Annotated in this window: 53 protein-coding genes, 1 rRNA gene and 1 pseudogene (1 of these 55 running past the window's edge); 33 read left to right on the forward strand and 22 right to left on the reverse strand. The window is 39.1% G+C overall.

What is annotated here, in order from left to right; genetic code table 11:
- Positions 1 to 307, reverse strand: partial view of an amidohydrolase gene (locus tag FTU79_RS07065; protein WP_180007295.1) — the beginning only. The gene continues 758 nt to the left of window position 1, outside the view; 307 of the gene's 1,065 nt are visible here — the first part of the coding sequence; the start codon lies at positions 305 to 307; the stop codon falls past the left edge of the window.
- A gap of 172 nt (positions 308 to 479) precedes the next feature.
- Entirely contained in the window at positions 480 to 881 is a 402-nt protein-coding gene (locus FTU79_RS07070; RefSeq protein WP_180007294.1) for a DUF3144 domain-containing protein, read from the reverse strand.
- 106 nt (positions 882 to 987) lie between these two features.
- Here FTU79_RS07070 and FTU79_RS07075 point away from each other — a divergent pair, with 106 nt between their 5' ends.
- On the forward strand, positions 988 to 1,620 hold the full coding sequence (locus FTU79_RS07075; RefSeq protein ID WP_180007293.1) for a hypothetical protein: 633 nt from the start codon (positions 988 to 990) through the stop codon (positions 1,618 to 1,620).
- Between the two features lie 430 nt (positions 1,621 to 2,050).
- Positions 2,051 to 2,221 (forward strand): hypothetical protein, encoded by a 171-nt coding sequence (locus tag FTU79_RS07080; protein ID WP_180002979.1) that lies wholly within the window; start codon positions 2,051 to 2,053, stop codon positions 2,219 to 2,221.
- Between the two features lie 101 nt (positions 2,222 to 2,322).
- On the opposite strand, the gene FTU79_RS07085 is transcribed toward FTU79_RS07080, so the two are convergent.
- Together FTU79_RS07085 and FTU79_RS07090 are read right to left on the reverse strand one after the other, a co-directional pair.
- Complete coding sequence (locus tag FTU79_RS07085; protein ID WP_168378945.1) at positions 2,323 to 2,754, reverse strand: hypothetical protein; 432 nt, start codon at positions 2,752 to 2,754, stop codon at positions 2,323 to 2,325.
- 224 nt (positions 2,755 to 2,978) lie between these two features.
- Positions 2,979 to 4,439 carry an inorganic triphosphatase gene (locus tag FTU79_RS07090; protein ID WP_180049435.1) on the reverse strand — a complete coding sequence of 487 codons (1,461 nt, stop codon included), beginning with the start codon at positions 4,437 to 4,439 and terminating at the stop codon, positions 2,979 to 2,981.
- 321 nt (positions 4,440 to 4,760) lie between these two features.
- Between FTU79_RS07090 and FTU79_RS07095 the strand changes: the two genes are divergently transcribed.
- The 9 genes from FTU79_RS07095 (at position 4,761) to FTU79_RS07135 (ending at position 14,148) form a co-directional block, all read left to right on the forward strand.
- Positions 4,761 to 5,144 carry a DUF962 domain-containing protein gene (locus FTU79_RS07095; protein WP_180049401.1) on the forward strand — a complete coding sequence of 128 codons (384 nt, stop codon included), beginning with the start codon at positions 4,761 to 4,763 and terminating at the stop codon, positions 5,142 to 5,144.
- A gap of 595 nt (positions 5,145 to 5,739) precedes the next feature.
- Positions 5,740 to 6,360, forward strand: a complete 621-nt coding sequence (gene thiE / locus FTU79_RS07100; protein ID WP_078188828.1) for a thiamine phosphate synthase — start codon at positions 5,740 to 5,742, stop codon at positions 6,358 to 6,360.
- A 35-nt stretch (positions 6,361 to 6,395) separates the two neighbouring features.
- The gene (hemL, locus tag FTU79_RS07105; RefSeq protein WP_180049402.1) at positions 6,396 to 7,694 is read left to right on the forward strand and encodes a glutamate-1-semialdehyde 2,1-aminomutase; all 1,299 of its coding nucleotides are present in this window, start codon (positions 6,396 to 6,398) and stop codon (positions 7,692 to 7,694) included.
- A 103-nt stretch (positions 7,695 to 7,797) separates the two neighbouring features.
- Complete coding sequence (locus tag FTU79_RS07110) at positions 7,798 to 8,214, forward strand: heme-binding protein (protein WP_180007290.1); 417 nt, start codon at positions 7,798 to 7,800, stop codon at positions 8,212 to 8,214.
- 499 nt (positions 8,215 to 8,713) lie between these two features.
- On the forward strand, positions 8,714 to 9,151 hold the full coding sequence (locus FTU79_RS07115) for an I78 family peptidase inhibitor (RefSeq protein ID WP_180007289.1): 438 nt from the start codon (positions 8,714 to 8,716) through the stop codon (positions 9,149 to 9,151).
- Positions 9,152 to 9,263: 112 nt separating this feature from the next.
- Positions 9,264 to 9,623 carry a hypothetical protein gene (locus tag FTU79_RS07120; RefSeq protein ID WP_180007288.1) on the forward strand — a complete coding sequence of 120 codons (360 nt, stop codon included), beginning with the start codon at positions 9,264 to 9,266 and terminating at the stop codon, positions 9,621 to 9,623.
- 296 nt (positions 9,624 to 9,919) lie between these two features.
- Positions 9,920 to 10,189, forward strand: a complete 270-nt coding sequence (locus FTU79_RS07125) for a hypothetical protein (protein ID WP_078193937.1) — start codon at positions 9,920 to 9,922, stop codon at positions 10,187 to 10,189.
- Positions 10,190 to 10,486: 297 nt separating this feature from the next.
- The gene (locus tag FTU79_RS07130) at positions 10,487 to 13,126 is read left to right on the forward strand and encodes a bifunctional aconitate hydratase 2/2-methylisocitrate dehydratase (protein WP_180007287.1); all 2,640 of its coding nucleotides are present in this window, start codon (positions 10,487 to 10,489) and stop codon (positions 13,124 to 13,126) included.
- A gap of 185 nt (positions 13,127 to 13,311) precedes the next feature.
- Complete coding sequence (locus FTU79_RS07135) at positions 13,312 to 14,148, forward strand: tetratricopeptide repeat protein (protein ID WP_180007286.1); 837 nt, start codon at positions 13,312 to 13,314, stop codon at positions 14,146 to 14,148.
- A gap of 26 nt (positions 14,149 to 14,174) precedes the next feature.
- Here the strand turns inward: FTU79_RS07135 and FTU79_RS07140 are convergent, their stop codons facing one another.
- The 5 genes from FTU79_RS07140 to FTU79_RS07160 all read right to left on the reverse strand — a co-directional run bounded on the left by FTU79_RS07140 (position 14,175) and on the right by FTU79_RS07160 (position 18,446).
- A complete protein-coding gene (locus FTU79_RS07140; protein WP_180022727.1) occupies positions 14,175 to 15,137 on the reverse strand; it encodes an IS30 family transposase in 963 nt (320 codons plus the stop codon).
- 417 nt (positions 15,138 to 15,554) lie between these two features.
- The gene (locus tag FTU79_RS07145; RefSeq protein WP_180049403.1) at positions 15,555 to 16,721 is read right to left on the reverse strand and encodes a cupin domain-containing protein; all 1,167 of its coding nucleotides are present in this window, start codon (positions 16,719 to 16,721) and stop codon (positions 15,555 to 15,557) included.
- A gap of 96 nt (positions 16,722 to 16,817) precedes the next feature.
- Positions 16,818 to 17,363 carry a hypothetical protein gene (locus tag FTU79_RS07150; RefSeq protein WP_168379856.1) on the reverse strand — a complete coding sequence of 182 codons (546 nt, stop codon included), beginning with the start codon at positions 17,361 to 17,363 and terminating at the stop codon, positions 16,818 to 16,820.
- Positions 17,364 to 17,469: 106 nt separating this feature from the next.
- Positions 17,470 to 18,063, reverse strand: a complete 594-nt coding sequence (locus FTU79_RS07155) for a nucleoside triphosphate pyrophosphatase (RefSeq protein WP_180049404.1) — start codon at positions 18,061 to 18,063, stop codon at positions 17,470 to 17,472.
- Positions 18,063 to 18,446 (reverse strand): DUF2237 family protein, encoded by a 384-nt coding sequence (locus FTU79_RS07160; protein ID WP_078188698.1) that lies wholly within the window; start codon positions 18,444 to 18,446, stop codon positions 18,063 to 18,065. Before FTU79_RS07160 ends, FTU79_RS07155 begins: the two co-directional genes overlap by 1 nt.
- 140 nt (positions 18,447 to 18,586) lie before the next feature.
- Here FTU79_RS07160 and FTU79_RS07165 point away from each other — a divergent pair, with 140 nt between their 5' ends.
- The 4 genes from FTU79_RS07165 (at position 18,587) to FTU79_RS07180 (ending at position 22,327) form a co-directional block, all read left to right on the forward strand.
- On the forward strand, positions 18,587 to 19,774 hold the full coding sequence (locus tag FTU79_RS07165; protein ID WP_180049405.1) for a phosphoglycerate kinase: 1,188 nt from the start codon (positions 18,587 to 18,589) through the stop codon (positions 19,772 to 19,774).
- 151 nt (positions 19,775 to 19,925) lie between these two features.
- On the forward strand, positions 19,926 to 20,201 hold the full coding sequence (locus FTU79_RS07170) for a hypothetical protein (RefSeq protein ID WP_078193510.1): 276 nt from the start codon (positions 19,926 to 19,928) through the stop codon (positions 20,199 to 20,201).
- A gap of 122 nt (positions 20,202 to 20,323) precedes the next feature.
- Entirely contained in the window at positions 20,324 to 21,361 is a 1,038-nt protein-coding gene (fba, locus tag FTU79_RS07175) for a class II fructose-bisphosphate aldolase (RefSeq protein WP_078188695.1), read from the forward strand.
- A gap of 111 nt (positions 21,362 to 21,472) precedes the next feature.
- Complete coding sequence (locus tag FTU79_RS07180; RefSeq protein WP_180049406.1) at positions 21,473 to 22,327, forward strand: EamA family transporter; 855 nt, start codon at positions 21,473 to 21,475, stop codon at positions 22,325 to 22,327.
- 338 nt (positions 22,328 to 22,665) lie between these two features.
- Here the strand turns inward: FTU79_RS07180 and FTU79_RS07185 are convergent, their stop codons facing one another.
- Both FTU79_RS07185 and nfsB read right to left on the reverse strand, forming a co-directional pair.
- Positions 22,666 to 22,899 (reverse strand): hypothetical protein, encoded by a 234-nt coding sequence (locus FTU79_RS07185; protein WP_078188692.1) that lies wholly within the window; start codon positions 22,897 to 22,899, stop codon positions 22,666 to 22,668.
- Between the two features lie 115 nt (positions 22,900 to 23,014).
- On the reverse strand, positions 23,015 to 23,668 hold the full coding sequence (nfsB, locus tag FTU79_RS07190; RefSeq protein WP_180049408.1) for an oxygen-insensitive NAD(P)H nitroreductase: 654 nt from the start codon (positions 23,666 to 23,668) through the stop codon (positions 23,015 to 23,017).
- Positions 23,669 to 23,920: 252 nt separating this feature from the next.
- Between nfsB and hpaI the strand changes: the two genes are divergently transcribed.
- Positions 23,921 to 24,715 (forward strand): 4-hydroxy-2-oxoheptanedioate aldolase, encoded by a 795-nt coding sequence (gene hpaI, locus FTU79_RS07195; protein WP_180049410.1) that lies wholly within the window; start codon positions 23,921 to 23,923, stop codon positions 24,713 to 24,715.
- 268 nt (positions 24,716 to 24,983) lie between these two features.
- On the opposite strand, the gene FTU79_RS07200 is transcribed toward hpaI, so the two are convergent.
- The 5 genes from FTU79_RS07200 to FTU79_RS07220 all read right to left on the reverse strand — a co-directional run bounded on the left by FTU79_RS07200 (position 24,984) and on the right by FTU79_RS07220 (position 29,168).
- Entirely contained in the window at positions 24,984 to 26,063 is a 1,080-nt protein-coding gene (locus tag FTU79_RS07200) for a porin (RefSeq protein ID WP_180049411.1), read from the reverse strand.
- Between the two features lie 312 nt (positions 26,064 to 26,375).
- Positions 26,376 to 26,789: an HIT family protein gene (locus FTU79_RS07205; RefSeq protein ID WP_180049412.1), complete on the reverse strand. Its 414-nt coding sequence runs from the start codon at positions 26,787 to 26,789 to the stop codon at positions 26,376 to 26,378.
- Between the two features lie 31 nt (positions 26,790 to 26,820).
- Entirely contained in the window at positions 26,821 to 27,090 is a 270-nt protein-coding gene (locus FTU79_RS07210; protein WP_078188510.1) for a YARHG domain-containing protein, read from the reverse strand.
- A gap of 88 nt (positions 27,091 to 27,178) precedes the next feature.
- Positions 27,179 to 28,051: an NAD(P)-dependent oxidoreductase gene (locus FTU79_RS07215; RefSeq protein ID WP_180005093.1), complete on the reverse strand. Its 873-nt coding sequence runs from the start codon at positions 28,049 to 28,051 to the stop codon at positions 27,179 to 27,181.
- Between the two features lie 22 nt (positions 28,052 to 28,073).
- Positions 28,074 to 29,168 (reverse strand): alpha/beta fold hydrolase, encoded by a 1,095-nt coding sequence (locus tag FTU79_RS07220; protein ID WP_180049413.1) that lies wholly within the window; start codon positions 29,166 to 29,168, stop codon positions 28,074 to 28,076.
- Between the two features lie 142 nt (positions 29,169 to 29,310).
- Here FTU79_RS07220 and FTU79_RS07225 point away from each other — a divergent pair, with 142 nt between their 5' ends.
- The 10 genes from FTU79_RS07225 (at position 29,311) to trpB (ending at position 37,788) form a co-directional block, all read left to right on the forward strand.
- Positions 29,311 to 30,498, forward strand: a complete 1,188-nt coding sequence (locus FTU79_RS07225) for an O-succinylhomoserine sulfhydrylase (protein WP_168379669.1) — start codon at positions 29,311 to 29,313, stop codon at positions 30,496 to 30,498.
- Between the two features lie 32 nt (positions 30,499 to 30,530).
- Positions 30,531 to 30,860, forward strand: coding sequence for a YbaB/EbfC family nucleoid-associated protein (locus FTU79_RS07230; RefSeq protein WP_078188506.1), 330 nt, complete (start codon positions 30,531 to 30,533; stop codon positions 30,858 to 30,860).
- A gap of 12 nt (positions 30,861 to 30,872) precedes the next feature.
- Positions 30,873 to 31,469: a recombination mediator RecR gene (gene recR, locus FTU79_RS07235; RefSeq protein WP_180005090.1), complete on the forward strand. Its 597-nt coding sequence runs from the start codon at positions 30,873 to 30,875 to the stop codon at positions 31,467 to 31,469.
- 201 nt (positions 31,470 to 31,670) lie between these two features.
- Positions 31,671 to 32,813 carry an HRDC domain-containing protein gene (locus tag FTU79_RS07240; protein WP_180049417.1) on the forward strand — a complete coding sequence of 381 codons (1,143 nt, stop codon included), beginning with the start codon at positions 31,671 to 31,673 and terminating at the stop codon, positions 32,811 to 32,813.
- 124 nt (positions 32,814 to 32,937) lie between these two features.
- The gene (locus FTU79_RS07245) at positions 32,938 to 33,246 is read left to right on the forward strand and encodes a YcgL domain-containing protein (RefSeq protein ID WP_078188503.1); all 309 of its coding nucleotides are present in this window, start codon (positions 32,938 to 32,940) and stop codon (positions 33,244 to 33,246) included.
- A gap of 21 nt (positions 33,247 to 33,267) precedes the next feature.
- Complete coding sequence (locus FTU79_RS07250; RefSeq protein WP_180049419.1) at positions 33,268 to 33,651, forward strand: hypothetical protein; 384 nt, start codon at positions 33,268 to 33,270, stop codon at positions 33,649 to 33,651.
- Positions 33,652 to 33,672: 21 nt separating this feature from the next.
- Positions 33,673 to 34,524, forward strand: a complete 852-nt coding sequence (locus FTU79_RS07255; RefSeq protein ID WP_078188501.1) for a MoxR family ATPase — start codon at positions 33,673 to 33,675, stop codon at positions 34,522 to 34,524.
- Positions 34,525 to 34,603: 79 nt separating this feature from the next.
- Complete coding sequence (locus FTU79_RS07260) at positions 34,604 to 35,056, forward strand: hypothetical protein (protein WP_180007279.1); 453 nt, start codon at positions 34,604 to 34,606, stop codon at positions 35,054 to 35,056.
- A 204-nt stretch (positions 35,057 to 35,260) separates the two neighbouring features.
- Positions 35,261 to 36,448: a VWA domain-containing protein gene (locus tag FTU79_RS07265; protein ID WP_180007278.1), complete on the forward strand. Its 1,188-nt coding sequence runs from the start codon at positions 35,261 to 35,263 to the stop codon at positions 36,446 to 36,448.
- A 131-nt stretch (positions 36,449 to 36,579) separates the two neighbouring features.
- On the forward strand, positions 36,580 to 37,788 hold the full coding sequence (gene trpB / locus FTU79_RS07270; protein ID WP_180007277.1) for a tryptophan synthase subunit beta: 1,209 nt from the start codon (positions 36,580 to 36,582) through the stop codon (positions 37,786 to 37,788).
- Positions 37,789 to 37,865: 77 nt separating this feature from the next.
- On the opposite strand, the gene FTU79_RS07275 is transcribed toward trpB, so the two are convergent.
- The 4 genes from FTU79_RS07275 to FTU79_RS07290 all read right to left on the reverse strand — a co-directional run bounded on the left by FTU79_RS07275 (position 37,866) and on the right by FTU79_RS07290 (position 39,558).
- Complete coding sequence (locus FTU79_RS07275; RefSeq protein ID WP_180007276.1) at positions 37,866 to 38,144, reverse strand: hypothetical protein; 279 nt, start codon at positions 38,142 to 38,144, stop codon at positions 37,866 to 37,868.
- Between the two features lie 125 nt (positions 38,145 to 38,269).
- Positions 38,270 to 38,701 carry a CBS domain-containing protein gene (locus FTU79_RS07280; protein ID WP_078193901.1) on the reverse strand — a complete coding sequence of 144 codons (432 nt, stop codon included), beginning with the start codon at positions 38,699 to 38,701 and terminating at the stop codon, positions 38,270 to 38,272.
- 106 nt (positions 38,702 to 38,807) lie between these two features.
- Positions 38,808 to 39,185 (reverse strand): DUF2750 domain-containing protein, encoded by a 378-nt coding sequence (locus FTU79_RS07285; RefSeq protein WP_180007275.1) that lies wholly within the window; start codon positions 39,183 to 39,185, stop codon positions 38,808 to 38,810.
- Between the two features lie 139 nt (positions 39,186 to 39,324).
- Complete coding sequence (locus FTU79_RS07290) at positions 39,325 to 39,558, reverse strand: hypothetical protein (RefSeq protein ID WP_078188494.1); 234 nt, start codon at positions 39,556 to 39,558, stop codon at positions 39,325 to 39,327.
- Between the two features lie 221 nt (positions 39,559 to 39,779).
- Between FTU79_RS07290 and FTU79_RS07295 the strand changes: the two genes are divergently transcribed.
- Together FTU79_RS07295 and FTU79_RS07300 are read left to right on the forward strand one after the other, a co-directional pair.
- A complete protein-coding gene (locus FTU79_RS07295; RefSeq protein WP_111884936.1) occupies positions 39,780 to 40,139 on the forward strand; it encodes a hypothetical protein in 360 nt (119 codons plus the stop codon).
- 109 nt (positions 40,140 to 40,248) lie between these two features.
- Entirely contained in the window at positions 40,249 to 40,572 is a 324-nt protein-coding gene (locus tag FTU79_RS07300) for a hypothetical protein (RefSeq protein ID WP_180049421.1), read from the forward strand.
- Here FTU79_RS07300 and FTU79_RS07305 read toward each other — a convergent pair.
- On the reverse strand, positions 40,496 to 42,067 hold the full coding sequence (locus FTU79_RS07305; RefSeq protein WP_373685652.1) for an insulinase family protein: 1,572 nt from the start codon (positions 42,065 to 42,067) through the stop codon (positions 40,496 to 40,498). The two genes, FTU79_RS07300 and FTU79_RS07305, sit on opposite strands and share 77 nt — an antisense overlap.
- A gap of 123 nt (positions 42,068 to 42,190) precedes the next feature.
- Positions 42,191 to 43,588, reverse strand: a pseudogene (locus tag FTU79_RS07310) (M16 family metallopeptidase); the annotation flags it as partial.
- 166 nt (positions 43,589 to 43,754) lie between these two features.
- Here FTU79_RS07310 and ftsY point away from each other — a divergent pair.
- The 5 genes from ftsY to FTU79_RS07335 form a co-directional block, all read left to right on the forward strand.
- Positions 43,755 to 44,861 (forward strand): signal recognition particle-docking protein FtsY, encoded by a 1,107-nt coding sequence (gene ftsY, locus FTU79_RS07315; RefSeq protein WP_180049428.1) that lies wholly within the window; start codon positions 43,755 to 43,757, stop codon positions 44,859 to 44,861.
- A 174-nt stretch (positions 44,862 to 45,035) separates the two neighbouring features.
- Positions 45,036 to 45,722 carry a nitroreductase family protein gene (locus FTU79_RS07320; protein ID WP_180049430.1) on the forward strand — a complete coding sequence of 229 codons (687 nt, stop codon included), beginning with the start codon at positions 45,036 to 45,038 and terminating at the stop codon, positions 45,720 to 45,722.
- Between the two features lie 214 nt (positions 45,723 to 45,936).
- On the forward strand, positions 45,937 to 46,530 hold the full coding sequence (locus FTU79_RS07325) for a nitroreductase family protein (protein ID WP_180007270.1): 594 nt from the start codon (positions 45,937 to 45,939) through the stop codon (positions 46,528 to 46,530).
- Positions 46,531 to 46,712: 182 nt separating this feature from the next.
- The gene (locus FTU79_RS07330; RefSeq protein ID WP_180049437.1) at positions 46,713 to 47,390 is read left to right on the forward strand and encodes a DUF2057 domain-containing protein; all 678 of its coding nucleotides are present in this window, start codon (positions 46,713 to 46,715) and stop codon (positions 47,388 to 47,390) included.
- 511 nt (positions 47,391 to 47,901) lie between these two features.
- Positions 47,902 to 48,012: ribosomal RNA gene (locus FTU79_RS07335) — 16S ribosomal RNA — on the forward strand; the annotation flags it as partial.

Below are 48,012 nucleotides of genomic sequence, written 5' to 3' on the forward strand. Positions count from 1 at the left end.
ACTTTGTTTCACCAACCACCCCTTTGCCTTTATGGTCATGCCAGCTCGCTTCTACATGTACGATTTGATCGACCAGATAATGTCCTGCATCTTGCTTATAATTTTCAGGCAAATACGGTGTCGTCACATGTTTGGTTAAACCAACTGTGTCAATTAACTCTTGCGGCTTAACTAAGCGCATCATTTTGTCGAGCAAGTAGGGATGTTTACCCAATAATTTCACGGCAAGTGAAGCGGCATGTGGGGTATTGTATGGATCCCATTGATGTATATGTGAATCCACGATGGCAAAATCGAGCGTCTGCATTGCTATCCTTGTCCTTAAAACCATGTCCATTTCTTGCGTATTTCATTGTATTTCCGAATACGCAAGGTACTGAAAATAGTTTGAATGATGAAAATACAACGTTATGACTGAATATTAAATCAAAGCTTTGTGAAAGAGAAGTTGTATAAAAAAAGCCCCGAAGGGCTTTTGATTAATGCTGATGATCGTGGTGGTCATCATGCTTATTTGCATGGAATTCTTCGTTATGACGGAAGCGAAGATAGTTTTCAAACTGTTCGCAATATTCATCATAATTATCTTCAAGCATCATTTGAAATTGTTGAAGAATATAAGACATCACTTGATCTTTGGCATCACGCATTTCTTTGCCATCTTTGAAGCCATTTGCAGCAACCCAAGTATTAAAGCGAGCAGTACCAAATAACATGGCAGCACTCACTTGGCCGCGCATTTCTGCAGGTTTAACTTGAGAACCTTTTTCAACACGACAAAATTCATTGGCTTGTTTAATAAATTCATCCGCACGTTCAAAGAAAGCTGCATTCAACGCTTCTTCTTCGGTTACATCAGTAGCTTCAATCTTTTGAACCATGAATGTGTCCTAGCATAAAAATCTAATGCAGTATTATAGGCAAAGCCTTGCAGAAACTAAACCTTTGACTTAATCTAAAAATAGCCTAAGTAAAATGGAATGCTTCATGCAAGACGCAATCGCAGTGCAAAGTCTGAAAAGTGATATTGCATTACTTCGACAAAATATTTGGCCGCCCTCAACCTTAGCCAATGTAGAAGGGCTGCCCATTTATTATGGTACACAGTCTGAAGTAGCCGAATATTATGCACAGTGGACAGGCTTAATTGAACGTGCTCAAGACTTATTTCAACCCTTTGTGGAAGATGAAGTCCTTGATGCAATCCATTTGCCGAGTCATTTGAATCTGCCGCTTTTTTATTTTCATGTGGATCGTATTCGAATCAACAAAACACGTGCGAAAGAATCTAAAACCTTTCGTGGTATTGCCAGCTTAGTTGAAAAATGTGGGCAGTTTGAAGCAGATCAAATTCAAGCGATGCGACATTGGCTAGACAGCGATGACACTGCAGCCTTGGTCGGACACCGTGAATTTATTGACCTCAGAACCTATGTATTTCAACATGGGCAAAGTGATTATACCCGTACTCGTTTTTATGTGAATGGCATTGTACTTAGTGTCGAAAACGAGTTTAAATTGGTGGATGCCCGTGACAAACCACGTAAAGCCCGTAGCGATAGCTATAGTGACCCTTTAGCAGATAACAATACGTGGAAAATCTTTGGGAAATATCGTTAATTAATAAATATCGTTAATTACTGATGTTACGCAGTAACATCAGAAGCGCCATTTGATTCAAATAAAAGAGCGATACGCGGCAACGTCATCCGCAAGTGTTTGAGACAGAACTACATCTATTTAAAGATGTTTTTGCGATACTTTGAATAAGTAGACGCTAGTGAACGAGTTTTGCGGATGACAATGGTTTTGGGTACTTTTGCCGAAACAAAAGTACTTCCAGCCGAAGGCTAATCCCTTTATTTAAACCCTAGATGTAAGACTCCGTCGAATAGACTTAAAAATCATTTTAAAAATGCGTAATTACTTTTACGTGCGTAACATCAGTTAATTAAATATGTTGACGATATTACTTAGAACGTGAATTTAGTTCGCTGCACAAGGATGCTTTGGATTATGTAATCCACGCCCTAATGTGAAAATAGCCACTATGGCAAATGCCGAAATTGAAAGTTTGGCTCATGCAGAGCAATTGACTGATTTTTATATGACCTTATTGCAAGGGATGACGATACAAGCACGTGATGGTATGGCCTTGACACAATTACAACGCATGGTGAGTAATGCCATGAAATCATGGGGGTTATTAGCACAAGGTTAAATCAGTATGGATTATGAATTAAACCCCCCAATAGCAGTGTAGCCTTAAGGCAATTTTCTTAGTTTTTTTGAATGACTGATATGCAAATACTATATTGAAGTTTATTTGCAGGGATGAATTTTAATGTCGCCCAATTCCATCACACTGATATAACCGTCAACCGCAATTAAATTGTCGCTTTGACTCGATAGGGTGAGACATTCTCCAGACTTGACGCTAGATAGTAGCTGACCTTGTTGCGGATTCAAGTTCATGCTGTAAATACTCAGTGTGCCAGCATCGGTTTTGATTTGGTAAGACTCATCACCATAGTCCTCATTATTATTGCGCAGGACTTTAAAGGTTCGTCGTGTCTGATCAAAGTTTTGAGTTGGAGAAAGCGGCTTTTCGACTTGTAAGGATGCCGTGCGCCTTAATTCGGTACTTTGCACAGGCTTATGTTGTTCACTACAAGCACTCAGTATTGGGAAAAATATAAAAATAAGTGAAAATGAAAATAGGGGATAAATTACAGGTATGTGACTTTTCAACATAAAACCACCCTGAATCTAAGTTTTCAGATAGCTTATTTTAAAAGTTTTTATCCAGAAAACAAAAATAATAGCTTCTCAAAATATTTCAATGTAACTGAGTCAAACTAAGGAAATGATGAATTGAAAATAGCCGACTATGAACCTGAATGTTCAACAAATGAATATCTATATGACAATGTAGGATACAAATAAAAAAGGGAGACTCATTGAATCTCCCTTAGGTTTTATTTAATGAGTTTTCGACTGACAAGGAATTGCTCGGTCGCTTCTAATAGCTTATCTGCATAAACCTCTTGTTTTGCAGTCAACCAGCCGAGAACAAACCAATCACTAGCTTCCAGCTCTGTTTGCTGAATATATTGTGCAGAAGAGGAAAGGACTTGATATTCCTGAGCCGCGACTTGTGCATCATTGAGCGCTTTACTATATTTCTGCAAGTTTTTTACATCATAAATAGACGTCAAAATTGGGAAGCTAAATTTAAGCTCTTGTATGCGCTGAGAAAGCACATCTAAGCTTTCAAAATTGTTAATGTCGGCATCATTTAAAGCCTCTTGCAGGGCTTTATATTGGTTTTGAAGGGTAGTTTGAGCATACCATTTAAAATCATGTTGTTGCGGTGCTTCATCGACTTTCAAACTAAACATTAAAAGCTCAAGATAATGATGCACATTTTGAGTCGATTTAACCAAATTGCCTAACTTCTCTTTGGCATACAAAATATCTTTGGTTAAATTTTCTGAGGTCGTTGGGTTTTGTAAAAGGCCACCCAAGGTATTTTGCATGTGCTCAAAATGGTGTAATTGTTCAAACTGCTGTTTAAATGCGCCCAATTGCACAGCCCATTTTTCAACGATATCGCTGTTCCAATCTTTAAACAGCGAAATGGTTAATTGTAAATGATGGAGTGCTTTTTGAGCTTGTGTAATGTGCTCGGCCTGAGCAACACCTGCAGAAATTGCGGCAATATTAGGCAGAAGGTGCTGCATGTCCTGTGCAATTAAAAGTCGTAAGTTTTTTGCGGCAGTGTCTTTTTTACTGAGTTGAAATTCTTTAGCCTCAACTGCTGGACTCACAGTTTGATTAAACGCCAGCAAATTCCCGATTTCCGCTTTACTGCGAACGTCTAACCACAAATGGTACTTTTTAACCCATTCAAAACTAAAGGCAAGGAGTGATTGAATAGAGCCACTTTTAAGCTCAAATTCGACTTCGTGAACCTCTGTTTCTGTATTGTTGCTACGGATACAGCCGATATCTAAGCTAACTTCGATCTTGGCATCTTCAAACTCTATGACACGATAAGTTCTCAGAATGTCAGTTTCAAACTGAAGTTGTAGAGAATTTTGCTGATCGCCTAAAGTGGTTTTTAAAACCGATTGAACTTCAGCTTCATTGGCATAGACCGATAAATCTAAAGCAGGAGCTTGTTCAACTTCACCCAAATCTAAGTTATGTTCAAAGCGTTCAATGTGACTTTTACCTGCAGCTTTCAGGGTTTGAATCCAGCGCGTTCCTTCTAAACGTTGACGCAAGGCTGCATGCTGCTGTGCCATTTTTCGATCTGGGGTATCAAAATATTTAGCTTTAAGTTGAATTTGTTCCGATTTTTTTGGATCGAGTGCTTTTAATAATGCAGTTCGACGTGCTTCTGGAATCTGGAACTTTAATTCAACTTCAACCATGGTTTTCTGTCCTGATGTCACAACTTCATGATCTGGCATGAAGCGATCTTTAAATTTTTATAAAAATGAAAAACTAAAATGTGCGTAAATTTTCTATGAGTTAAACGCGTATCGATTGTAGCGAAAAACAGTTGAGAAGTAAGACTTGACGGATTTGAAAACTCTGCTTTTGGACTAAGAAAAGTTTTAAAAGATGGATATTCCATCAATTGTATAATTCACAATGGTTCGACTTTCATGGGATCAAAATAAAATTTTACGCCTTTAACGCGGACGAATTTTAAGCTATGTTGATTAAAATAAGTTCAGGATGAGCACAACATGAATTCACAAGTACAACCCGAGTTTAATCGAGATTTAAAGCCCGAATTTCAGTTGCCTATTCGTGACTACTCGCAATTTTATCGATTTTATTTGACTGAACATCGAAATATCATGAGCCGACGTTTACATGCCACAGGCAGCAGTATAGGACTCTATTTCTTCATGAAAGCAATTTTAAAAAAACAACCAAAGTATTTTGCTTATGGTCTGGTTTCAGGCTATGCCTGTGCATGGGTCGGACATTTTTTCTTTGAAAAAAATAAGCCGGCAAGTTTCAAGCAGCCTTTATACAGCTTTATTTCCGATTGGCGCATGCTGTCTGATATTGTGAAGGGGAACTTAAGCTTAAAAGACCGTAATTTAGATAAGATTGATAGTTAACTATTTATTAATCAAACGTTTAATTTTTATTGATTTTGGTGTAGTTTTTTGAGTAAATGACTTGTAAGTTTAGAGTGATTAGTCTAATAATGTTCATATTGTTTATTCACTGTTTATCTGAAAGATAAATAGACGATAAACCCCAGTTTTCCAAGCCTAGAGTGACCTTCTCTAGGCTTTTTTTATGGCCTTAGAAAAGGTCTATTGTTTGAAAGATTTAACCACAAAAATGTTCACAAAAAAAATAGGCTAGACTTTTTGATGCTCTGAACGCTCCCCAAAACGTTTCTTACCAAGCACCAAAAAGTCTAATAGGTTACTCATTATTATTTTTATAAAGTGTTGTGTTTTTATGCGCTGCGTTTTGTGTTCTTCTGTTGCAGTATTAAATAATTTGTATCAGTTTTGTTCTATACCTGAAAATAGGTATTTTTTGCCATTTTCTACAGAAAATTCAATTAAACATTTATATAAGCAGTCCTGTGAAAAGGAATATAACTTTCTCAGCGGCAAAGCATTAAAATTTTATGCCCCAAGCAACATTTCATAGACCTAATCGTTATAATATTCAAAAGTTTTAAGTTGTGATTGAACTATGCGTGGTTTATACCTCATTACCAATGATGATCCTATCGAATTGCTTTTAGCCAAACTCGAAGGCGCGATGGCAACTTATGAAGTTGCTGTTTTGCAATATCGCCGTAAAAAAGTGGCAAAGGAAGATCAGGCTTATGAAATTGAATACATGAAAAATATGTGTAATCAATACAAAGTGCCTTTTGTTATTAATGACGATTTAGAAACTGCAGTTCAATATGGTGTGGGTGTACATTTAGGGCAAGATGACGGTTCAATTGCTGAAGCTGTAGCACGTTTACCTAAAAATGTTTTGATCGGTCGAAGCTGTAATAATTCTTTAGAACTGGCTGAGCAGGCGATTGCAGACGGTGCAAACTATGTGGCTTTTGGCGCCATTTTTGCGACTGAAACTAAGCCTGAAGCAGGCAATATTGGCTTAGAAACGCTAAAACAAGCCAAAGCGAAACTAAATGTACCTATTTGTGCAATTGGTGGTTTAACTGTAGAAAATTCTGCTGAAGTGATTGAAGCGGGTGCTGATCTTTGTGCTGTGATTAGTGATGTATTAGGTCGTTCAATGTCTGCTGTAAGCAGTCGTGTTTATGAATGGTCTGAGCTTTTTGCTGAACAAGCTTAATTTTATTTTTTAGATTGAATAAGTAGAGAATTTTTATGAGCTTATCTGCTAAGCAAGAACAATTATTTAAACAAGCCAGCAAGCATATTCCTGGCGGCGTAAACTCTCCTGTACGCGCATTTAATGGTGTAGGCGGTACACCGGTATTTATCGAAAAAGCGCAAGGCGCATATCTCTATGACGTAGACGGAAAACGCTATGTCGACTATGTCGGCTCTTGGGGCCCAATGATTTTAGGTCATGCGCAGCCCGACATTATTAAAGCGGTTCAAGAAGCGGCTGTTGATGGTTTAAGTTTTGGTGCGCCAACCGTTCATGAAACGACTTTGGCGGATATTATTTGCGAAATTATGCCGTCTATTGAATTGGTTCGTATGACTAATTCAGGGACTGAAGCGACTATGACAGCCATTCGTCTTGCTCGTGGCTATACCGGCCGTGACAAGATTGTAAAATTTGAAGGTTGCTACCACGGTCACTCAGATTCACTCTTGGTTAAAGCGGGTTCAGGCTTGTTGACAAAGGGTGAGGGTGAAGCAACTTCTGCAGGTGTTCCAGCTGATTTCGCTAAACATACCTTAACACTGCCGTATAACGATATTGCGATGCTTAAAGAATGCTTTGCAAAATTCGGTTCAGAAATTGCAGGTGTAATTGTCGAGCCAGTTGCAGGCAACATGAACTTGGTGAAACCTATAGAGGGTTTCTTGCAAGCAATTCGCGATGTGTGTGATGAGCATGGTTCGGTCTTTATCATTGATGAAGTAATGACAGGTTTCCGTGTCGGTCTTGGCGGTGCGCAAGCACATTATGGCGTAACACCTGATTTAACCACGTTGGGTAAAATTATTGGTGCTGGCCTGCCAGTTGGCGCATTTGGGGGTAAACGCGAAGTGATGGAATGCATTGCACCACTGGGCAAGGTCTATCAAGCAGGTACATTGTCTGGTAACCCATTGGCTATGCGTGCCGGTATTGAGATGTTTAAACATTTGCGTCAGCCGGGCTTCTATGAAACTTTGAATGAAAAATTGGCAGGTTTGCTTGCTGGTTTACAGGCAGCTGCAGACGAAGCGGGCATTCCGTTCTTTACGCAGCAAGTGGGCGGCATGTTCGGTATTTATTTCACTGATCAAACTGAAATCACCGGTTTTGATTCAATTCTGAAATGTGATGTAGATGCTTTCCGTACTTTCTTCCACGGTATGTTACAGCGCGGTGTAAACTTAGCACCTTCAGCATTTGAAGCAGGTTTCTTCTCAAGCGCGCATAGCGATGAAGATATTGCATTTACCATTGAAATGGCGAAAGAAGTTTTTGCCAAAATGAAGTAATTTTCATTTAAATTGGTAAATTCTGCTTTAGAATAAAGCCCGCAGCCTGCTGTGGGCTTTTTTTGTTGTTTTAAGTTCAGTTTTTTAAGAGAAGGATTTTTAAATGAAAACCAAGCATTATTTAACTTTGGCAGATGCAGAATTTTTACTAAACACAGCACATGCTTATGCAGTCGAAAATGGTTTTAATGTCAGCATTGCGGTTACGGATGAGACAGGCAATTTGTTAGCGATGAAACGCATGGATGGTGCATCGCCAATGACAGCAAACCTATGCTTAGAAAAAGCCAAATGTTCTGCGATTAGCCGCCGTCCTTCAAAACTTTTTGAAGACATTATTAAAGGCGGTCAAATGGGCTTTCTGACCATGGATACCTTTTCAGGCATGCTGGAAGGCGGTGAGCCGATTATGTATGAAGGGCAGTTGGTTGGTGCAATGGGCGTGTCTGGCGTAAAGTCTTTTCAGGATGCTGAAATTGCACAGCAGGCGATTCAAGCTTTTTTAGCGCAGCAAAACTAAATATTGTGAGCGTAATAGATACTTCAGTCTTGTCGAAATCATTGGCCTTAATATATTTTGGTTTAGATGTCGATAAATCTCGGTCATAGCATTAAGTCGAAAAAAATCTAAGATTGAGCTGAAATATTAAGCATGTTAGTAACTTATGTATAACTTTGTTGAAGTAAGATTATATCTTACTCAATTAATAGACCTCTTTTATAAGTCATTTTTACGCAGTTCCAAATTATAGATTCCAGCAATTAAATAGAATCTCTATCCTAGTTTGTTACCCCGACAACGTTCAGCAATGGTTTTTAACGGGTTTCATAACCCAATACAGCTTAATCCTTTATTCTTCTTTCATGGATTTCCTAATTATTGAACAATGGATGTGTTGTTGCCCAATTTGGATATCACACCCAATCACAGAAAAAGAGTGCTTGCTAAAAACTGCAATAAACAACTCGTTTATTTACCACAAACTTGATAAGTTAAATTTTTATATTCAGAAATAGACATGATGAAAAATATATGGATTTTAGTTGCACTGACAGCACTTATGGCGGGTTGTAGCACAACACAGCAAACTGAAAATATGCCAGAAAAAATTGGTATAGCAAATCCAGCCAGCCAATATTGTGTAGAGCAAAAAGGTAAACTTGAGATTCGTGATGAAGCAAATGGTCAGGTGGGGTATTGCCATCTGCCAAACGGGCAAGTGGTTGAAGAATGGGCATTATTCCGTAGTAGTCAGACCCAATGTGTACCTGAAAAGGCCAACACTCTGATTGGTCAAGCAAAATTGACAGAAGATCAGATCAAGGCGATTAGCCAAGCTCAAATTGTCCGTCTAGTCAAACCTGGGCAGCCTGTGACAATGGATTATCGTGTAGAGCGCGTAACTGTTACTGTAAATCCAATCAATCAAAAGATTATTCAAGCAACTTGTGGTTAATGCAAACTTATAAAAAAGGCCCGAAAGGGCTTTTTTTGTTTGTTCGGTTGCGACTAATTTAAATGACAAATCCATTACGATCTTTTATATTGCCCCTCGTAAGGAGAAGTTCATGAAAAAGTTATTTGCTTTATCCGTTATGGTGGCTTTGGTCGGCTGTGCTGAAAAAAAACCATTAACCCCTGAAGAGCAGTGGCAGGGTTACTGCCGCAGTGTAGGTAATGCTGCACGTACGATTATGTTAGATCGTCAAAATGCAATTGAAAAAGACAAAGCAGTTGAGCATGCCAACAAAATTGAGGATGAAACCACCAAAGGATTTATCCTGAACATCATTGATGAAGTTTATGCCTTGCCGCAAGCTGAGATTAATACTGATGTTGAAACAGCACGTGAAAAAATTCGTGCTGAGTTTACTGAAAAATGTATCGCAACACCGCATACCGAAATGCCAGATTATAAACCGTTCTAAGGAACGGTTTTTTATGCGAGAAAGCGCGTAAAGCAAAACCTAAAGGCTCTATTCAGCAGTGAGTAGTTACAACAGGGCAACTATCCGTTGTTTAGCCATATGATGGAGTTCATGCTTATTTTGCGAATGCATATTTATCTTCGGGTTACTTTGAATATGAGATGCTTAAAGATTTTAAAATAGCCTAAGCAGAGCGGAATACAAATTGTGACAACTTGCTAAATCATAAATATAGAAAAGCAAATCTTTTTAATGAATAATGAAATGGAGAATAAAAAACAGTAGAGGAGCAGAATATGGACGTTATCGGTTATATGCATCACTCAGATCTACTCCTAGAAGATGAACAAGGCGTAGCAATTATCGGTGGTGGGAACTACGTGCTCAGCATTGGAGATAAAGTCACATTACGCCAAAAAATAGATGAATTTTCTCAACGCTATTTGGTCGATATCAGCTTTGCAAGTAATCAACATCAAACCACATGTCAGGACGAATGGTGCCTCAGATTTACAGGCGATCGAGCGGAACTTCAGCAATATATCACTGCAACCACTGTCCACTAAGGTGGAATATCCAATACTGATAAAAACAGGCAACATTTAGTTGCCTGTTTTTTGATGGTTAATTTTAGTCAAAAGTTAATATGCGCAAGAAAAGCGTGTTCTAAGTATTGATTTTGCTTAATGTATAAACGATATGAGGATCATTTATTTATAAAATAACGGGCATCACGAAGAAACACTTGTAGTGCATTAACTTTTAACTGGAATTTTAGTAAAATTTAGCAGTCCATATTATTTGCGTAGCTTTATTTAAAGCAGGAATGCGTAAATAATTTTTTAAAAAAGAGGAATAACACCGTGCTAGAAGCTTACCGCCAACACGTTGAAGAACGTGCCGCACTCGGAGTCCCACCGAAGCCACTTGACGATGCTCAAACAGCTGCATTAGTTGAATTATTAAAAAACCCACCAGCTGGCGAAGAAGCATTTTTAGTTGATTTACTAGAAAACCGTGTTCCAGCGGGTGTTGACCAAGCTGCATACGTTAAAGCTGCTTTCTTAGCTGCTTTGGCAAAAGGTGAAGCGACTTCTCCACTAGTAACTAAAGAACGTGCGGTTTACCTACTAGGTACTATGCTTGGTGGTTATAACGTTGCTCCTTTAGTTGCACTTCTTGATGATGCAGAGCTTGCTGAATTAGCTGCTGACGCACTTAAGAAAACTCTTCTTGTATTTGATGCGTTCCACGACGTTGCTGATAAAGCAAAAGCGGGCAATGCGAATGCACAAGCAGTTATGCAATCTTGGGCAGATGCTGAATGGTTCACTAGCCGTAAAGACGTTCCTGAAGAAATCAAACTTACAGTTTTCAAAGTAACTGGCGAAACGAACACAGACGACTTGTCACCTGCACAAGACGCGTGGAGCCGTCCAGACATTCCGTTACATGCTAACGCAATGCTTAAAAACGTACGTGACGGTATCAATCCAGAAGTTCCTGGCGAAGTTGGTCCACTTAGCCAAATCAAAGAGCTTATCGCGAAAGGCAACCAAGTTGCTTACGTAGGTGACGTTGTTGGTACTGGTTCTTCTCGTAAGTCAGCAACTAACTCTGTACTTTGGTTCTTTGGTGACGAAATTGCTCACATTCCGAACAAAAAAGACGGTGGTTATTGCTTAGGTTCTAAAATCGCTCCGATTTTCTTCAACACTATGGAAGATGCTGGTGCATTGCCAGTAGAAATCGATGTTCAAAACATGAACATGGGCGACGAAATCACGCTTAAAATCGACCACGCTGCTGCTAAAGTAACGGCGTTCAAAGACGGCGTTCAAATCGCTGAATCTGAACTTAAAACTCCAGTTCTTTTAGATGAAGTACGTGCTGGTGGCCGTATCAACCTTATCGTTGGTCGTGGTTTAACAACTAAAGCTCGTGAAGCTCTTGGTCTTGCACCTTCAACTTTATTCCGTACTCCAGTTCAACCTGCAGCTACTGGTAAAGGCTTCACTCAAGCTCAAAAAATGGTTGGTCGCGCTTGTGGTCTTCCTGAAGGTCAAGGTGTACTTCCAGGTACTTACTGTGAACCTAAGATGACTACTGTTGGTTCTCAAGATACAACAGGTCCAATGACTCGTGACGAACTTAAAGATCTTGCTTGCCTAGGCTTCTCTGCTGACCTAGTTATGCAATCTTTCTGTCATACAGCTGCGTATCCAAAACCAGTTGACGTTCAAATGCAGCACACGCTTCCTGATTTCATTATGAACCGTGGTGGTGTTTCTCTACGTCCAGGTGATGGTATTATCCACTCTTGGTTAAACCGTATGCTTCTTCCAGATACAGTTGGTACTGGTGGTGACTCGCATACTCGTTTCCCAATCGGTATTTCATTCCCAGCGGGTTCTGGTCTTGTAGCGTTTGCTGCTGCAACTGGCGTTATGCCACTAGACATGCCTGAGTCTGTTCTTGTTAAGTTCAAAGGTAAAATGCAACCTGGTATCACTCTACGTGACCTAGTACATGCGATTCCTTACGTTGCGATCCAAGAAGGCGACTTAACTGTAGAGAAAAAAGGTAAGAAGAACATCTTCTCTGGCCGTATCCTTGAGATCGACCTTACAGAAATGGAAACTGACCTTACTGTTGAGCAAGCGTTCGAACTTTCTGACGCTTCTGCTGAACGTTCAGCTGCTGGTTGTTCTATCACGCTTTCTGAAGAGAAAGTTGCTGAATACCTTAAATCAAACATTACTATGTTGAAATGGATGATTTCTGAAGGTTATGGCGATGCTCGTACTATGGCGCGCCGTGTAGAAAACATGGAGAAATGGTTAGCGAACCCAAGCCTAATCAAAGCAGATCCAGATGCTGAATACACTAAAGTGTATGAAATTGACCTTTCTACAATTACTGAACCAGTTCTTTGCTGCCCGAACGACCCAGATGACGCTAAATTGCTTTCTGACGTTGCTGGTACAAAAATTGACGAAGTATTCGTTGGTTCATGTATGACTAACATTGGTCACTTCCGTGCGGCTGGTAAACTTCTAGACAAAGTTCCTGGTGGTTCTTTATCTACTCGTCTATGGTTGGCTCCTCCAACTCGTATGGACGAACGTCAATTGATGGAAGAAGGTTTCTACAACATCTATGGTAAAGCTGGCGCTCGTACAGAAATGCCAGGTTGTTCATTATGTATGGGTAACCAAGCACGTGTAGCTCCGAACACTACTTGTGTATCGACTTCTACTCGTAACTTCCCGAACCGTCTAGGTCAAGGTGCGAACGTTTACTTAGCTTCTGCTGAGCTTGCTTCTGTTGCTGCTGTACTTGGTAAATTACCAACTCCAGCTGAGTACCAAGAATACGCAGCTCAAATTGATAGCATGTCTGCTGACATCTACCAATACTTAAGCTTCGACAAAATGAGCGACTATACTGACGCTTCTAAAGATGTTGATACTAAGAAAATTGCTGCTGCTCAATTGTCTTAATTGATTAAGTAGTTGAAAATAAGGGCTGATTTATCAGCCCTTATTTTATTATTAAAAGTATATTGCGAATTTTATACGTGTTTAAATTTGATTAATTAGAATATTGTAAGTTTAATCTGTTATTAGGTTTAAACGACTTTTATAAAATATTAAGAAATAAGTGATATTGAATTCACGGATTAGTTATGAACTTTAGATTATATTTTTTACCTTTAGTTATAGTATTTTTTTTAAGCTCTTGTTCATCAAGCTCATCTGAACCATTAATTTTATCCGAACAGCAAGAAAAAAATATTTTGAATGAGTATAAAGGTCTGCTTGAAAAGAAAAAGTATGAAAAAGCATATAAAAAATTATTAACTTTAGAAAACGTAAATAATATTAGTAGTTATGCTAAAAATGAGCTTGGGAATTTTTATGAGAATGGAATTTATGTCGATAAAAATTTAGATTCTGCATTAAAATATTATGCTGAAGCTGGAAATGAAAATTATATTCCAGCTATTTATAATGTAGGAAGAGTTCGATTAGAGCAAGGATATTATACAGAAGCAGCATCAATTTTTAAGGAGATTGAAAATGATAATTTCGCGCCAGCCTTTAATTTAATAGGTGTGATGTATAATTATGGCTATGGTTATGATGTAGATTTAGAAAAGGCACTGAAATATTATAAGAAGGCTGCTTTGCTAGGTAATCCAGATGCGCAGTTTAATATTGGGCAAATGTATTTTGAAGGAATAGGGGTTAATAAGGATTTTAAGGCGGCTTTCAAGTGGTACACTTTATCGGCAAATCAAAATTATTCTCTAGCGGAGATCCAATTAGCAACATTATATTTTAAAGGGTATGGTGTGGGAGCTAATATTAATACAGCTATTGAAATAATAAAACCATTAGCAATAAATGGGAACCCTGATGCTATTTACAACTTAAGACTTTATTATAAAAAACTAAATAATTCAAAAGATTATGAATACTGGGATAAAGTATGTAAAAAAAACCATGATTGTGATATTTGACTTTAAATTTTTTTAAAATGGCGGATTCAAGCAGCAAGTGCAACAGTATAAAAACCAGCCATAACTTCACTCGGTGTATACCAACCTAGTGTTTTTCTAGGACGATGGTTGAGTGCAAATTCTATCTGCTCTATTTGTTCGTTTGACACGTCATCAAACGATGATGATTTTGGCAGATATTGACGGATTAAACCATTCGTATTTTCATTTCTAGCTCGCTGAATAGACTTGTAAGGGTCAGCGAAATACGCCTCTATGCCGGTATCAGTAATTCTTTTGTGTTCGGAAAATTCTTTGCCATTATCAAATGTCACGCTATAAGCATGGCTCATTCGTAAACGATCTAATGCATAAGTAATCGTTTGAGGGGATGCTCTCGTTGGCCCTAAATGAACAATATGTACATACAGGCTCTTTCGATCAACGAGAGTCAATAAAGCACCTTTATGATGTTTACCAATCACCGTGTCACCTTCGAAATCTCCTAAACGTTGTCGTTGATCAATGACCTGGTGTCGGCAGTGAATACTTGTTTTATCAATGATTTGACCCCTACGATCCGTGTTTTTGTAACCGCGTTTTCGATATTTCTTCTGATGCCTTAAATGTAGATGAAGTTTACCGCCTTTTGATTTATCTTGATAAATGTACTGGTAAATCCACTCATGTGAAGGTACATCCAGCCAATCGCGTTGTGTTAAAGCACCTGAAATTTGTTCGGGTGACCAGTCCAAACCAATCAAATAATCAATATAAGCGAAGGCAAATGCTGTCATTGATGATGAAGGACGGTACCGTCTTTGACTTGCAAATTTAGCTGCCTGTTGAGCTCTATATCCACGTTGCCCAGTATTTCTTTTTAATTCACGGTAGATGGTTGATCGTGAACGTCCTAATTCCCGAGCAAGGGTAGCGATTGAACTTTTACTTTTCAAAGTAGCATAAATTTTGTATCTTTCATCTTGAGAAAGTTGGGTGTATTTCTTCATTGTGTGCTTTCCAATTGCGAGTTGAAAAAGTCTAATGATTCTATGAATACATCTAACTTTTTCAACTAACTACAAATGTGTCGCACTTGGGATTTGAATCTGCGATGAATAATGACTTAAACTTTGAAAATATGTGCCTTTTTTCTTGTCACCATAGCTTCGCTTTTGTTTTTAGGCTTTTATATTTGAATTCCGATGGTATCTACGATCACCACATTCTAGTCTATGTCTTCACCTTAAATACAGCGTAATGCGCTATCTGTGGTTTATTGGACTGGTGTTGTTGATAGTATGGGTTTATCACGTCATCGTGGAAAAAAAAGCCGATCAAGTCGAAGATTTTTTAAATCGTAGAAAGCGAAAATAATGCTATTCAGCAGTATAAAAAGGGAGCATGACGCTCCCTTTTTATTGAGTTTATTCAGCTTCCGTTGGGACGAGCATCAGCACAGATTCATTTAATAGCATGGCAATATCTTCTAAGATATCAGCATCATATAAAGATTCGTCTAGCGCTAGACTTTGGCCATCGGCAATGGTTTTTAAATGCACTGCAAATTCGTCTGAGATACAGATTCCTTCACCATTTGCCCAAAACAAAATATCACCATCTTGCTCTGTGTAAAGTAAGCGTGAAGCAGGTTCTAACATGAGTTGATAGCCTTGATCTAGAGCTTCCTCTAAATCACCAGTGCCGATTTCTTCTGCTTCAGGAATATTGTCAGGATATTTAGGTTCTGACATTAAGCTCATGATTGCATCTTCAAGTACGGTTAAATTTTGCAATTGTTCAAATAACTTTTCTTTTAAATACTCAAGTTCATTTTCAGTCACTTGGCCAATCGCACTGATTTGGTCACGTAAAATGTCAGTTAATGGATTTTTAAGTAGAGGATTGTCTGTGAATTTGTCTGTCACTCGATCCATCATTTCAGTGACATTTGGCATGCGGAAGCCAAATGAATACGTCAGACATTCATCTTCAGCTACGCCATAGTGTGATAGGCCTGGTGGTACATAAAGTAAGTCGCCGGGAGCAAGCACTTCATCAAAATGAACGTCCATTTCTGGCAGTAAGCGAAGCGGTTGACCTTCGACAAATGAAGTATCTGCATCACACATCTGACCTAATTGCCAACGGCGGTGACCATAGCCTTGTACGAGGAATACATCGTAAAAATCAAAATGTTGCCCGACAGAGCCACCTTTTTGTGCATATGACACCATGATGTCATCACGACGCCATTGCGGAATAAATGAAAACTGCTTCCAAAGCTCGGCTAGGTCAAAAGAATAATGATCGACAGCTTGAACCAATAAAGTCCACAGTTTCGGCATTTTTTGAAAATCGGCTTTAAGTAGTGGAGAAGATTTCACTGTCCATTGGTTAGGATCACGATCTTTTTGTTTGATGAGACGTGCAGTGACATTGTCTTCTAAAGCCAATTCAAGAACGTCTTTAGGTTCAAGTATTTGGGCAATTTCAGGGAGTGCATTACGAACCAATAATGGTTTTTTTTGCCAATATTCGGCAAGGAATTGTTCAGCGCTTATGCCGCCGAGGATGTCAAGAGAATGAGCCATAACTAAATACATACAATTTTAATGGATATATTGTCCCTTGAGATTCCTGTTTTTAGCAAGGCTCTATTTCATTAAATTATTTCGATTAGCTTGAGACTATTTTAAAGGATTGTCTTTGAGATATTGCATGACTAATTTTTCAACTTCCAAATCATAGCTATTGGCAGCAGCCGTTGTCGCTGAAAATTTCATGAATTGCTCAAAATGTGCATTGGTGTCAATTTTAGTATTTTCTTTGTCAGACATTAATTTGAAATGATTCGGCATGACTTTTGCCATCATTTCAACATTTTCGGTTTGTAGTTTTAGAAGTTTTTTCACTTCAACTGTTTGTGGTTGAATGCTTTCAAATTTTTGTTTGCCTAGAGCAACCAGTTTATTGATTTGTTGTTCTGGCGTGCTACTACCACCGGTTTTGGTTTTAGTCCCTAGCTGTTGAATGATTTGCTCCTGCATTGCAGCGCCTTGTTGTTCTAATTCAGCAAAGATAAATTTATATTGAACCCATTCATTGACTAAGTTTTTATTGTATTGCTGAGAGTTGGTCACAGTTTGATTCACTGTATTGGTATGACCGTTTGTCGAACAAAATAGAAGGCTAATGCTAATGAGGCTAGATGAAATTAAATTAAACGTTTTCATGTTTTCAGTTCTTGGTTGTAATAAATAAGTAAGTGACTTTTTAATCATTAGCCCATAAAGAGCTAATGATGTGTTTATTATGCTGTAACAGATAATAATTTTAAAATTATGGGACTAAAATCTTAAGCTCACGCAAAATATTGCAGAGTTTAATCATCGGCATACCCATGAGTGTGGTTTGGTCTTGCCCGATCATTTCTTCAAATAAGCTAATCCCTAAACTTTCACACTTAAAACTGCCAGCGCAGTGTAGCGGCTGTTCAACCTGAACATAACGTTCAATTTCAGGCAAGCTAAGTTTGCGAAACTTCACTTTATAGTGCTCGACAAGGGTTTGTTCAAAACCTATCGATTTTTGTTGGACACTGAGTGCAGTACTGAAATAAACGATTTTGTCTGAATTGGCTTGAAGCTGCTTAACGGCTTTTTCATCGCAAAGCGGTTTACCAATAAAAATATCTGGTGCGCCTTCGCGCCATGCGACTTGGTCAGAACCAATCACAATTGCGTCTGGGTGTTGGTTTGCAATCGCAGAAGCTTTTTCAAATGCCAGTCGCTTTGCTAACTCATCGGCGTGGTTTTCACCGCGAGGTGTTTCGTCTATATCTGGTACGATTGAGTGGTAATCAATCCGTAAACGGTCCATCAGGTCTTTACGGGTTTGGCTGCTAGAAGCCAAAATGATTTTGGGAGGACTCATTACACTGCATATTCCATAAGTACATCAAGCGGCACATAAGACAGCGCCGCTTGGTGACACGCTTGTATTTTAATAGGTGGGGCAAATCCTTCTTGATACGCTTCCACCCAGCGAGTCACACAGATACACCAGAAGTCACCAGGTTGTAGTCCTGGAAAACCAACTTCGGGTAAGGGTGTGATTAGGTCATTGCCAACTTTTTGGGAAAAGTTTAAAAATTCAGATGTCATTTGTGCACACATCGTATGCTGACCAAGGTCTGTTGTTGCTGTATGGCAAAAGCCATTTCTAAAATATCCGGTAATCGGATCAAAACAACAGCTTGCCAAGGGTTCGCCTAAAACATTTAAACGATTAATATTTGGGTCTGGATGAATCGACATAAGCGCTGAATCTTTATAAGGCTTTTCGCTATCATAACAAAACTTTGGCTCTACATAGCTTTTCTGCAAAAGAAGCTAACGTTTTTCTGCATAATCATTTAAAATCGTCGCGTTTTGATATCAATAAAAGAGAGTAATGCATGAACTTTCAGCGTATGACTGACCTAGATTTGGCGGGTAAACGTGTTCTGATCCGTGAAGATCTTAACGTACCAGTTAAAAATGGCGTGATTACAAGCGATGCACGTTTACGTGCGGCGTTGCCAACAATTAAAGCAGCTGTAGAAAAAGGTGCTGCTGTAATGGTGTATTCACACTTAGGTCGTCCTGTTGAAGGTGAGCCTAAAGCAGAACAGTCTCTAGCACCTGTAGCTGCTTATTTAACAGAGGCGTTGGGTCAGGACGTTCAACTGATCACTGACTATTTGGACGGTGTTGACGTTGCGCCAGGTCAAGTGGTTTTACTTGAAAACTGCCGTTTCAACGTGGGTGAAAAGAAAAACAATCCTGAATTATCTGCTAAATACGCAGCACTTTGTGATGTTTACGTAATGGATGCATTTGGTACGGCTCACCGTGCAGAAGCATCGACTGAAGGCGTAGCACGTTGTGCAAAAGTGGCTGCTGCAGGTCCTTTACTTGCTGCTGAGCTTGATGCACTAGGCCGTGCACTTAAAACTCCTGCAAAACCAATGGTTGCGATTGTTGCAGGCTCAAAAGTTTCTACTAAATTAGATGTATTAACTTCACTATCTGACATCTGTGATCAATTGATCGTGGGTGGTGGTATTGCCAATACATTCTTAGCTGCTGCAGGCTTCAATGTTGGTAAATCACTTTGTGAAAATGACCTGATCGACACAGCAAAAGCCATTGCTGCAAAAGTATCTGTACCACTTCCAACAGATGTTGTTGTTGCTGATGCTGCTGAAATTGATTTTGCAGACTTCCTCGGTTCATTAGCTGCTGCTAAAGCTGTCGTGAAAAAAGTTGAAGATGTAACAGACAACGACATGATTTTGGATGTGGGCCCTGAAACTGCAAAAGCATTTGCAGAAATCTTGAAAACTTCAAAAACTATTCTATGGAATGGTCCAGTAGGTGTGTTTGAAGTTGATCAATTCGGCGAAGGCACCAAAGCATTGTCTTTAGCGATTGCAGAATCTGAAGGCTTCTCGATCGCGGGTGGTGGTGACACGCTTGCTGCAATTGATAAATATGAAGTTGCAGACAATATTGGTTACATCTCGACTGGTGGTGGTGCTTTCCTTGAATTCGTTGAAGGTAAAACTCTTCCTGCTGTAGCAGCGCTTATCGAACGTGCTTAATGAAGCATTATCAATAAGATAATACAGTATTAAAAAAGGTTGGCTTCGGTCAGCCTTTTTTTATGGTCTATTCATTTTGCCGTCATCAAAGTGCAATATTTCTGCAATAAAATTCATCGCAACACCTAATTCGCAGTAGTAGGAAACAACGATGAACTTAAAACTTGCACTTGCTGTACTTTTAATCGCACCATTAACTTTGACAGCTTGTGCTAAAAAAGAGTCTGCACCAACGGAATCAGAAGCATCTGCTGTTGCCGTAGATAATGCTCAAACAACACCAGAACAACAAAAAGCCATTGATGAACTTGATAAGCCAGTATTGGATGAAAAGAACCAAGATGTTCCTGCTGAAATTGCAAATGCACCTGCAGACGAAGCAACAGCTGACGCTGAAACAGCCGCTTCAGCAGCAGCAGCTCACTAAGATTGTTGTCTTTATTTAAAAAGTCCCTGCAAATGCAGGGATTTTTTTTTAAATAGTGTTATTTGTTGCTGAATTGAAATGATTGAGCATGTAGAATATGCGGCATTACCTGGGAGGATATTATGGCTCTTATTTCATTGCGCCAGCTCTTGGATCACGCCGGCGAACATGCTTACGGCGTACCAGCATTCAACGTAAACAACTTAGAACAAATGCGTGCAATTATGCTTGCAGCAGATGCAACAAATTCACCTGTAATCGTACAAGCATCTGCAGGTGCACGTAAGTATGCAGGCGCTCCGTTCTTGCGTCATTTGATTTTGGCAGCAATCGAAGAATGGCCACATATTCCTGTGGTTATGCACCAAGACCATGGTACTAGCCCTGATGTATGTCAACGTTCTATTCAACTTGGCTTCTCATCAGTGATGATGGACGGTTCATTAGGTGAAGACGGTAAAACACCAACTTCATACGAATACAACGTAGACGTGACTCGTCGTACTGTTCAAATGGCACATGCGTGTGGCGTTTCAGTAGAAGGCGAAATCGGTTGTTTAGGTAGCCTTGAAACTGGTATGGCTGGTGAAGAAGATGGTGTAGGCGCTGAAGGCGTACTTGACCATTCTCAGCTTTTAACTTCAGTTGAAGAAGCGCGTTCATTTGTAGCAGATACCAATGTTGACGCACTTGCAATTGCAGTGGGTACTTCACACGGTGCGTACAAATTTACTCGTCCACCTACAGGTGACATCTTAGCGATTGACCGTATTAAAGAAATTCACGCTGCGTTACCAAATACGCATCTTGTAATGCACGGTTCAAGCTCTGTGCCACAAGAATGGTTGGCTGTAATTAATGAATTCGGTGGTAACATCGGCGAAACTTACGGTGTTCCAGTAGAGCAACTTGTAGACGCAATCAAACACGGTGTTCGTAAAATTAACATCGATACTGACTTACGTCTTGCATCTACAGGTGCTATGCGCCGTATGATGGCTGAAAAACCAGCTGAATTTGACCCACGTAAATTCTTCTCTGCAACTGTTGATGCAATGAAACAAATTTGTATCGATCGTTATGAAGCATTTGGTACAGCGGGTAATGCTGACAAGATTCGTCCAATTTCTTTAGAGAAAATGGTGAGTCACTATAAATAATTTGTCTTGAGATAGATTATTTTTGAAGAAAAGCCCACAATTAAGTGGGCTTTTCTTTGATTTGAACTTAGAAAAATTGCTTTAAATACAACTCAAGAATAAGAGCGTGTCATGGAATTGATCTTTGCTGCCGCGATTTGCAGTGTTCTCGTTTCAGTAATTCTAAAACTCTGTCGTGATCGGGGTTTTAACCCTGCACAAATGATCACATGGAATTATGCATCTGCGAGTATTTTATGTTTTCTATGGTTTAAGCCGGATCTAGCCCATATTTCGATTAATAAAACGCCGTGGGTTTTAATTGCGGCTTTGGGTGTATTACTGCCGACGATTTTTTATTGCTTAGCACGCTCACTGCAAACAGCAGGTATTTTAAAAACCGAATTGGCTCAGCGCTTATCGGTTGTGCTTTCTCTTAGCGCAGCCTATTTTATTTTCAGTGAATATTTTAATGCCATTAAGCTCATTGGTATTGCGCTTGGTGTACTTGCGGTATTGCTGATTTTATTTTCACAGCGTAAGGGAAGCATTGATGGAAAGCAGGGGATTTTATTTTTATTAAGCGTTTGGGCAGGCTATGCACTGATTGATGTGCTATTAAAATTTGCCTCAGGTTTGGGCATGCAGTTTGCGGTGACTTTAAATCTGGTGTTTATTTGTTCATTTCTACTTTCGAGTATTTATAACATCGTACAACACGGCAGTCTGGGGCAGACAAAAAATATCCTCGCTGGATTGGGCTTAGGTCTCTTAAACTTTGCCAATATTGCACTGTATGTGAAAGCCCACATGTTGCTTAAAGACACACCTGCAATCGTCTTTGCTGGCATGAATATTTTGGTTGTAGTTTTAGGTGTGGTTGCGGGCCTCATCATCTTTAAAGAAAAATTGAGAGTCGCAACCGTATTTGGTTTGATTGCAGGGATCATGAGTGTGGTTTGCTTAGCATATGCCATGTCTGTCTAAGATAATTTTTAGCAAAAACGATCGGGTGTTGTAGCAAATCATCCCACTCAGCCACGCCCATGAGCAGTCCTTGATCTCGACAGGTTGGACACTCAGGGCAGTGATGATCAGTATATTGATAAGTATGCAGATACATTTGATGGCAATGACCGCATTCAAACTTCATCGGCATTTGTAGTAAATATGACATGTCCCACCTCTGCTTGAATCGTTGTTTTGATTCAAATTATTCAGCAAAGTTCAGACCAATTTATAAATTTTATATTTTCACATTGTTGCTAAATATGTCGTTATTAAAAAAGCCCTCGATTTGAGGGCTTTTAGTTTTAGATGCTTAGTTAACGTGTGAGTTGTTGAAAACGTTGTAAGGTGTTTTCAAAATAACATTTACCCACTGCAACGGGGTGTTTTAGGAAATCTTGAGTTTCAATCGTGCCTTGTAACTGACCCGGTTGTTTACAGTTTGGGCAGTTTGGATAGCTATGGAGCATATCGCCCGCATATTTTTGTAAATAAACCGTATTGCACGCTTCGCAATGAAATTTCATGGGTAATTTTATAGCTGTAGGCATAGGGAGAGACCTGAGTATATTTTGAGCAGAATATACTCGATAATTGTTTAAATAATAAGTCCCGAAATGACAAAAAAGAGGCAAAATTGCCCCTTTCGTCGGTTTTATGGAAAGCTTAAAGATGTGTAAAAATTTCTTCAGCATTTAGACGTGATTTAGGTAATTTCGCATTGAAATCATTTTCACTACGATAGCCTAAAGTCATCAGTACAGAAGGAATCAAGTTTTGTTCAACTAAGCCCAATTCTTCAGAGATGATCGCTTCGTCAAATCCACCAATCGGTGTTGCATCCACACCCTCAATGCCTGCTGCCAAAAGCATTTGACCTAAAGCAATAAAAGTCTGGTTTTCAGCCCAACGTTGAATATCACCTTTTTCATTACGATAATAATCGACATAACCTGTACGGCTGTCTTTTTGACCTTGTTTGGCTTTGTCATCTTTAAAGCGACCACTACGATCATCCTGATTTAAAAGATTATCTAAATGCTCTGCAGTGATGTCTGCTTTGGTACAGAATAAAATCGTATGTGATGAATCTAAAACTTTTGGGGCATTGTAGGCATATTTACCCACTAAGGCTTTGGCAATGCGTTGTTTGGCTGCATCATTATCTGCAATAAAAAAATGCCAAGGCTGAATATTAATAGAAGATGGTGCTAAACGAAGTATTTGTAATAAACGCTCAAATTGTTCCTGTGGAATTTTTTTAGCAGGATCATAAGCTTTTGTGGTATAGCGTTGTTTTGATACGTTTAACAGATCCATCGAATATCTCCAGATATAGTTTGCTGTAGTTTAGCGGATAAACGGCCGAATGGTCTAAGGAGAAAATTTTCCAAGGATAGATCTTAGTCGTATATGCTGTACACATTGGCTAAAAATTAACAGATTTAAGCTGTATGAAGTGCGAATTAGAGTTATATAAAATCATAAGATAGATAAATGCTATTGGTAGTTTTTGCCAAAAGGCGTTTAATTAATTGTAGTTAATCATAGTTTAAGCATGAGACAGCAGCGATGGATTACACCAATCATTTCAAGAAAAAATTAAAAACCGAACAGCAGATTGGTTTGTGGGTCGGTTTAGCCGATGCTTATGGGACTGAAATAGCTGCAAATGCAGGTTATGACTGGTTGCTGATTGATGGCGAGCATGCGCCAAGTGACTTGCGGACGACATTGTCGCAATTGCAAAGTATTGCTGCATATCCTTCGCAAGCCGTGGTTAGACCTCCAATTGGGAGTGTGCAACTGATTAAACAACTGTTGGATATCGGTGCGCAAACCTTGCTGATTCCTATGGTTGAAACTGTTGAACAAGCTCAACTTATGGTTAAAGCCGTACGTTATCCACCTGAAGGTATTCGTGGAGTAGGTGCAGCATTAGCACGTGCAACACGTTGGAACAGTATTCCAGACTACTATGCAACTGCACATGAAAATATCTGTTTACTGATTCAGATTGAGTCGGTTGAGGGGATTAAAAACTTAGAAGAAATACTGAAAATTGAAGGCATCGATGGAGTATTTATTGGTGCCGTGGATTTGTCGGCGACTATGGGTTATCAGGGGAATCCGAACCATCCTGAAGTACAAAAAACCGTGATTGATGCGATTCAGCGTATACGTAAGGCTGGAAAAGCAGCAGGTATTTTGTCGACACAACATGATGCGACTCAGAAGTATATCGAGTTAGGCACAGAATTTGTTGCTGTGGGTGTCGATACCAGTGTGCTCATGAATTCGTTACGAGAGCTTTTATCGAAGTATAAAACCGATACCCAAGTGATGAAAACAGAAGGTGGTTACTAAGCGGTACAGCCTTAAGCAATTGGTAACCGTCAGATCAGATTTGAGCTAGTACAGCCTTAGAAAAACCTCTGCATAACGAGTTGTATATTTGATATCTTTGTTCTTGAGTGAGATGAGTATAGTTCATGATGCAACTTTGACCGGTCGGAAGCAAAATGCGAACTCAACTTGCTTCTCTCTAATAATTTAATCTTTGTTGCTCTTCTTTTTTGAATTTAAGAGTAAAAAAGACATACCGGAGTATGTCTTTTGGGGGGGATATTGCAGCTTAGAAGTCGTAACGTAGACCAAGAGAAAGTGCAGTTGCATTTTCATCACCGATACCTGAGATACCGTTACCGAAGCTACGACCTTCTTTCCAAGGATTGAGTTTAGAGTTTTTGTCGTTAAGCACAGTTGCTAAGTTGCCGTATACGCGTAATGTGCTATCCAACTTATGTTCTACACCCACACCGATCAAGCTTGCATTGGCATCATCAGCATTTACGTCACGGTAGAAGTATTCACCGCGTACTGAGGTTTTAGGCGTTACTTTATATTCGCCAGCTACACCGAAAACTTGCGCATCTGGGTTGGCTGTATCGTTGTCGTGTTTGGCAATTTGGTATAAGGCACCCAAGTTAAATTCTTCGGTTAATTTATATGCACCGGCAATACGGAATGCATCACGACTTGCACCACCAGCTGCGTTTGCTGCATTTTCATCATACTTTTCGTAAGCTGCTGCAAAATCAATTGGACCTTCTTTATAGGTTAGAGCAAGGTCATAGGCTTTGTTGTCATCTTTGCCTTCACCATCTGTTTCACGGTCAATTTGTGTACCTGAATGCATCGACATTGCAGCTAGTACATTGAAACCACCGCCAAATTTTGGCGATTTATATTCAATGGTGTTTTCATTACGTTCATCAAATTTTAAGTTGCCGACACGTGTTACGTTACGAACGTCACCAACCATGTCACCGAAGAAGTTCACAGGGCTACGTGCGACTTTAAATGGGCTGTCAAAACGACCTACACGTGCTTGACCATAAGTTGAACTTTTTAAACCCACGAATGTGTCACGTGTTGAAAAATCTATACCTTTGCTGTCTTGGCTACCGCTTGCAAAGTTTACTTCTTGCTCAATTTGAGCGAATACGTTGAGGTCATCATTAATTTTTTGATCTACTTTGAAGCCTAAGCGTGAAGCATTAGAAGAAAGACCAACTTCGTTGTAATCTTTACCATCATCTAGATAGTCAAGAGAGACATGTGCACGGCCATAAATTTTTACATCTGCAGCAGATGCCATCATTGGTGTAAGAATTGTTGCCCCGATTGCTAATGCACATAGAGTTTTTTTCATTTGAAGCTCCAGAAGACTTTTCCAGTCATATCAATATGTTTTATCAGTAGCTTGGCTAGAAGTAATTTCGCTATCTAATGGCGCTAAGTATTCATTACAAATAAGACAGTTCTATTAAGGAAATATTTCAAAACGGTGAAAGGTGATTTTTGGTTTAAATTGTATTTTTATTTATAAAGATTGATATTTATTAAATACTTATAGTTATTTTTAAATATTAAATTTTGCAGTTAAAATGACTTGGCACAATATTCTAAACATAAAAAAATGGAGCCGAAGCTCCATTGATCATCACTTTAAACTCAATTGAACTTAAAATGCTGCTTTGATTTTTTCGCCAATGGCTTTAATTTTTTCCATATCGCCCATTTGTGCGGCATGTTTACCTAATTCATGCACTGAAGTCGGTATTAGGTGGAAATGTACATGCGGAACAGTTTGACCCGCAGCAGCGCCAGACAACTGCATCAATACGATACCTTTCACGTCTAAAGCTTTTTCCATTGCTTTCGCAACTTTTTGAGCAACCTGAATGGTATAAGCAGCCGCTTCTGGATCTAAATCAAGCAGCGTAATAGCAGGGGTTTTAGGAATTACGAGCGTATGACCTTCGGCCTGTGGCATGACATCCATAAAAGCGAGTACTTGATCATCTTCATAGACTTTAAACGCTGGAAGTTCTCCACGTAAAATCCGAGCAAAAATATTTTGATCATCATAAGTCATTGCTAAATTCCTTGTGCGAATTGAATCGTAATTATTTACAATTCAATTCTTTCTGACGATCTTTGATCGCGTCAAGTCGTTGTTGCTCTTTTTCTGAAAATTTAGGCTTAGTTGTGTAGCAATTGTCATTGCCAAACTTCGCTTTAGCGTCAGGATCTTTAAAGCAGAAACCTTTCGATGCATAAATCACGTCATGGTCATTTTTCAACTTTTGGCATTCTTGCTCGGATGCTAAAACAGCAGTAGAAGCCCCGATTAAAGTTACAGCACCTAGCAAAGTTGCGAGGGTAAATTTGTTCATGCGAGTTTCCTCTGTCATTTGTAACAATGTGTGTTATGACACTAGAGTACAATATGATGGTTATTTATCGTTATTCAATGGCGAGTTATTACTCAATTGTAATTTTACTCCATTTTTCATACATAATCATAGCGCTTGAAAAATCACTGTTTTCTTCAGCTTGATCACTTGCTGCTTGGATTAAGTTTTGCGTCAAAGACAGCACAGGCGCTGAAAGTTTTGCTTGTCGCACCAGATCAACAGCAATTCCCGTATCTTTTGCAAGTAATGGAAGTGCAAAGGTTAATGGGAAGCTACGATTCAGTACGCGCTGCGGTAAAACCGTTTCGGTCACATTACTTTTACCACTCGACGCATTTATACAATCGAGTGCTTCATGTAAGTCTACGCCATGCGCTTTTAAGGTGGTGAATCCTTCAGCAACTGCACAAAGATTTACAGCCATTAACATGTTGTTTACAGCTTTAACAGCAAAACCCGCACCCGGTTCACCCACATGTTTAATCAGTCTGCCAAATGTTTGGATCGCAGGTAATGCACGTTCAAAGGCTGCTGCGTCACCACCAATCATGACGGTTAATGTTCCCGTTTCAGCGCCAATGGTTTGTCCACTCACAGGGGCGTCTAAGAATGAAACGTTTTGTTGCTTTAAGGCTGAAGCGAGTTTTTTTGCAGATTCTGGCACACCGCTGGTACAGTCGACCCAAATCGAGCCTGATTTCAGCGTCACACTCGCAATTAAATTTTCAACATCTTGGCTGATGGGTAGGCAAGAAAAAATAATGTCCGCTTGTACTGCTTGTTCTAAAGCAACCGCTTGCGTACCAAATTCAGCAGCATGTTGCTCTGCCTTGGTAAAGTTTCGATTCCAGACATAAACCGTGTCGAACTGTTTTGGTAGGTGCGCTGCCATACGGGAACCCATTGCGCCCAATCCAATAAATGCAACTGACTGAATCATCTTTACTTTACCCTCTAAATTTTTATTTCAATAAACTGGATCTTTGTGTAAGCCACTGGGTCAAAGTTGGCCAAAATTGATTGGCACTTTTTTGACTCAACATCAGGCCGAGGTGACCACCGGGAATGAGAGTAAACGTGACATCTTGACTACTTGTCAATTCGCCTAAAGGACTTGCTGCATCTGCCGTAACGATTTGATCGGTAGAACCCGCGCCAATTAACAATGAACAGTGGATATTTTTTAATTGAATAACTTTATCTTTCAATTGAATAATGCCGTTTTTAAGCGGATTTTGCAGCCAAACATTGAATACCATGTCTTGGTTAATGCCACCAGGATAGTCAATCATGTGATTGAGAAAATCGCCCATGGTTGCATGTTCATACAGATCATGCAGATTATCTAAGTTGGAAAGAAATTGTTTTTGGCTTTTGAACCAACCCATTGGATCGACGATTTTAAAGCCAATCGCATTGAGCACACCCGGTGTATGGATAAAATGTTTAGGGATTTTCCCGGTGTAGACCGTATCTTGTAAATTCTTACTACGTGAAAGCAAGCGATTGGTTTTTTGAAATAACTTTCCGATACGACCTGAGGCATAGCTATCTATCGGCGCGCCCATCACCATTAGATTTTTAACATGTTCAGGTTGATGTAATGCGGTATACAGCGTGACAAAGACTCCAGCCATACTCCAACCATGTAGCGAGATGTATCGACTATCTGCATGCTGAGAAATTTGATCAATACAATGTGGAATCACATCATCAATAAACGATAGAAAATTTAAGAATCGATCTTGATAGTTCAACTTTCCCCATTCCAACAAATAGACATCAAAGCCACTGTGTTGAAAATGTTTCACCAATGAGCGATATGGATACAAATCATAAATTGCCATATTGATGGCCAGTGGTGCAACAAACACTAAGGGTTCTTTGTATTTACGATCAGGCGAAGCGTAATACCGAACTTTTGCATGTTTATATTCAGTAATTACTTCATAGGGTGTTGATTGAGAAAGGACCAGCGATTTTGCATTAAACACACGTGTAGACAGGTGTTTAATTTTCTTTTGCTGCGCTAGAAATTTCTGTTTGAAAGGGTGCATAACTGTCAATTGCCTAAGTCCTTGTAGGATTGGTCGAAGTCTAAGCGATAATTTCGTATTTTACCTTGACCTTAAATAGCTTAGACGCTCAAAATATTGGCAATTCTTCACAAAGGCAGTTCTTCGCGACTGAGTAATACAGATGAGCCAACAAGACGACATCGAATACCAATTAGAGACTTTAGCGATTCGTACAGGTCATACTCGTACTTTTGAGGGTGAACATAGCGAGCCAATTTTCCTGACTTCATCATTTGTTTGTGAAAGTGCAGCAGATGCCGCAGCAAAATTTTCAGGTCAAATTGAAGGCAATACCTATTCACGTTATACCAATCCAACTGTACAAACTTTCGAAAAACGTTTAGCTGTTTTGGATGGTGCTGAAGCCGCGGTTGCGACAAGTTCAGGTATGGCGGGCGTACACGCAATTACTTTGGCATATTTGAAAGCTGGCGATCATGTGGTGTGTTCACGTGCTGTCTTTGGTTCGATCATTTCTCTGTTTGAAAAATATGTCATCAAATTTGGCGTTGATGTTACTTTTGTTGATTTGGAAGATTTAGATGCTTGGAAACAAGCGATTCGTCCAACTACACGCCTATTGTTTATTGAAACACCGTCAAACCCATTAGCTCAAGTAGGTGATTTACAAGCCATTGCCGATATTGCACATGCGCATGGCGCATTATTTGCAGTCGATAATACCTTCTGTACACCAGTGTTACAGCAACCGATTAAATTTGGTGCGGACCTCGTGATCTATTCATCAACAAAATATATTGATGGTCAAGGTCGTGCGCTAGGTGGTGCAGTTGTTGGTAGTGCAAAATTGATGGAAGAGATTACAGGTGTTATTCGTACACTGGGTAACTCGATGAGCCCATTCAATGCATGGATCTTCCTGAAAGGCCTAGAAACTTTAAGCTTACGTATGAAAGCCCACTGTGCCAGTGCTCAGACTTTAGCTGAATGGTTGGATGCACACCCGAAAGTTGAAAAAGTGTACTATGCGGGACTTCCAAATCACGAAGGTCATGAGTTGGCGAAAAAGCAACAAAAAGGCTTTGGCGGAGTTGTATCGTTTGTTGCCAAAGGCGAACGTGAAGGCGCTTGGACAGTGATTGATAATACTAAGTTCCTTTCTATTACAAGTAATTTGGGGGATGTAAAATCAACAATTACTCATCCTGCAACGACTTCTCATGGCAGAATGTCAGCAGAAGCGAAAAAAGCAGCAGGGATTAGCGAAGGTTTAATTCGCGTATCTGTTGGTTTAGAAGATATTAATGATATTATTCGCGATCTTTCACGCGGTTTAGATCTTATCTAAAGTGAATTCATCAGTTTTGTTCGGAGATTTTTATGAACATTAATATGCTCATGCAGCAAGCTCAACGCATGCAAAAAGAAGTTGAGAGCAACATTAAAAAAGCCAAGGAAGAGCTTGCACAAGTTGAAGTTCACGCTGAAGCAGGTGGTGGTCTGGTTAAAGTTACTATGACTGCACGTCATGTAGTGAAACGTATCGAAATCAATCCTGAACTACTTCAAGATGATGCAGATATGATTGAAGACTTAATTGCAGCAGCAATGAATGATGCTTCACGTCAAGCTGAAGTAATTTCAGAAGAAAAACTGAAATCTGCAAACTCTGGTATGGGTCTTCCACCAGGTCTTTCAGGTTTATTCTAAGGAATACGTTGAATGTTTAGTGATCGTTTTGATCAACTTGTACAGGCATTGCGTATTTTGCCAAGCGTTGGGCCAAAGTCGGCTCAACGTATGGCACTGCACTTAATCATGAAAAATAGGGAAGGCGCTGTTGGTTTGGCACATGCCTTGACTGAAGCAACCAACTATATTCATGAATGTACAATTTGCCATTCATTGACTGAAGATGAAGTGTGCAACATATGCGTCTCGTCAGAACGTGATGATCAACTGCTTTGTGTGGTTGAATCTCCCGCAGATGTCATGGCAATCGAGCAAAGTGGCAGTTTTAGAGGGAAATATCATGTATTGGGTGGACATTTGTCGCCACTCGATGGTATTGGCCCAGACGAAATTGGTATCCCATATTTAATTCAACGATTAAGTGATGGTAAAGTGCAGGAAGTGATCTTGGCGACCAATGCAACGGTAGAAGGTCAAGCGACAGCACATTATTTGGTTGAAGCGACCAAGCATTTACCAATACAAATGACCCGTATTGCACAGGGTGTACCACAGGGTGGTGAGCTTGAATATGTGGATAGTCATACTTTAAGTCAGGCCGTGCATAACCGAATGCGAATGAAGTAACTATAGAGCGAAACTCGTTTCGCTTTGTATAAAATTCACCTAATTATTTATACTTAATAACGATTAAAGTTTTTGTTAATAATGAATAAAAAAGCCAAATAAAGAAAATAAGTCACTAAAATAACGTTTTTCCTTATAGATAAATAATATATATCAGTTAATATAAGCTCATAGAGCATCTAAAATTAGACTCAGCAACTTATGTATCAATTCATTCAAAATCAGCCAGATTTAAATTCTGTTTTAAATCTTATGGACCAAAGCTCGATTTACGGACTCGACACCGAGTTTATAAAAGTAGATACCCTGTGGCCCAAACTTGGACTTTTCCAAATTAATGTACAAAATCAGGTGTATTTACTTGATGGTACAACCCTCGATTTAAGCCAATTCTGGCAAAAATTATTTGCGGCTCAGCAAAACATTTTTCATGCTTGTAGTGAAGATATCGACCTGATTTATCACTATGCACAGCATAAGTCTTTAGAAAATGTCTTTGATACACAAGTTGGGATGTCATTTTTAGGGCATGGCTTACAAGTCAGCTATCAAAATGCCTTAAAAACTATGCTCGATGTAGATATAGATAAAGATCAGACACGTTCAGATTGGTTGGCTCGTCCACTCAGTGCCGAGCAATTGAACTATGCAGCGAATGATGTACATTATTTAATGAATTTAAGCCAAACGATTCAAAATGAGTTGGCTGCGAAAAGTTTATTAAATTGTGTGCTTGAGGACTGCAAAAATTTAACTTATGAAATTGGCACTGAAACGCCGATCCATTTGCTGTATCACGATATTGGTAATTATCGACATTCACGTCGTCAGCTCATGCAAATTCAGCAATTGGCCGTTTGGCGTGAGCAAATGGTGAAAGCCTTAAATCAACCACGTAGCTTTATTCTTAAAAACTCAACCATCATTGATATGGTTGAAAAAAATCCAAAAAATAATTTTCAATTGAGTGCGGTGAAAGACATTCGTCCTAACATTGTGCGTGAGCATGGTAAAATTATTTTAGATTTGTTGAAGTTTTTACCTGAACAAGCTGAATGGCCGCTGCGTATGGCACGTCCAATTCGTCACTCTTCTCAGGATATTGGTTCACGCGTCGATACCGTTATTCAGCGTGCAGTACAAGAAACCTCTGTGCCTAAAGAAGTTTTAATGCGCAAAAAATGGTTAAATGCATTGTATCAGCATGTGGTTTTTCATAATGATGAACAGGAGTTACCGAGTTACCTATTGGGCTGGCGCTATGATTTGCTGACGAAGCCTTTAATTGAAGTGCTGCATGCCGATGAAAGCTATCTTTCTGGTCAAATGAAAGTGTTGGAATAAGTTCTGATTGATTAAAGAATTATCACTTATACAAATTCACGACTGATGCGTTAATAAACACTAATGTATCAGTCTTTTTTTTGATGTATCCTTTGCCTTGCGTTTAATGAGTATTGATTCAATTATGTACTGTTCTATCTACAAATCGAGCAAAAAAGATGAAATGTATCTTTATATTGCTCGTCCTGAAGTTAATGAAAACGAAACTGAAGCGACAGATCCGCTTGCAGTAATGCCTGATGCTTTACGTACAGCATTTGGTCGTGCCACATTTGTCATGGATCTAGAACTCAGTGAATCACGCAAACTTGCACGTGTGAACGTATTGCATGTATTAGATTCAATTGAAACAAAAGGGTTCTTTATTCAAATGCCTCCAGAAGGTTTAATTGACCCAAATGCAGTTGAGCCAGAAGGCTTGCGCGGCGCTTAAGTTAATTCAGGAGTTGTGAAAATGAATGGTGTAGTATCGGTATTGGACTCAATTCCTGAAAGCAGTATTGCAATTACGGTTTACTTAGGTGGGGCTGTAATTGCTTTGTTGTGTTGGTATGGGCTGATGAAGCGCTTACCCAAAATGATAGGTGCCATTGGTTGGCTTATCGTATTTGCTATTTTATTAACACCAACCGTTTCTGAAGGTTTAAATGCAGCAATCGCACCTGCGATTTTTGGTTTGATTTTTGGTGTATTAACAAAAGATCAGCCATTGGTTTGGTTGAATCTATCGCTGATTCTCTTTGTGGTGGGTATTGGTTTAGTCCTTGGATATTTTTGGACAAAATACAATGCAGCGAAACCACAGCACGTTGTAAACAAGAAAATTTCACCGCTTTAAATAAAAAAATAAGGTTATGTCATGTCTGTTGAAACTCAACAATTTACTGGTACAGATCAATATATTGCGACTGATAGCTTAAAACTTGCAGTAAAAGCTGCACGTTCATTGCAAAAGCCACTTTTGGTTAAAGGTGAGCCGGGGACAGGTAAAACACTTTTAGCCGAACAAGTGGCTGAAAGTTTAGGCCTTAAGCTCATTACGTGGCATATCAAATCGACGACCAAGGCTCAACAAGGTTTGTACGAGTACGACGCCGTATCTCGTCTGCGTGATAGTCAGTTGGGCGATGACCGTGTTTATGACATCAAAAACTATATTAAGCCGGGTAAACTTTGGGAAGCGTTTACCAGTGAAGAACGTTGTGTACTTCTAATTGACGAAATTGATAAAGCAGATATCGAATTCCCTAATGATTTGCTACACGAACTCGATAAAATGTCATTCTTTGTGTACGAGACAGGTGAAACGATTACGGCAACACAACGTCCAATCGTGATCATTACTTCAAATAATGAAAAAGAACTTCCAGATGCCTTTTTGCGTCGTTGTTTCTTCCATTATATTGAATTCCCTGATGAAGCAACCATGCGTGAAATCATCGATGTGCATTTTGAAAATATTTCAAATACCTTGGTTTCTGAAGCACTGCAAATTTTCTTTAAATTACGTCAAGTTCCGGGTTTAAAGAAACCGCCTTCAACTTCTGAGTTGATTGATTGGTTGAGTTTGCTGATGGCTGATGATATGCCAGAAGATATTTTACGCAATACAGATAAATCAAAATCAATTCCACCGCTTTATGGTGCCTTGATTAAGAACGAACAAGATGTGCAATTGCTTGAACGTCTAGCATTTATGTCACGTCGTTAATTGCTATTAATTTTATCAAAGATTTAAAAGCCGGTTATCCGGCTTTTATTTTGAGCATTAAAAAATATAAAGGTGAATTATGCAGACAAGCGCATACTTATCTCAAGTACACATAGCTGTAACTAAGAGATTAAAGCCGACCGTACTCTTGTTGGCTGCGAGCTTGTATTTATCTGGGTATAGCTATGCGATGGATGATGCTCAGTTTGAACAGCAGCATCAACAGCTACTCCAGGATGCGTATTGGGCGCAAGTTGCAGAACATCAACTTAAAGAAAAGCTCATTGATCAATCAGATCATCTCGCAGCTCAAACGACCATTCAACAAAAGGCCTGTGCTGCAACTGTACTCGAGCTGAAATACTATGATTTTGTGATCTTGAATCTAAATGACTTTAACCGCTATAGAAACCATCAAGGTTTTCATAAAATCGTATCCATTGAAAAGTTGCAGCAGGATCGTCTCGATGTTCAGCGCAAATATGAAACTCTTAAAAAATCACTTAAAGAAAGAAATGCGACTTGCGAATAAATCATGCCGTTTGTGTTTCTTTGGGTAGGTAGGGCAACGTATATGAACACACAGTAAAAGCTTTTGGCTTTACTTGTAGGAATCAATTTTTCATAATGGTGGATGTAAAGGCAAGACTCAGTTGCAGATGAAATAACAAGATCACATGCATTCACACTGGATTTGACCTCCTGATATTTAATTTTTATTGGATTTTATTCGCCTATGTTTGTGCGATTGTTTTATACCCTTCGAAAATACGGTGTTCCTGTTTCAACTCGTGAATTGATTGACTTGAACCAAGCAGTGGCAGCAGGGCTGGTCTTTGCAGATCAAAATGAATTTTATCAGCTTGCAAAAACCGTCATGGTCAAAGATGAACGTTACTTTGATAAGTTCGACCGTGCAATGAAGGACTATTTTGACGGTATTGCCACCTTTGATTTGGATGAGCTATTAAATCAGGTACATAAACTGCCAAAGGATTGGTTTGACCTTGAGCTAATCGAAAAGCATTTAACACCAGAACAACGAGAAGAATTAAAAAAAGCTGGTTCATTAGAAGAATTGATGAAAATGCTCGAAGAGCGTTTACGCGAGCAGCATAAAAAGCATCAGGGTGGTAATCGAATGATTGGTACGGGCGGTACCTCGCCCTTTGGTGCCTATGGTGACCATCCTGAAGGCGTGCGTATCGGTGGGCCTGGTCGTAAACGATCTGCGGTGAAAGTTTGGGAACAACGTCAATACCGAAACCTAGATGATGAGCAGATTCTCGGCAGTCGTCAGATGCAGATGGCATTGCGTCGTTTGCGTAAATTTGCCCGTCAAGGTGCAGCAGATGAGCTTGACATTGATGGAACCATTCGTGAAACAGCCAAGCAAGGCATTTTGGATGTACAGCTTGTTCCAGAACGACGTAACCGCATTAAAGTGTTGATGCTGTTTGATGTTGGGGGATCGATGGATTCACATATTGCCCAATGCGAGAAGCTCTTTACCGCTGCAAAAACTGAATTTAAAACCTTAGAGTATTTCTATTTCCATAACTGTTTATATGACTATGTGTGGAAAGACAATATTCGCCGTTCAAGCACGCGTATGAATACATGGGATCTATTCAATACCTATGGGCGAGATTACCGTGTTATCGTTGTCGGTGATGCAAGTATGGCACCGTATGAGTTGAACTCGGTAGGTGGATCTGTGGAATATATGAATGATGAAGCGGGTCAGGTGTGGTTACAGCGTTTACGTAATCATTTTGATAAAACAGCGTGGTTAAACCCAGAAGAAGAAAGTTATTGGCATTACACCCAAACCATTGCTGCGATTAAACAAATCTTTGAAGATCATATGTTCCCAATGACCCTAAAAGGTGTGGAAGATATGACGAAATATTTAGCGCGCTAAAGCGTTAAAAACGATACTTTTTCTTATCAATGATGTTTATATTACTTACTCCAATTTTGCATTGTTTCTTATTTTCAAAATTGGATAGTATTTAAAAGTCTTTGTTCTGCATACAACATGAAGGAAATATGATGGATCATCAAATTAATGGTATCGCATTACCTAATGAAGAAGGTTTCTTCGGTGAATACGGTGGGCAGTTCATTCCACCAGATTTAAAACAGGCAATGGATGACATTAATGTTGCTTATGAGCAAATTCGTCATACAGAAGAATTTCAAAATGAATTGAAAGAGTTGTTTGCACACTATGTTGGACGTCCTAGTCCATTGTTTTATGCAAAGCGCTTGTCTGAAAAATTAGGTGGAGCACAAATCTACCTGAAACGTGAAGATCTCAACCATACTGGCGCACATAAAATTAACCACTGCCTTGGCGAAGCTTTGTTAGCAAAATACATGGGTAAAACCAAAGTGATCGCAGAAACTGGTGCAGGTCAGCATGGTGTGGCATTAGCAACGGCTTGTGCCTTGGTGGGTATTCCATGTGAAATTCACATGGGGCAAGTGGATATTGAAAAAGAACATCCAAACGTGGTGAAAATGAAGATTTTAGGTGCCAACCTAATCTCTGTTACTCGTGGTACAGCTACGCTCAAAGATGCAGTAGATAGCGCATTTGAAGAATATTTAAAAGATCCAACCAATTTTATTTATGCGATTGGTTCAGTGGTTGGTCCACATCCATTCCCGAAAATGGTTCGTGACTTCCAGTCAATTATTGGTGATGAAATTAAAGTTCAGACCAACGAGCGTTTTGGTGCAAATCCTGACTATGTGGTTGCATGTGTGGGTGGTGGATCCAATGCCGTTGGTGCATTTACAGCATTCCTCAATGACACCGATGTTAAACTTGTGGGTGTAGAGCCGGCTGGTCATGGCTTAGATACCAATATGCACTCTGCGACGTTGACATTGGGTAAGCCAAGTCAAATTCATGGCATGGCATGTTATGTCCTTGAAGATGAACAGGGTGAACCATTACCAGTGCATTCAATTGCATCAGGTTTGGATTATCCTGGAGTGGGACCACAACATAGCTTGTTAAAAGACCTAGGTCGTGTTGAATATACAACAGCGACAGATCAAGAATGTTTAGATGCATTCATGACGCTTTCACGTGTGGAAGGTATTGTTCCTGCACTAGAAAGTTCACATGCTGTTGCATGGGCAATTCGTGAAGCGCCAAAACTTGCTAAAGATGTGAAGATTGTTGTTAACGTTTCAGGCCGTGGCGATAAAGACTCAGACTATGTGGCTGAAAAATTAGGTTTAAATTAATTATTGCCATTAAAAAAGACTAAGTTGCTCATCATCTGTTGATGGTGCAAAAATCTTTTGCAGTTGTATAGCCTGATCTATATTCGAAGTATCCCAGTTTTTAACTGGGATATTTTTTTTGACTTTTTATAAAAAGTGTGGTCAAAGCTTGATGTAATTAGAATTAACTCAGGATGTAGTGCATAAATAATTGCCTTTGCATCTAAAATTTCAGCGACAGCAGAAGCAATCTCCAAATTAATCGTACGTCGGTGGTATTGCAGCAGTTCATCGTCTTTCATAGAAACCATCAAGCGTTCCAATTCTAAAATGATGGCATCAAGGTGGGCTAATTTATCTAAAGCAGGTTTCAACATAATAAATGAAATTGAGAAAAGTAATTAATTTGTATTGTGTATGTCATTACATTTGGTGAATTATATGAAAAATTTTGATTTCTAGATTCCCCCCTTAAACTTTATTAAGGGGGGAGTTATTGAGTTTAGCCTGAAATATATTGTTGAAGTTGTTCGATCAGTTTGCGTTGATCATCCATTGCTGCTTTTACAAGGTCGCCGATGGAGATTAAGCCAGTTAATTTCTGTTCCTCAACGACAGGTAAATGACGTAAATGGCGATCTGTCATAAGCTCTAAACATTCTTCGACAGTCGCTGCACTTGTCACGGTGATTACGCTCCCAGTCATAATTTCGCTGACAGAGGTATCGAAAGATGTTCTTTCCATCAGGGCGATTTTACGTGTGTAATCACGCTCAGACAAAATACCAACGACTGTGCCTTCATGGGTCACAACGAGGGCACCAATGCCTTTTTGTGCCATCAGGGAAATGGCTTCGAGTACAGTCGCATCTGGAGTGATGGTGTAGATTTCTTGATAAGCTTTGTCTTTAAGTACTTGGGCAACTGTAGTCATATTTTCATTCCTTTATAGTAGTTTTTGTTTAATTTAAATTAGCGCGAAATTCGAAAAAAGCAAATACTTTTCAGTGCATGTTGGGGTCAAACATGCACTGAGGGTTTTATGCCATTTGAATCTTATTTTGGTTAAAAAAGAATAAACGCATTTGCGAGGTTGTGAGCTTGAGACGGATGTGACTTGAGCTATGCAACGCAGGGATGACTTTAAGGCGTGTTAATGTCGGTAATAGCGATGCCTCAAAATCTTGTGGTGTAATGCGTCGTGGAGTGTAGTTGGGCCAATGCTTTTTGGCATATTTATGCGCTTGAATGCCATTTAACCAAAACGGGAAGATAATATGATCTTGATCGCTGGTCATTGCCCAACCTTGTTGGTGGTAGAGACCCCAAAGGACTCCACAGTACATCATGGTTTTTAAAATACTAATTTTGAAAAATAAATCTTTTGGAATAGGTTTATATTGCTTTAATTTAGACATCATATGCAGCGTGTTGTTGATGTTGCTCCTATTGTAGGAAATTCTTATGAAAAAGCTGTGTAAGCTTTGAACTTGATTGTAAGAATTTATGTAGTTAAAAGTTGAAGGGTGTAAAAAACGCCACCTTAGTGACGTTTTGTTATGCTTGCAAGGTGGCCATGTTCTGCCAATATTGCGCTTTGAGTGAGTCACGTTCTACGCGGAAGCCTTGATAATAAAGTTCAGCCAAAAATAACGCTGCTTTACCATGTCCAGCACGAGCTGCATCTTCCAATTCATGAACTGCATCGCTGAAGTTCATTTGAGATTGAATTGTGTTTACCGCATTTGCGTATACATGTTCGAGTTCATGTTGAGAGAATTGTTGAATCATATTTAACTCCTTATTCTAATTATGATCATTAAGGGCCCATTCTTTAGCCCTATTAACTAATTTAACTAAGTATTATTAAACTAATATTACAATTATCTTGAATTGTCAACTATTCACGTAAATATTTCTAATTTGCTATAGTTTACATGATTAAACAATGGACAATTGTTTTCGTGAGTAAAATACTATCATAAGAAGTTGTAGATAATAAGGAGAAGTAAATGACAAGAGTTTTAGACGGTTTAACTTTAGATTATCCTCCGACATTAGCGCAAATTGTGGAGTTGGCACATCTACATCGTCGCAATCTTGATGAAGCAATTTTTCATCAAGAAATTCATTTAGGGGATTTTGGTTTGGCACAGCGCAAACGTGTATATGATTTCACACGGGATTTAGATAAGGCACAGCGCTTAGAATTTTACAATGCATATAATGGCGAATTACTCAAAATCGCCGATGATGATGATTTACATCCTGCGCATGCAGAAGGTGGAATGAGTATTTTTGCAGTATTTATCGTTTTGGCGATTATTGCATTAATTCTTTATTTTGCGGTGATACGTACCATTATTCATTAAATTGTTTAGCTAACTCACAGACTGAAAAGGTGAACTGATGCAGTTTTAAGCGCTGTGACTTGAACTTCTTGAACGTCAGCCATACACTACTTTGAACCTGAGGTAGTGTATGACTATTGATTTAGAAAAAATTACTCAATTCAAATCTAAAATACAGCTTGAGCAAATTTATAATATCTTTGTTTCAGTCATGATCGTGGTAATTTTGGTATTGGCTGTGATTGCCTTATATCGTCCTATTTCTGTACAGCAATACCAAAACGTGTCACGACTTGCTTTGCAGCAAAGTTATCCTGAAACACAGGAAATGGCGATGCTACTGAGACAGCAAGATCGCATTCGTGTGGGTGCTTATCTTAAATTGATGCATGCTTATCAGATGGAGTCTGTACGGGCACATCAACTTCCTGCTTTGGCAGAGGAACAGCTTTAGTTGCAGGGATTATCTTGGTTGGAGCTGCTTGTATATTCTCTTCCAATATCTGCTGTACTTCATTTTTATCTAAGGTTTTACTGACCACTATCACAGTCATATTTTCAGGGTGCATGTAAGTACGAACCGCATTTTGTACATCAGCTACAGTTATTTTTTCCAATAATTTCGGGTACTGGGTCAAATAATCTGGATCTTGTTGATAAAACCCTAATAGACCAAGCTGTGCATTGATCGTTGCATTACTGCTGTAATTATTTGGAAAAGCACGCAGCATGCCTGCTTTGGTTTCTTCCATTTGTTTTTGATCAATAGGCATTTTGACAAAATCATTAAAAGCCTTATGTGCCACTCGAATACTATCTATAAGCTGATCTTGACGTGTTCCATAGCTAAAACTAAAGATACCGGGTGCTTGGCTAAAGCTAAATGCACTATAGGCACCATAAGTATAGCCACGTTTAACGCGAAGCTCTTGCATGAGGACCGAGTTAAAACCTCCACCACCAAACATTCGATTAGCTACTTCTAGGGCTAATCGATCTTTGTTATCACGTGTCGTTCCTAAATGTCCAAACATAACGTTGGCTTGGGTGGAATTGTAGGGAAGATGGATGATATCAAACCCTTGTTTTTCTTCTGGTTGTGCAAGTGCCTTAGCTTTTTCACCTTGGTTTAAGTTTCCGGAAATACGTTCTGCAAGGTTTTGTGCTTCTTTTTTGCTGAGTTTGCCTGTAATGGCAATATTCATGTTTTGAGCAACTAAAAATTGATTACGAAACTTCTTTAAAATGTCTGGGGTGATTTTTTTGATACTGCCATTGGTTCCAGTAATCGGTTCTGCATATGGGTGTGTGCCGTATACAGCCCGATAGAAACGAATATTCATTAAGCGACTTGGGCTTTCTTGGAGCTGTTTCTGACCAGCTTGGTTATTGCTGAGTGCTAAGTTGAGACTGGAGTTTTTAAAAGTCGCATTTTTAATGACCTCCATCATCATGCTTAAAGCTGGTTCTAATTTTTTAGGGTCTGATAATACGCGTAGCCGAACGACAAACATATCTCGATGTGCTTGCACGCTAAATTGAGCACCTGTTTGGTCAAAAACCGAGGCAATTTGCGTTGCATTGTATTTTTCTGTGCCTTCATCGATTAAACGTGCAGCCATGTTGGCAACACCATACAAGCCTTTTCCGACTTCTTCATCACGAGCAGAACCTGCATTAAAGGTCAGTTGAATATCCACCATGGGTAGATCTTGCGATTCAACAAACAGGCTATTCACACCATTTCGGTTTTTCAGCACTTGAACAAGCGGAGCACGGTAGTCTTTATCAATCTGTAAATTCTTTAAACTTTGCAGCATTGGAATAGATTGTAATTGGCTCGGGTTATCGTTGAGGTCAGGAACATTTTCCGTATAAGTTTCTGCATGGAGGAGTGAGCCAAACGCAGTGAGTAAGCTTAGGGATAAAATTTTCGTAATAGTCATCACTAATCCTTACAAGACGCTTTCTGTGTTTTGGGTTGAGCTGGTCTGTTGCTCTGGAATAACAACTTCTGTTTTTGCAGGTTTTGTAGTTTGATCTGCTTTATTTGCAGCTGTAGGGGTCTCCGTTTGTTCCGGAAGTAAATACATGGTGCTTAAATTTTCTCGGACAAAATACGCATTGGCGACACGTTGAATATCCTGTGCGCTGACGTTTTCATATAGTTTTGGTAATTCGTCCATGAGCCTGAAACTGAGTCCATTGACTTCTAAGTGGCCAATAGTCTTGGCTTGGCTGCTGATGTCATCTTGGTTATAAACTAAATTGGAGACAAAACGTGTGGTGATACGTTCGACTTCAGGTGTTTTGACTAATTCTGTTTTTAAAGTGTCGATTTCATCTTGTATGGCTTTTTGAGCTTGTTCCATTTTGACGCCATCGGCAGGGAGTGCTGAAATGGTAAACAAGCTGTCTCCACGATTGTATGGATCATAAGAAACACTTACAGCCGTAAGTAATTTTCTATCGCGTACCAGTTTGTCTTGTAGGCGAGATGAAATACCACTGTCTAAAATATTGCGAATAATATTGAGAGCATAAGCATCTTGTGGGTTTTTTGCGGTAGCTAGTGAGCGTACATTCCACGCCATATACAAATTGGGCACTTGTACAGGTAAATTTAGTTCCATATGACGATAGCCCACACGCTCGAATTCCATCACATCGTTACGATCAGGTGTTTTACGTGATGGAATATCACCAAAGTATTTTTGAACTTGACGTATTGCTGCTTCGGCATCGACATCACCGACAATCACCAAAATGGCGTTGTTTGGGGTATACCAATCTTTATACCACTGTTTTAAATCTGCTAATTTGATGTTTTGCAGATTTTTCATGTGTCCAATGACGGGTTGACGATAGTGACTGGTTGGATAAGAAATCCATTTGAAACGTTCATAAGCCAAAGAACGAGGATTGTCATCTGTGCGCTGTCGGCGTTCTTCCATAACCACTTTAATTTCAGGTTCGAAATCTTGTTGTTGCAATCGTAAATTACTCATACGATCCGCTTCGAGCTCCAGTGCCATAGGAAAATAGGCTTTAGGATACAACTGATAATAATTGGTGTAATTGGTGAAGGTTGCAGCGTTGATGCTGCCGCCATAGATACGGCTGAGACGTGTAAATTCATCATTAGGAACTTTAGTGGTTCCTTTAAACATCATATGTTCGAGTGCATGAGAGATCCCTAATAGGTTGCCCGACTCATCACTACTGCCAACACGATACCAAATATGGGTCATTACCATCGGTGCACGGTGGTCTTCACGGATAATGACCTTTAAGCCATTTTTAAGCGTGGTTTCAAAGGTGCTTCGCGTTAATTGGGTACGTGTGTCTGCATGTAGATTGGGTGTAGACCAAAAGCAACTAGTGATGACACAGATAGGAAGCACTGAGCGAAATAAAGTTTTAAAAAAACAAGGAGAAAATCTGTTTTTATAGGACACAAAGGAATCCATTAAAATGCATTTTATAGTTATCTAGTTTTCCTAAAGTTAATTTTGATTGCAAGTTCAACATGTTGTTTTTTAGTGTGCTTAGCACTGACAGGCGTGTAGCGACTCAATTTAAGATAACTTATGATAGAATCGGTTTTTTTAACGCAGTGCTTTTCAAGGATTCGGCATGCAACAGCAATCTCATGGGCAGAATAAATTTTTGATTGATGCTGATATCGGTGATGACGATGTCACGCTACCGAGTTTACCTGCGGTAAATGTGCCGATTATCGAGACACCGAAAGTACAGCAAGAAATTGCTGCACCATTACAAGAAACAGAGTCAGAAACTGAAGACTCGAAGGCAAAAGGCGGCTTCTTTAGTCGTATGAAAGAAGGTCTAGCAAAGTCACGTAAGAACTTGGCAGACGGCATGGTGAATATCCTGATCGGTGGGAAGGAAATTGACGATGAACTTTTAGAGGAAGTTGAAGAGCAACTTTTGGTTGCTGACATTGGTGTCGATGCAACCAAAACGATTATTGCGAACTTAACGGAACGTACTGAACGTGGCGATTTAATCTATTCACATTCTTTATATAAAGCGCTTCAAGAAGAACTTGTGGCATTACTTGCACCACGTGTTAAACCGCTACATATCGACAGCAATAAAAATCCATATGTGATTTTGGTTGTTGGTGTAAATGGTGTGGGTAAAACCACCACGATTGGTAAATTAGCGAAACGCTTACAAGGTGAAGGTAAAAAAGTAATGTTGGCTGCTGGTGATACATTCCGTGCAGCAGCGACAGAACAATTACAAATTTGGGGCGAACGCAATAATATTGCAGTTGTGGCGCAAGGTCATGGTGCAGATTCTGCTTCAGTTATTTTTGATGCATTCGAAAGTGCTCGTGCAAAAGGCGTAGATGTACTGATTGCAGACACCGCAGGTCGTTTACACAACAAAGGACACCTCATGCAAGAGTTGTCTAAAGTAAAACGTGTAATGCAAAAAATTGATGCTACAGCTCCGCATGAAGTGATGTTGGTGGTAGATGCAGGCACAGGTCAAAATGCCATTAACCAAGTTGAAATGTTTGACGAGGCAGTAGGACTTACAGGTCTAACTATTACTAAGCTTGATGGTACAGCAAAAGGTGGTGTGTTATTTAATATTGCAAGCCGTACCCATGTGCCAATTCGTTTTATTGGTGTAGGTGAGAAAATTGATGACTTGCGTCCATTCTCAGCAAAATCATTTGTCGCAGCATTATTTGAAACTGATAAATAAATTGCGTTAAATGTCACATAAACTCCGCAAAATGCGGAGTTTTTTGTTTTTGAGCTTACTGATTGATTTAAAAAGCAACATGTGAATAAATCATAGTCAAAATTTAGCCTGATATACCCTTAGAATAAGTAAGGAATTGTTGTTATATATAAAAATTGCTTTGGGGTGTTTAGGGTGGCGTTACTCGATAAAATTGGTCATGTATTGACTGCGGATATCACTAAAGATTTTAAATTAAAAAAGAAAACTACCGAACAAGAAGTAGAAGCGTCATTTGTCGACCAACTAAAGAAACGTCGTAGTATCTACAAGCTTGGAAAGAAGGTGCATTATAGTCAGGCTTACTTGGCTGAACTGATTCAAGAATCCGTAAGAAGTTGTCCATCTGCATATAATTCGCAAAGCACACGTATTGTAGTTTTATTTGGCGAATCTCATCAAAAATTTTGGGACATTGTAAAAGACGTACAACGCAAGAATGTTGCGAGTTATATTTTTGAAGGTGTGGCGCTCAAAATAGATCAGTGTGCAGCTGGCCTGGGAACTGTGCTTTTCTATGAAGATCAAGCTGTGATTCAACAATTACAAAAGAAAGTGCCATTAAGTGCAGAAGATTTTCCAGTGTGGTCGGAGCAAACGTCAGGCATGGCTCAATTCGCAGTATGGACTTCGATCGCAGATGCAGGTTTAGGCGCATGTTTACAACACTATAATCCACACATTGATTATGCCGTTGCCGAACACTTTAATATTTCAAAACAATGGCTGCTACGTGCGCAGTTGGTCTTTGGTTCAATTGAAGGTCAAGCGCCTGAACGTTTAGAACCAGAAGATCAAGATCAGTTTAGAATTTATGAGTAATTTCTATGTTCTGTAGGTTGCTTTGATTTCTGCTGTCCTAAAGACTGTGAACCAATATTTGAATGTAAGTGGGTTGTAGGTATTTAGATGCTTGCAACTGATTGTTCTAGAAATAAGACACAATGTTGTAAATATAGTCATGCAACGGTTAAAAACATCACCTATTATAAATCTCAACTTAGTCAGCTAATTGAAAATAAAAAGAGGTCTTGTAATGTCATTCTTGAATCAAATCGAACAACGTCGCACAATCTATTCTATTGGTAATAACGTGAGTTTATCGCAAGATGAAATTGAGCAAACCATTAAAAATGCTGTACGTTTAAGTCCATCATCATTTAACTCTCAAACATCTCGTGTTGTTATTCTGTTTGGTGATGCACATCAAAAATTCTGGAATATCGTACGTGAAACTTTACGTAAAATTGTACCTGCAGATGCATTTGAAGGAACCAATGGCAAGATTAATAGTTTTGCAGCAGGTTTTGGTACAGCATTATTTTATGAAGATCAGGCTGTAGTAAAAGCCCTCCAAGAACAATTTGCACTTTATGCAGATAATTTCCCAGTATGGTCTGAACACTCAACAGCGATTGCTCAATTTGCTACTTGGACGGCTTTGGCTGAAAAAAATATTGGTGCGTCATTACAACATTACAATCCAATTGTTGATGCTGAAACAGCTGCGGCATTTGATGTGCCAGATCAATGGAAACTACGCGCACAGCTTGTTTTTGGTTCGATTGAAGCACCTGCAGGTGAAAAAACCTTTATTGCAGATGAAGAACGATTCAAAACATTCAAGTAATGATGGTGTGATGAATTAAAAAGGATGCTTTGAGCATCCTTTTTTTATATGCAAAATTCTTGAATGAATATCAAAATAATGTCTTGAAACAAAATATACAGTGATTGTTAGATGTCATAAGATTGTCATATATGCATTGCATAGTGCAATCGAAACTAAATAATTGATAAAGAGTGATAATGATGACTTTAAGATTAACTGTTGCAGCTACAGCGCTGATGTTAAGTAGTGCAGGATTTGCAGCTGTAACTTTGACTGTTCCGGAAGAAATCAAAATAGTTGAAATTAATGATCAAGAAGTTACAGGTGGTTTATTTCGATCTACAGAGAAATATAAGCTAGATGCAGGTGAAAACGTATTAACTGTACGTTATAGCGAATTTTTTCAACATGCTGATAATTCACACGATATATTAAAATCAGGAGTTGCTGCTATTCGCACTCCAGCACTGATTGATGGTCAAGAGTACCGTTTAGGTCTAGTCAATGCACCAAGAGATTTTGATGCTGCGCAAAAATATAAAGACCAACCGATATTTGGTTTGTATGACAAATCTAATCAATTACTTGTGCAGCAAGCTGGGGCGAAGAAAGAACAAAAATCGATTTTCTCCAATGGTGTTTTGGGTAATGCCGTAGATTTTACGAAGAAAGAAGCTGTGCCAGAAAATCAACCGGCACCTGTTTATGCGCAATCTGTAACTGCAAAACCAACGAACGTAGTATCTCCTGTAGTAGCTTCAAAAAATGTGATTATTAATGAAAATGGGGCAGATCAACAATTAATTCAGCTTTGGCAAAAGGCCAATAAAGCTGAACGACAAAAATTCATGAGTTGGTTGGCTGAGCAAGCAAACTAAAGTCACTTTCGTAACTTCTTTAGTTTTATTCAAGTCAGTGCTATTCGAAAAGTCCGTTGAATTACGGGCTTTTTAGTTTGAAGAATATAAAAATCACCAATAATTATAAAATTCGTCTTTCATAAAGCGGAATATGTAGATATATTGATCTTTAAATAAGCAATAAATTGCTTATAGTTTAAAAAATATACACTCAGGCGCAATATCATAGAAATTTCTGTGATAGGGGCTTGTGTTTGTTTTGAAACTCTATAGAATACGCTGCATACCAACGCAGACAGTGATAAATATAAGGTTTTGAGTTGTTTGATGTTGTTCTCTTATTTGCTGACGAAGCATTAAGAAGATCATTAAGAGATTATGAAGAACAACTTGTGTGGATTTTTACTAGTTGATTGATCGAAATTATTTTCATTGATTGATGGTAGAAATTACTCGAAGTTTATTTGAGCAAATTTTTGTCAGTAATTGATGAGCCAAGATTGGTACCCTTTAAGGTACTATTGATTTTAAACTGAAGAGTTTGATCATGGCTCAGATTGAACGCTGGCGGCAGGCTTAACACATGCAAGTCGAGCGGGAATAGGTAGCTTGCTACCGATTTCTAGCGGCGGACGGGTGA

The sequence above is a fragment of the Acinetobacter sp. YH12144 genome (assembly GCF_013418345.1).
GTDB classification, from domain to species: domain Bacteria; phylum Pseudomonadota; class Gammaproteobacteria; order Pseudomonadales; family Moraxellaceae; genus Acinetobacter; species Acinetobacter amyesii.

Bases quoted from the DNA above. Each gene is read 5' to 3' on its own strand.
- FTU79_RS07260 (WP_180007279.1), top strand. From the start codon at position 34,604: ATGCAGACAAGCGCATACTTATCTCAAGTACACATAGCTGTAACTAAG.
- FTU79_RS07250 (WP_180049419.1), top strand. From the start codon at position 33,268: ATGAATGGTGTAGTATCGGTATTGGACTCAATTCCTGAAAGCAGTATT.
- FTU79_RS07300 (WP_180049421.1), top strand. From the start codon at position 40,249: ATGACTATTGATTTAGAAAAAATTACTCAATTCAAATCTAAAATACAG.
- ftsY (WP_180049428.1), top strand. From the start codon at position 43,755: ATGCAACAGCAATCTCATGGGCAGAATAAATTTTTGATTGATGCTGAT.
- FTU79_RS07135 (WP_180007286.1), top strand. From the start codon at position 13,312: ATGAACTTTAGATTATATTTTTTACCTTTAGTTATAGTATTTTTTTTA.
- FTU79_RS07140 (WP_180022727.1), bottom strand. From the start codon at position 15,137: ATGAAGAAATACACCCAACTTTCTCAAGATGAAAGATACAAAATTTAT.
- fba (WP_078188695.1), top strand. From the start codon at position 20,324: ATGGCTCTTATTTCATTGCGCCAGCTCTTGGATCACGCCGGCGAACAT.
- FTU79_RS07125 (WP_078193937.1), top strand. From the start codon at position 9,920: ATGGACGTTATCGGTTATATGCATCACTCAGATCTACTCCTAGAAGAT.
- FTU79_RS07285 (WP_180007275.1), bottom strand. From the start codon at position 39,185: ATGTCTAAATTAAAGCAATATAAACCTATTCCAAAAGATTTATTTTTC.
- FTU79_RS07160 (WP_078188698.1), bottom strand. From the start codon at position 18,446: ATGTCGATTCATCCAGACCCAAATATTAATCGTTTAAATGTTTTAGGC.
- FTU79_RS07210 (WP_078188510.1), bottom strand. From the start codon at position 27,090: ATGAACAAATTTACCCTCGCAACTTTGCTAGGTGCTGTAACTTTAATC.
- recR (WP_180005090.1), top strand. From the start codon at position 30,873: ATGTTTAGTGATCGTTTTGATCAACTTGTACAGGCATTGCGTATTTTG.
- FTU79_RS07180 (WP_180049406.1), top strand. From the start codon at position 21,473: ATGGAATTGATCTTTGCTGCCGCGATTTGCAGTGTTCTCGTTTCAGTA.
- FTU79_RS07205 (WP_180049412.1), bottom strand. From the start codon at position 26,789: ATGACTTATGATGATCAAAATATTTTTGCTCGGATTTTACGTGGAGAA.
- FTU79_RS07150 (WP_168379856.1), bottom strand. From the start codon at position 17,363: ATGAAAACGTTTAATTTAATTTCATCTAGCCTCATTAGCATTAGCCTT.
- FTU79_RS07215 (WP_180005093.1), bottom strand. From the start codon at position 28,051: ATGATTCAGTCAGTTGCATTTATTGGATTGGGCGCAATGGGTTCCCGT.
- FTU79_RS07220 (WP_180049413.1), bottom strand. From the start codon at position 29,168: ATGCACCCTTTCAAACAGAAATTTCTAGCGCAGCAAAAGAAAATTAAA.
- FTU79_RS07230 (WP_078188506.1), top strand. From the start codon at position 30,531: ATGAACATTAATATGCTCATGCAGCAAGCTCAACGCATGCAAAAAGAA.
- thiE (WP_078188828.1), top strand. From the start codon at position 5,740: ATGCGTGGTTTATACCTCATTACCAATGATGATCCTATCGAATTGCTT.
- FTU79_RS07275 (WP_180007276.1), bottom strand. From the start codon at position 38,144: ATGTTGAAACCTGCTTTAGATAAATTAGCCCACCTTGATGCCATCATT.
- FTU79_RS07090 (WP_180049435.1), bottom strand. From the start codon at position 4,439: ATGGTTGAAGTTGAATTAAAGTTCCAGATTCCAGAAGCACGTCGAACT.
- hpaI (WP_180049410.1), top strand. From the start codon at position 23,921: ATGGATTACACCAATCATTTCAAGAAAAAATTAAAAACCGAACAGCAG.
- FTU79_RS07280 (WP_078193901.1), bottom strand. From the start codon at position 38,701: ATGACTACAGTTGCCCAAGTACTTAAAGACAAAGCTTATCAAGAAATC.
- FTU79_RS07120 (WP_180007288.1), top strand. From the start codon at position 9,264: ATGAAAAAGTTATTTGCTTTATCCGTTATGGTGGCTTTGGTCGGCTGT.
- FTU79_RS07110 (WP_180007290.1), top strand. From the start codon at position 7,798: ATGAAAACCAAGCATTATTTAACTTTGGCAGATGCAGAATTTTTACTA.
- FTU79_RS07155 (WP_180049404.1), bottom strand. From the start codon at position 18,063: ATGAGTCCTCCCAAAATCATTTTGGCTTCTAGCAGCCAAACCCGTAAA.
- FTU79_RS07070 (WP_180007294.1), bottom strand. From the start codon at position 881: ATGGTTCAAAAGATTGAAGCTACTGATGTAACCGAAGAAGAAGCGTTG.
- FTU79_RS07170 (WP_078193510.1), top strand. From the start codon at position 19,926: ATGAACTTAAAACTTGCACTTGCTGTACTTTTAATCGCACCATTAACT.
- FTU79_RS07245 (WP_078188503.1), top strand. From the start codon at position 32,938: ATGTACTGTTCTATCTACAAATCGAGCAAAAAAGATGAAATGTATCTT.
- FTU79_RS07295 (WP_111884936.1), top strand. From the start codon at position 39,780: ATGACAAGAGTTTTAGACGGTTTAACTTTAGATTATCCTCCGACATTA.
- FTU79_RS07265 (WP_180007278.1), top strand. From the start codon at position 35,261: ATGTTTGTGCGATTGTTTTATACCCTTCGAAAATACGGTGTTCCTGTT.
- FTU79_RS07240 (WP_180049417.1), top strand. From the start codon at position 31,671: ATGTATCAATTCATTCAAAATCAGCCAGATTTAAATTCTGTTTTAAAT.
- FTU79_RS07330 (WP_180049437.1), top strand. From the start codon at position 46,713: ATGACTTTAAGATTAACTGTTGCAGCTACAGCGCTGATGTTAAGTAGT.
- nfsB (WP_180049408.1), bottom strand. From the start codon at position 23,668: ATGGATCTGTTAAACGTATCAAAACAACGCTATACCACAAAAGCTTAT.
- FTU79_RS07225 (WP_168379669.1), top strand. From the start codon at position 29,311: ATGAGCCAACAAGACGACATCGAATACCAATTAGAGACTTTAGCGATT.
- FTU79_RS07290 (WP_078188494.1), bottom strand. From the start codon at position 39,558: ATGATTCAACAATTCTCTCAACATGAACTCGAACATGTATACGCAAAT.
- FTU79_RS07200 (WP_180049411.1), bottom strand. From the start codon at position 26,063: ATGAAAAAAACTCTATGTGCATTAGCAATCGGGGCAACAATTCTTACA.
- FTU79_RS07145 (WP_180049403.1), bottom strand. From the start codon at position 16,721: ATGGCTCATTCTCTTGACATCCTCGGCGGCATAAGCGCTGAACAATTC.
- FTU79_RS07095 (WP_180049401.1), top strand. From the start codon at position 4,761: ATGAATTCACAAGTACAACCCGAGTTTAATCGAGATTTAAAGCCCGAA.
- FTU79_RS07165 (WP_180049405.1), top strand. From the start codon at position 18,587: ATGAACTTTCAGCGTATGACTGACCTAGATTTGGCGGGTAAACGTGTT.
- FTU79_RS07075 (WP_180007293.1), top strand. From the start codon at position 988: ATGCAAGACGCAATCGCAGTGCAAAGTCTGAAAAGTGATATTGCATTA.
- trpB (WP_180007277.1), top strand. From the start codon at position 36,580: ATGGATCATCAAATTAATGGTATCGCATTACCTAATGAAGAAGGTTTC.
- FTU79_RS07325 (WP_180007270.1), top strand. From the start codon at position 45,937: ATGTCATTCTTGAATCAAATCGAACAACGTCGCACAATCTATTCTATT.
- FTU79_RS07255 (WP_078188501.1), top strand. From the start codon at position 33,673: ATGTCTGTTGAAACTCAACAATTTACTGGTACAGATCAATATATTGCG.
- FTU79_RS07115 (WP_180007289.1), top strand. From the start codon at position 8,714: ATGATGAAAAATATATGGATTTTAGTTGCACTGACAGCACTTATGGCG.
- FTU79_RS07080 (WP_180002979.1), top strand. From the start codon at position 2,051: ATGGCAAATGCCGAAATTGAAAGTTTGGCTCATGCAGAGCAATTGACT.
- FTU79_RS07085 (WP_168378945.1), bottom strand. From the start codon at position 2,754: ATGTTGAAAAGTCACATACCTGTAATTTATCCCCTATTTTCATTTTCA.
- FTU79_RS07185 (WP_078188692.1), bottom strand. From the start codon at position 22,899: ATGCCTACAGCTATAAAATTACCCATGAAATTTCATTGCGAAGCGTGC.
- hemL (WP_180049402.1), top strand. From the start codon at position 6,396: ATGAGCTTATCTGCTAAGCAAGAACAATTATTTAAACAAGCCAGCAAG.